We start from the raw sequence: 56,487 nt of genomic DNA, 5'->3' as shown, positions 1-56,487 counted from the left end.
TCTTCGAAATCGATCCACCCTGAATTGAAGCCGTCGATCATCTCGATGCGCGGCACAGGCCACGCCGTGCCTTGCGACTGGAACAGCACCTCCCACTGCTCGCGCGGCACAGCCTCAGCTTTCACCGAACGGCCGAGCACGCCGCCGAGCATCGCTGCGATCTCGTTTTGCGTATAGCGCTGCGGCCCTTCAATCTCGATCACGCGGCGCCCCTGCCACGACTGAGTCAGCGTTTCAGCGATCACCCGGCCGATATCCGCGGTTGCAATCATCGGATACGCGCGATCGAGCGGTTGCAGGAAGCTCGACATCACGCCCGTGTCGCGCGCCGGCGCGATATCCCACAGCGAATTCTCCATAAACCACGCAGGCCGCAAAATCGCCGTTGGAATCGGCAGGTCCACGAGTGCTTCTTCGAGAATATGCACTTGCGTGATGAGACCGAGACCCGACTCTCGCTGCCCGCCAATCGACGAGAGCGCCGCGACGCGCTGCGGCCCCGCCTTCACCAGCGCCTCTTTCAGCGCCGCCGCCGCCGCGCGAGCGCCCGGATAGCCCGGCTGCGGCGCGAAGTTCGGCGCCACCATCACGAAGACGCCCGCCGTACCCCTAAACGCCGCGGCGAGTGCATCCGCATCTTCGAAGGATGCGATCGCCACTTCGGCGCCCCGCTCCACCCACTCCGCCGCCTTCTTTTCGTCGCGTAAGACAGCGCGCACCGCGTGTCCCGCGTCCAATAACGCGCGTGCCGCCGCGCCGCCCACCTGCCCTGTCACACCGGTAATTGCATACATCTTCATCGCTCCTTGAATACGGCCAATGCCGTTCTGAGCGTGATTCTGGGCGTTTCCCGATGATTTCACGAGAGCATGAATGTCATTGGCTTAATGACTCCACGGCATGAAAAGCCCAATCCGAACCCCAGCAACGCAAAAAATGAGTTTGACAAACTATCTTTAGATATATATCTTACGACACATCTTAAGACACAAATGGGAGTTCCCAACATGCGTCATCACCATCGTTTTTCCCGTTCGCGTGACGCGGACGAAGGTTTCTTCGCGGGGCATGACCGCCCGTCGCTGCATGCGCTTTGGCACGCGTTCACCCGTCATTACGAGTTTCGCGGCGAGCGCGGCGGCGAACAACGCGGCGAAGACTTCGAACGCCGTCATGGCGGCCGCGGCGGCCGGCACGAGTTCCACGGCGGCGAGCGCGACCATGGCCGGCACGGCGGACGCCATGAACACGGCGAGCGCGACGGCTTCGGCCATGGTCACCGCTTCGGCCATCACGGCTACGACCGCTTCTCGCTTCACGCACTGTGGCACGCAATCGGCCGCCATGACGACTATCGCGGCGGCGGCGGTCGCGGCGGACGCTTCGGCGGCGGTGGCCCGGGCGGCTTCGGCGGCGATGGCGACGGTTTTCCGCGCGGCCGCAAATTCAGCTCCGACGACCTGCAATTGCTGCTGCTCTCGATGATCGACGCGCAGCCGAGCCACGGCTACGAGCTGATCAAGGCGCTCGAAACGCGTTCGAACGGCTTCTATAGCCCGAGCCCGGGCATGGTCTATCCGGCGCTCACGTATCTGGAAGAACTCGGCTACGTGACCGTGCAACTCGAAGGCAATCGCAAACGTTACGAACTGTCGGAAGCGGGCCGTGAATACCTGGCCACCAACCGTGACCGCGTCGAATTGATGCTCGCCAAACTGTCGCACATCGCCCGCAAGATGGATTCCGTGCGCCGCGCGTTTGCCGGTGAGGAGCCCGCCGACATCAGTGAAGGCGGCTGGCTGCCCGAACTGAGCGAAGCACGCCGCGCGCTGAAGCATGCGCTCCTGCGCCGTGACAACGTGCCGGCCGCCGAGCAGCGCCGTATCGCCGCGATCCTGATGCGTGCGGCGAAAGAAATCGAAGGCGAAGGCAAACCCGGCAGCGATCAAGGCGGTGATCAAGGCAACGAACCGACCGCTTGAGAAACGCGCTATCCCACACCCGCGTTCGAAGGCGCCCCTGCGCGCTTTCGAACGCCAATCAAACCGACAGGAGTGGCACCCTTATGCTGACAAATGACAACCGAACCGATCTGGCAGTCCACCGCGTGCGGCATCCGCTGAAATTCCGTCTGTTGCAGGTCAAGAAGGTCCACGCGCTGAACCCGCATCTGATTCGCGTGACCTTCACGGGCGAGGATTTGCACGACTTCGTCTCCGCTTCGTTCGACGATCACATCAAAGTGTTCTTCCCCGAACCCGGCGCCGACAAACCCGTGCTGCCGGAAGCCGACCCTGACGGTCCGGTGTTTCCCGCCGGCCAGGCGCGGCCGATTGCCCGCGATTTCACGCCGCGCCGCTTCGACGCTGAAGCACGCGAACTGGACATCGAGTTCGCCATGCACGAGGCCGGCCCGGCTGCAACGTGGGCGGCGCAAGCCAAAGTCGGTCAGTACCTCGGTATCGGCGGCCCGCGCGGCTCGCTAGTGATACCGACGGGCTTCGACTGGCATCTGCTGATCGGCGACGACACCGCCTTGCCGGCCATTGCTCGCCGCCTGGAAGAGTTGCCTGCCGGCACACGCGTCGCGGCAGTGATCGAAGTAGCCGATCCGTCGGCACAGATCGAATTCGCGACGCAAGCCGAATTGCACATGGTCTGGCGCCATCGCAGCGAATCGGGCTATCGCGGTGAGGCCTTGCTGCAAGCGGTACGCGAAATCTACTTGCCCGAAGACGGTGAAGGCTATGTATGGGCCGCCGGCGAATCCGCGACGATGCGTGCGGTGCGCTATCACCTGTGCACGGAACGTGGGGTCGACAAGTCGCGCATTCGCGCGGCCAGCTACTGGAAACAGGGCGCCGAAGCGGTACATGAAACGCTCGAAGACTGACGGTGCGCAGCCTGCGCGCAATGGACTGCGCGAGCCCGGCAAGCGGCGTGCGTCGAACAAAAATAAGGAATTAACCGATGTATTCAATTAGCACAAAGCACGAGCGACGTTTGCTGTGGCTGCTTGCGCTGACGCAGTTCACCATCATCATGGACTTCATGGTGATGATGCCGCTCGGCCCGCAGATCATGCACTCGTTCAGCATCACACCGGCCGCGTTTGCGACAGCCGTATCAGCGTATTCATGGTGTTCGGGGTTGTCGGGGTTGTTCGCCGCGACCTATATCGACCGTTTCGACCGGCGTCGTCTGTTGCTGACGATGTATGCGCTGTTCGCGCTGTCGAACCTGGCGTGCGCATTGGCGAGCAGCTTTCCGCTTCTGCTGGTCGCGCGCGCGTTTGCCGGCATCACGGGTGGCGTGTTGGGTTCGGTGATCATGGCGATTGTCGGCGACGTGATCCCGGTGCAGCGCCGCGGCGCCGCGACGGGCACGATCATGACCGCCTTTTCGTTGGCCGCGATTGCCGGCGTGCCGGCTGGCGTGATGCTTGGCGCGCACTTCACCTGGGCAGCCCCGTTCTATTTGCTGGTGGTGTTGTCGGTGGCCGTCTGGGTTGTGGGCTGGCAACTGGTGCCATCGCTTGCAGAGCATTTGAGCCGTCGGCAGCCAGCGCTTGGCGAGGTGCTGCCTGATTTGTGGCGGCTGTTGAGCAACCCACGGCACATGAATGCGTTTGCGCTGACGTTCATGATGATGGTCGCGCACATGCTGGTGATCCCCTTCATTTCACCCGTGCTGGTCGCCAATCATGGCGTGGCGCCCGCGCAGTTGTCGTGGCTGTACATGGCAGGTGGCGCGGCAACGTTCTTCACGTCGCGCCGGGTGGGCCGGCTGGCAGACCGGTTCGGCACGCGGCTCGTATTCCGGATTGCGGCGGTACTGTCGTTTCTGCCCGTCCTGTTTGTGACCCATCTGCCGAATCTGCCGTTCTACGCACTGGTGATGTTTTTCCCGTTTTTCATGGTGTTGATGTCCGGGCGGATGGTGCCAATGCAGGCACTGCTCACGACCGTGCCGGAGCCTTCCCGCCGGGGTGCTTTTCTTAGCGCCAACAGCGCGCTGCAGGCATTGGGCACGGGGTGCGGCGCGTGGATCGGTGGCTTGATGCTGAGCAGTTCGCCGACGGGCCAGATCGAGGGATATGGGACCGTCGGATGGGTAGCAGTCGCCGTCGCATTGATCGGGGTGCTTTGGGTTTCCCGAGTTCGGGGGGCGCAAGGTACCGTGCCGCCAACAGGTGTATTCAGGGGCGACACAGTAGGGGAAGGTTGACGTTCAAGCGCGCCGACGCAGTCTGAAACACCGCGTCGGCGCGTGCAGCCTTCAACCTTCCTCAATCCCCAACCCCACCAGCGGGTGCGCTTCCCGCTTCCACGGCGAGCTCAGAAAATGGCGGACGCGTTCCGCGCGCACTTCCGCAAGCGTCGCCGGCGCCCAGCGGCTCTTGCGATCCTTGTCGATCAAGTGCGCCCTCACGCCTTCGCAGAAATCGCCTTCCTCGATCACCCGCTTGACGATGCCCAGCTCCATCCGGAAGCATTCCGCCAAGGTCATCTGCCGGCCGCGGAGGAGCGCCTCGCGTGTGACATACAGCATCGTCGGCGAGTGTCCAACCATCGCGTCATAAGCAGACTGCAGCCACTGTTTCACCTCACGCGCAGGCTCGCGCTCCAGATCGTGACGCAATGTCGCGACAATCCGCTCGATGCTCGAGCGCCGGTCGAAATGCCGCAGGATCAACTGCGTAAACGGCCCCAACGCAGCATGCGGGATGATGTTGCACGGCGGCTCGAACACGCCGCGCAATGCAGCCATCAAATCTCCCGCGTGCGACATGCGCTGCAGGCGCTCTTCAAAGGTGCCAAGCCACTCCGTCGGCACGCACAAATCCGCGAGTTGCAGGCGCAATGCGTCGGCGCCGGATAAGGTCACACCGGTGAGCCCGACATACAACGCGACCTCCGCCGGCATCACGCTCAGAAAACGCGTCGCGCCGACGTCGGGCAGGAAGCCGATGCGCGTCTCCGGCATCGCGATCTTGCTGCGCTCAGTGACGATGCGCAGCCGCGCCGCCTGGCCGAGCCCCATGCCGCCGCCCATCGAGATACCGTCGAGCAGGGCGACTACCGGCTTCGGAAACTTGTGCAACGCGTAGTCGAGCCGGTATTCGTCGACGAAGAACGCAAGCCACCGGCTGTCGCCATTCTTCGCGAGCCGGTGCACTTCGCGCACGTCGCCGCCGGCGCAAAAGCCCTTGGCGCCCGCGCCTTTCAGCACGAGCGCCACGATACCGTCGTCGGTACGGCAATGTTCGACCAGTACGGCAAGCTCGCGCACCATCGCGTGCGATAGCGCATTGAGCGCGGCCGGCCGGTTCAGCGTGATGATCGCCACGCGGTTGACCACGCGAAACAGAATCTCGCGTTCCGCTTCGACGCCCGTGTCGACCGCAACGCTCTGCAAGGCGCTCATCGATGCTTCTCCTGCCCGGCGTCAGCGGCCGGCTCAGTTTGCGTCACCTGCCAGCGTGGCGCGCGCTTCTCGAGAAACGCATTGACGCCTTCGCGCTGATCGGCGCCGTCGAACAGATCGACAAAGCGTTCCCGCTCCACCGCCAACGCCGCCGCACGCGGTACGCCATTGCGGCCCTGGTGAATCAGCGTCTTGCTGAAGCTGACCGCTTGCGGGCTGAGGCTCGCGACACGCGCTGCCATCGTCAGCGCGGCCTCGCGCGCGGCGCCCTTTTCCACCACTTCTTCGACGAGACCGATACGCAATGCGGTCGTGGCGTCGACGCGTTCGCCGGTCAGAATCATCCGTTTGGCCCAGCCTTCGCCGACCAGCCACGGCAGTGTCTGCGTGCCGCAGCCGCATGGCAGTAAACCCACTGCCGTTTCGGGCAACGCCAGCAACGCGTGCTGCTCGGCGATGCGGATATCGCAGGCCAGTGCGCATTCGAGCCCACCGCCCATCGCATAACCGTTGATCGCGGCGATCACCACTGGTCGCGCGTTCTGCAGGGTCTCGAACGCCGCGCCGAAGCGCGTTGCCGCCGTGCGCGCGACTTCGCGATTACCGTCAGCAAACGTATTCAGATCGGCGCCTGCGCTGAAGAACTTCGGGCCGTCGCCCGTGATCACGATGGCCCGCACGCGCGCTTCTCCGTTCAGACGCTCTACCGTCTGCTGCAATAGCAGCAAGCCGTCTGGCGTGAACGCGTTCGCGGGCGGCCGTTTGAGCGTCAGCAGCGCGACGGTGCCGTCATGTGCGTAGTCGAGTTCGATCATTACGCGTCTCCGTCTTTGCGATAGAGCTTGATTACCGCCGAGAAGTCCAGACGGCCTGCGCCCTTCGTGCTCATCGTCTGATAGAGCTGTTGAGCCAAAGCGCCGAGGTACACCGGTTGGCGCGCGAATTTCGCGGCGTCGGTGGCGAGGCCCAGGTCCTTCAACATCAGGTCGGTGCCGAAGCCGCCGGTATAACCGCGCGTGGACGGCGCGGTTTCGATCACGCCAGGCATCGGGTTATACGTGTCCGAACTCCAGCAGCGGCCCGTCGAGGTATTGATAATGCCGCCCAGCACTTTCGCGTCGATGCCGAGTGCCTCGCCCAATGACATCGCCTCGGCCACGCCCGCCATCGTGATGCCGAGCACGAGGTTGTTGCAGATCTTCGCGACCTGACCAGTGCCGGTGTCGCCGCAATGGACGATGTTCTTGCCCATCGCCGACAACACCGGCTTGACCTGCTCATACGCATCCGCGCTGCCGCCGACCATGAAGGTCAGCGTGCCTGCCGCCGCGCCGCCGGTGCCGCCCGAGACGGGCGCGTCGACAAAGGTATTGCCGCGTTGCTCGGCCAGTTCGGCAAACGCCTTCACACTCGCCGGATCGATGGTGCTCGAATCGATGATCGTCACGCCTTCCGCGATGCCGGAGAAAACACCGTCATCCGCGATCAGCACGCTGCGCACGTGAGTGGCCGCGGGCAACATCGTCACCACACATTCGGCGTCGGTCACCGCCGCCTTCGGCGAACTTGCGGCTTTGGCGCCCGCATCGACGAGTGCCTGCACCGCTTGAGCGTTGAGATCGAATACGTTGACCGCGTGGCCCGCCTTCAGCAGGTTGAGCGCCATCGGCGCGCCCATGTTGCCGAGTCCGATAAAGCCTATTTTCATGGTCGTCTCTCCAATAGACTGAATGGCTCAGCGCAGGCTGATGGTCGTGTTGACGCCGTCGTTGACGGTATCGTCGTCGAACCAGCGGGCGGTAACCGTCTTGGTCTGCGTGTAGAACTGCACAACCTGCTTGCCGTACGGCCCGAGGTCACCGAGTTTCGAGCCGCGCGAGCCGGTGAAACTGAAGAACGGCACGGGCACCGGAATCGGAATGTTGATGCCGACCTGACCGATATCGATCTCGCTCTGGAACTTGCGCGCCGCCGCGCCGCTTTGCGTGAAAAGACCCACGCCGTTGCCGAACGGATTGCTGTTGACGAGCGCGATCGCATCATCGAGCGTGGCGGCATTCAACACCACCAGCACCGGGCCGAAGATTTCCTGACGGTAGATCTCCATCTCCGTGGTGACGTCCGTGAAGACCGTCGGGCCGATGAAGTTGCCTTGCTCGTAGCCCGGCACCTTCACATCGCGGCCATCAAGCGCCAGCGTCGCACCCTCTTTCACGCCTGTTTCGATCAGGCCGAGAATACGTTGCTTCGCGGCGCGTGAGACGACCGGGCCGACGTCCGTACCCGGCTCATTCCCCGCGTTGACTTTCAGCGTCTTTGCCTTCGCGACCAGATCGGGCAGCCATTGCTGCGCCGCGCCGACCAGCACGACCACCGAGGTCGCCATGCAACGCTGTCCCGCTGCGCCAAACCCCGCGCCTGCCAGCGCATTCAAGGTCTGCTCGCGATTCGCATCGGGCAGCACCACCGCGTGATTCTTTGCGCCCATCATCGATTGCACGCGCTTGCCGTGTTCGCTGCCGAGGCGATAAACGTGCGTGCCGACCGCGGTCGAGCCGACGAAAGAAATCGCCTTCACCAGATCGTGCGTGCAGAGCGCGTCGACCACGTCCTTGCCACCATGCACGACATTCAGCACGCCCTTCGGCACACCGGCTTCGAGCGCCAGTTCGACGAGTTGCATCGTCGACAGCGGATCCTGCTCGGAAGGCTTCAGCACAAACGTATTGCCACAGACGATCGCCATCGGGAACATCCACAAGGGGATCATCGCGGGGAAATTGAACGGCGTGATGCCGGCGCATACGCCGATCGGCTGACGCAACGTGTAAGTGTCCACGCCACCCGCCACGTTCTCGGCGAATTCACCCTGCTGCAAGGTGCCGATCGAGCAGGCATGCTCGACCACTTCGAGCCCGCGGAAGATATCGCCTTCCGCATCGGGAATCGTCTTGCCCTGCTCCGCGCTCAAAGTCTTTGCGATGCGCGGCGAATGCTCGCGAATCAGCGCCTGGAACTTCAGCATGATGCGCATGCGCGCGCCGATCGGTGTGTTCTTCCAGGTGGCAAAGGCGGCGTGCGCGGAGCGGATCGCTTCGTTCACTTCATCGGCGGTGGCGAACGGCACGCGTGCGAGCACTTCCTGCGTAGCCGGGTTGACGATGTCGCGCCATTCGGTGGTTTTGGATTCGACGAACTCGCCGTTGATCAGCAGTTTGACGGTGGCGGCCTTGTTCGATGCAGTTGCGCTCATGCTGGAACTCCTGTGCAGTGGCCGCGTGGCGGCCGGACAGTGATGTGGAATGAAAAGGATCAACGCAGAATCAGCGCAGATCCGGGAAGTCCTCTTCCCAATACTCGCCCGGCAGGCGCGCGGGTTCGGCTTCGCGCTCCATTTCGCGGCGCCGCAATTCGACGCGGCGGATCTTGCCGGAGATGGTTTTCGGTAGCTCGCTGAACTGCAGGCGGCGAATCCGCTTGTACGGAGCGAGTTTTTCGCGCGAGAACGCGAAGACCGCGCGCGCGAGTTCAGGGCCGGCTTCATAGCCCTGGCGCACGGTGACGAATGCTTTGGGCACCGACAGGCGCAACGCATCGGCGCTCGGCACCACGGCGGCTTCGCCGATCGCTTCGTGTTCGATCAGCACGCTTTCGAGTTCGAAGGGACTCAGCCGGTAATCGGAGGATTTGAAAACGTCATCGGCGCGGCCGACGTAGACGTAGTAGCCGTCATCACGGCGCAATGCGACGTCGGAGGTGTGATAGAACCCGTTGCGCATGGCTTGCGCCGTGGCGTTGGCATTGTTCGCGTAGCCGGTCATCAAACCGAGCGGACGTTCGGCCAGAGGCAACGAGATTTCGCCTTCGGTGACGGGTTGATCGTCGGCATCGAGGAGCTCGATTTTGTAGCCCGGCAGCGGACGTCCCATCGAACCCGGCACAACCGGTTGGCCCGGCGGGTTGCCGATCTGGCAGGTCGTTTCGGTCTGGCCGAAACCGTCGCGTATCGTGATACCCCACGCATGCTTGACGCGTTCAATGATCTCCGGATTCAATGGCTCGCCCGCGCCGACAATCTCGCGCAGCTTCACCGGATAGTCGGTGAGATGCTCCTGCACGAGCATGCGCCATACAGTGGGTGGCGCGCACAGCGTGGTGACGTTGAAACGGACCAGCACGTCGAGCGTGTCTTTCGGCACGAAGCGCGGAAAGTTGAAAACGAAGACACAGGCCTGTGCATTCCACGGCGCGTAGAAGCAGCTCCACGCGTGCTTGGCCCAGCCCGGCGAACTGATGTTCCAATGGATGTCGTTCGGTTGCAGCCCGATCCAGTACATCGTCGACAGATGGCCGATCGGATAACTCTGATGCGTATGCTCGACCAGCTTCGGCTTCGAGGTCGTGCCCGAGGTGAAGTACAGCAGCATCGGGTCGGTGGCGTGCGTGACGCCGTCAGGCGTGAATTGCGGCGATGCGTCATAGGCCGCGGCAAGATCGATCCAGCCGTCGCGCGGCGTGCCGACTGAGATGCGCGTGAGCGGCACCTCGAGTGCATCGAACTTGGCGAGCTCTGCGCTATCGACCACCACGAACTGCGCGCCGCCGATCTGCACACGGTCGCGCACATCGTCGGCGGAAAGCTGGGTGGTGGCCGGCAGCACGATCGCGCCGAGCTTCATGGCGGCGAGCATCACGTCCCAAAGTTCGACGCGGTTCGGCAGCATCAGCAGCAAGCGGTCGCCGCGCCCCACGCCGAGACCGCGCAGGAAGTTCGCCATGCGCGACGAGCGCTCCGACATCTGCGCGTAGGAGAGGCGCAGGCCGTCGCTGGCCGGATCATCCACGATCCACAACGCCGGGTTGTCGTTATCTCGCGCGATCACGTCGAAATAGTCGAGCGCCCAGTTGAACTGGCCCGGCGTCGGCCACGCGAATTCGCGGTAGGCGCGGTCGTAGTCGGTTCGATGGCGCAATAACAGGTCGCGCGCTTCGAGAAAGCCCTTCGCTGCAGTCATCGTCGTCTCCAATTCCATGCTGGTGGCGCGGTATGCGCTCTGATTTTTGCCTGTGCATTTGCATGAGCGGCAGGTTATTTTGCACTCAAACGCCGTCTAACTTGCGTTTAAACATGCCGCGCGATAACCATCCGCTGCACTTCGCTGGTTCCTTCGTAAATCTGCGTGATGCGGGCGTCGCGATAGTGACGTTCCACCGCATAGTCCTCGAGATAGCCGTAGCCGCCGTGAATCTGGATCGCATTCGAACAGATCTCTTCGGCCAGCTCCGACGCAAACAGCTTGGCCTGCGACGCCTCGGACAAACACGGTTTGCCCTCCGTGCGCAGACGCGCCGCGTGGTGCACGAGCAGACGTGCGGCGTTCAGGCGGGTCGCCATATCGGCGAGCATGTTGGCGATGGTCTGGTGGTCCTTCAGCGCCTTGCCGAACTGCACGCGTTCGTTCGCGTAGAGGCGCGCGGCATCGAATGCGGCCCGCGCGATGCCGACCGCCTGCGCCGCAATACCGATGCGCCCGCCCTCGAGATTCGACAACGCGATGCGCAGGCCTTCGCCCGGTTCGCCGAGCAGATTGGCTTCGGGCACCGCGCAATCGTCGAGCGAGATCGGGCAGGTGTCCGAGGCGCGAATCCCGAGCTTATGCTCGGGCTTGCCGACGTTGAAGCCCGGCGTATCCGTCGGCACGATAAAGGCCGACAGGCCGCGTTTGCCGCGGTCGGGATCGGTGACGGCAAACACGATCGCAATGTTGGCGCGCGCCCCGTTGGTCACGAACTGCTTGTTGCCGTTGAGAATCCATTTGCCGTCGCGCAGCACCGCACGGGTGCGCAGATTGTTCGCCTCGGAGCCCGCTTGCGGCTCGGTCAGGCAGAACGCGCCGATGCGGCGGCCAGCGGCGAGGTCTTGCAGATAGCGGTCTTTTTGCGCGTCCGTGCCGAAGTTCAGGATCGGCCCGCAGCCGACCGAGTTGTGCACGCTCATCAGCGTGGCGCAGGCCGCGCAGCCCGCGGCGATTTCCTCGAGGGCAAGCGCGTACGCCACGTAGTCCGTATAGGAACCACCCCACTCGGACGGCACGATCATCCCGAGAAAACCCAGCTCACCCATTTGCGTCACGACTTCGGAGGGCAGTTTCGCGTCGCGATCCCACTGTCCGGCGTAGGGCGCGAGACGTTCGGTGGCGAAGTCGCGGGCGGCGTCGCGGATCATCCGCTGTTCCTCGGTGTAGAAGCTATCCATGGCTCGATCCTGTTGTGTGCATCGCGTCGCAGCGACGAGGCGCTGCTCGTCATTTGCGACTTATCGCGGGGGATGACCGATCTCGCCGTGGTGTCTCCGGGGCGAGGCGTCCCGCGATGGGTTCAGGCCAAGTGTAGGGAAGCTACTGGACAGGTTCGATGCTCAGCCCGATCATTCTGATTGAGCGCATTTGCCATACCGGTATCATGCAAACCTGATTCCAGCCGCATTTTCAAAGGCTTAGCGAATCGCCCGAAGGAAAATGTTGAGCGCATTTGCCAGATAACCATGAAAAACCTGAAAAACGCCAGGGACGACAAGGGCACGATTTCGGTCAGTCTCGTCGAGGAGGCCTTGACGCTCGCGCGAGCGCGCGGGTTCGAGGCGCTGCCGCTCGCCGAAGCCGCGGGCATCGCGGCAACCATGCTGGCGTCGCCGAAAAGCCGGGTCTCGTCGACGCAGTACGGCGCGCTGTGGGCCGGCATCGCCCGCGCGCTGGACGACGAGTTCTTCGGCCAGGACTCGCACCGCATGAAGAGCGGCAGCTTCATCGCAATGACGCAGACAGCGCTGAGCGCGCGCAACGGCGCGCAGGCGCTCGCGCGGGCGGTCGGCTTCATGCGGCTCGTGCTGGACGATCTCGGCGCACAGATCGAAACGGATGCGCAGCGCGTGCGCTTGCGGTTTGTCGAACGCGAAGGCGCGAGGCCGCCGGCCATGTTCGCTTATGCGACCTACTTCATCGTGGTTTATGGCCTGCTGTGCTGGCTGGTCGGGCGGCGCATTCCGCTGATCGAGGCGCGCTTTCGCTGCGCCGAACCGCCCGCCGCGCATGAATACCGTCTGATGTTCTGCGACGACATGGCGTTCGATCAAACCGGGTCGTACGTCGATCTGTCACCGGCGTTTCTCGAGCTGCCGGTGATCCAGACCACGAAGTCGGTCAAGCCGTTCCTGCGCGATGCACCCGGCAGCTTCATCGTCAAATACCGCAATCCCGGCTCGCTTGCGGCGCGCGTGCGCAAGATGCTGCGCGCGCTGCCGATGGCCGGCTGGCCGGCCGCCGACCAGATGGCGCTGCGCCTGCACGTCGCCGAAGCGACGATGCGGCGGCGTTTGAAACAGGAAGGCTATACCTATCAGTCGATCAAGGACGACTTGCGGCGCGACATCGCAATCGGCGAACTGCAGGACACCGATCGCACGATCGCCGACATCGCCACCGCCGTGGGTTTTGCCGAACCGAGCGCATTTCATCGCGCGTTTCGCAAGTGGACCGGAATGCGGCCGACCGACTACCGGCCGGCGCGCGCGGATTTCACGCGCCGCGCGGAATCGGACTAAGCTGTAAGGAGCAGGCCAGCCTTTTTGGGGTATCGGCCCGCGCCGGCCGATACCCGTCGGCATGGCGCGGCAGCCGTCAGCGATGAGCACGTATCCGCGCCTCCCGTTCCGGCAGTCTGGTCCGCGCTTTGCGCTTATCCGTGGCGGAGTCGTGGGCCGGTTGATGCGCGGCATGACCGCGTTCGGCGTACTGTTGGCGCTCGGGTTTGCATTGTGCGAAAACGCGCCGCGGGTGGGGGTCGCCGAGGCCGCCGTCGCGCCGAATAGCGTTGTCGTGATCCCGGTGAACGGCGCGATCAGTCCGGCCAGCGCGGATTTCATCGTGCGCAGCCTGCAGCGCGCCGCCGACGAACGCGCGCAACTCGCCGTGCTGCAACTCGATACGCCCGGCGGACTGGATACGTCGATGCGGCAGATCATCAAGGCGATCCTCGGCTCGCCAGTGCCGGTCGCCACCTTTATCGCCCCGAGTGGCGCGCGAGCGGCAAGCGCCGGTACTTATATCGTCTACGCCAGCCATATCGCGGCGATGGCGCCGGGCACCAATCTCGGCGCGGCTACACCGATTCAGATGGGTATCGGGGGCGCGGAGCCGCCTGCGGGCGGCGGCGGAATGCCCGGTTTGCCCGGCACTGGAGGCGGTGCTGGCGCGCCAAAGAACGGGCCCGGAACGCAAGCCTCGGGAGATTCGGCGAATCCAGCGTCACCAGCGAATTCTGCAAGCTCAGCGACCCCGGCGGCGAACGCAGGCAATTCCGCCAGCGCTTCCGGCGCCGCCCTCCCGCTCGACACACAATCCACCGAACTGCGCAAGCAGGTCCACGACGCGGCCGCCTACATCCGCGGCCTCGCGCAAATGCGGGGACGCAACGCCGACTGGGCCGAGCGGGCGGTACGCGAAGCCGTCAGCCTGTCAGCCAGCGAAGCGCTCGCGCAACACGTGGTCGATCTGAATGCGCGCGACATTCCCGACCTGCTACGCCAGGTGGACGGCCGCACGATCAACACCAGCCACGGCGACGTCAAACTCAGCACCGCCAACGCACCTGTAGTCACGCTCGAAGCCGACTGGCGCAGCCAGTTTCTCGCGGTCATCACCGACCCGAACGTTGCGCTGGTTCTTCTGATGATCGGCATGTACGGCCTCTTCTTCGAGTTCGCCAATCCCGGCTTCGTGCTGCCGGGTGTAGTCGGCGCAATCAGTCTGCTGATGGGACTCTTCGCGATGCAGATGCTGCCCGTCAATTACGTCGGACTCGGCCTGATCTTTCTCGGCATCGCATTCCTGATCGGTGAGGCGTTTTTGCCGACCTTCGGCTCGCTCGGCTTCGGCGGCGTAGTCGCGTTCGTGATCGGCGCGTTGATGCTGATCGATACCGACGTGCCCGGTTACGGCATACCGCTACCCCTGATCGCGGCCGTGACGGTGTTCAGCGTCGCGTTCGTATTCGGCGTGTCGAGGCTCGCCCTGCGGGCGCGCCGCCGGCCGGTGGTGACGGGCTCGGAAGCGCTGATCGGCAGCCTCGGCGTCGTGCTCGACGGCGGCCTGTCGCCGGACGGTGGTCCGCTGCCGGGGAGCGCAACAGCAGACGCGGCAGCAGGCGGCATGCTGGCCGGCTGGGCTCAGGTACATGGTGAACGCTGGCGGGTGTCCAGCACGGCCCCGGTCGCGGCCGGTCACGCAGTGCGCGTCACCGCGCGCCGCGGACTGACGCTGACCGTGGTGCCCGCGGAAGCACAACAACAAGGAGAACGCTCATGATCGGTTTCACATTCGGCTTCAGCAGCATTCTGATTCTGCTGGTGGCCGCGCTGATTGCTTCATCGATACGGATTTTTCGCGAGTACGAACGCGGTGTGGTGTTCATGCTCGGGCGCTTCTGGAAGGTCAAGGGACCGGGGCTCGTGCTGATCATCCCGATCGTGCAGCAGGTCGTGCGCATGGATCTGCGCACCGTCGTGTTCGACGTGCCGCCGCAAGACGTGATTACGCGCGACAACGTCTCGGTGAAGGTCAACGCGGTGGTGTATTTCCGCGTCGTCGATCCGGAAAAGGCGGTGATCCAGGTCGCGCGTTATTTCGAGGCAACCAGCCAGTTATCGCAAACCACGCTGCGCGCGGTGCTCGGCAAGCATGAACTCGATGACCTGCTGGCGGCTCGCGAGCAACTGAACGCCGATATCCAGAAGGTGCTCGATGCACAAACCGACGCGTGGGGCATAAAGGTAGCGATCGTCGAGATCAAGCATGTGGACATCAACGAAACGATGATCCGCGCGATCGCCCGTCAGGCCGAAGCCGAGCGCGAACGGCGCGCCAAGGTGATTCACGCGGAAGGCGAATTGCAGGCCTCGCAGCATCTGCTGGAGGCAGCGCAGACGCTGTCGAAACAACCGCAGGCGATGCAGTTGCGTTACCTGCAAACCCTCACGACGATCGCCGCCGACAAGAATTCGACGATCGTTTTCCCACTGCCGATCGATCTGCTGAGTGCGGTGCTGGATCGCTTCAGCAAGCCGTCGGCCTCCTGAACCGGGGGACGCGCCGCTTCACTTTAGCCCGCTTTGGATCACGGGGTGAAATGGTGCATTGTCTTCAATCGACTTAATCGGAATACCCATGAAATTTAAAATTTAAGGGTCGTCTTTAACCGCTCCATAGGAGCCAATCATGAAAATCGTTTCTCTCGTTGGACTCGGCGCGCTGTTAGCCGCCGTGAGTATGAGCAGCGCATTTGCGCAGACCTCGCGGCCTTACGATCCGTCGGCGCCGCTCACGCGCGCCCAGGTGAAGGCCGATCTGGCCGACTGGCGCGCCGCCGGCTACGATCCGCTCGACTGGATCGACTATCCGGACAACGCGCAACGCGCGGGCCGCATCGTCGCCGCACGACGAGCACAGCAGATGGGTGGGAGCATGACGCAGTAATCCGTCTCGTCCTGGCCTTGAAGCGGCAGGCCGGGCTGCTCGCGACTGCAAAGGTCATTGGCGGCGCCGGCCTTGGATGCCACGCACGTCCCTGCATGAACTGCCTGCCCTCACGTCCCCGCAAGCCCACCGTTTCCCGTCGCAACATCGTAAATTCGCTTGCCGCACCGCCCCGCGCGCTGGCAAGGTATCATCTCGCCCCTTTGGCACAGCCCACAGTCACGCAAACTCACGCAAACCGGTGCGTCACGGCCAATCATGACTACAATCCGGCCGTACGCTTCGCCGCGTAGTGCATCGGTGCCGTGTCGGACGGCAGAGTCGCCCGCTTATTCGCGACGCATTGCCCGTATCAACCACAAGAAACGCTTTTGAACAACGAGAGACCCGCCTCATGGACTCCATAAAACGATACTTCGGCTTCGAAGCCGCCGGCACCAACCTGCGCACCGAAGTGCTCGCTGGGCTGACCACCTTCCTGACGATGGCCTACATCATCTTCGTCAACCCGGCGATTCTCGGCGATGCCGGCATGCCGAAGGACGCGGTGTTCGTCGCGACCTGTATCGTGGCCGCGCTGGCCTCGCTGATCATGGGTCTCTACGCCAACTACCCGATCGCGCTCGCGCCGGGCATGGGCCTGAATGCGTACTTCGCGTACACCGTCGTGAAAGGCATGGGCTTCACGTGGCAAGCCGCGCTCGGCGCGGTGTTCATCTCCGGCTGCCTGTTCATGATCGTCACGCTGTTTCGCGTGCGCGAGGTGATCGTCAACGGGATTCCGCATTCCATACGCATTGCCATCACCGGCGGTATTGGCCTCTTTCTCGCGATCATTTCTCTGAAATCGGCCGGCGTGGTGGTCGGCAATCCGGCCACGCTCGTCACGCTCGGCGATCTGCATAACCCGCACGTGATCCTCGCGGTGATCGGCTTCTTCGCGATCGTCACGCTCGACTATCTGCGGGTGCGCGGCGCGATCCTGATCGGCATTGTCGGCGTGACGGTGCTGAGCTTTTTCTTCGGCGGCAATCAGTTTCACGGCATCGTTTCCGCGCCGCCATCGATTGCACCGACGCTGTTCCAGCTCGACATTCGCGGCGCGCTTTCCGGCGGCGTGCTGAACGTGATCCTGGTGTTCTTCCTCGTCGAACTGTTCGACGCGACCGGCACGCTGATGGGCGTGGCCAATCGCGCCGGGCTGCTGGTCGAGGGCAAGATGTTCCGGCTGAACCGCGCGCTGCTCGCCGACAGCACGGCGATTCTGGCCGGCTCGATGCTGGGCACCTCGTCGACCACGGCGTATATCGAAAGCGCGTCGGGCGTGCAGGCTGGCGGCCGCACGGGCGTGACCGCAATCACCGTCGCCGTGCTGTTCCTCGCGGCGCTGTTTTTTGCGCCGCTGGCGGGCGTGGTGCCCGGCTACGCGACGGCGCCGGCTCTGTTGTACGTGTCCTGCCTGATGCTGCGCGAAATGCTCGATCTGCCGTGGGACGACGCCACCGAAGTCGTGCCGGCCGCCCTGACCGCATTGTTGATGCCGTTCACCTACTCGATCGCCAATGGCGTGGCGTTCGGTTTCATCTCGTATGCCGGTCTGAAACTGCTGACCGGACAGGCGCGCAAAGTGAAACTGGTGGTGTGGATCATCGCGGCGATTTTCCTGTTCCGGTATTTCTACCTCGGCCGCGAATAAGCTGCGGCGGCAATTGACGTGAAGGCACGCGAGTGAAAGCGCAGGACAACACCTGACACGGCGTGGCATGACGATGCTCGATGCTGCGCCGCGCAACGCGTCGCAGCCTGACTGACAGCACTGCGGCATCGTCGCTGTGTCCGGTCACGGTTCGGTCTGGATCAACAATCATTTTATTGAGGGGCCCGTTCTGGTCGGGCACCCTTTATCATCTGACGATTGATAAAAACCAACGAACCGGTCACGGGAGTCCCCTGCATGTCCTCTTACAGTCACAGCCGCGCCACGGACCGCTATACGTCGCCCGCCATCTTTTTCCACTGGGCGATCTTTCTGCTGATCGCGCTGGCTTATCTGGCAATCGAAATCCGCGGACCGAAAGGCTCCGACAGCCGGGTCTTCTGGAGCAGCGTGCATTTCTGGGCCGGCACCCTCGTGCTGGGACTGGCGGTCCTGCGCGTGCTATGGCGTCTGTGGGCCGGCGCGCCTGCGGAAATCACGGGCAATCGCCTGCTCGCCTTTCTGGCGCGGGCCGCGCATCTCGCCCTGTACGTCTTTATCTTCGCCCAGCCGCTGCTAGGCATGCTGATGATCAACACCGGCGGGCATCCGGTCACGCTCGCCTGGGTCAACTTCAGCTTCACGTTGGTCGGCGCGGATCCGCTTGCGCGGCCATTGCTCAAGACCGCGCATGAGTGGCTCGGCAATGCGTTTTACTGGGTGATCGGATTACACGCGCTTGCGGCGATTGCGCATCACGTGGTGTTCAAGGATCGGACGCTGCGGCGGATGGTTTGATCGGTTTCGGGTCTTCAGCGCTTGCGGCATTGGCCCTTGCGTTCGCAGTGTCTGGAACTTACGGCCGCACGAGTACAGATCTGGGCGGCGCGAATGGCCGCGGCCAGTTGTGTAGCCGTTGAGTTGTGGACGCCGCGCTTGGGTTTGCGTCTCGTGTTGCTCTTGCGCGGCTGGTTCTGCTTTCCTGCTCTGCCCGCTCGTTGGGCTTACTTTTTGGCTGAATCCTGGGCTAACTTCCGCGCTCTTTTCCGGGCTGACGCCGGTCAGGCGCGGATTCGCTCAGTTCCGCCAGTTCGCTTCATAGAAGCGCACGTAGCCGCTTCTCAGCACCAGACATTGCGCCCGCGTTTCCGATAGCAGGCGACGTGTGGCCGCTTCGATCCGGGCCCGGTGTGCGTCGAATGCGTCAACCATGTCCTCCAGACGCGGCGACGCGGCGCCGAAGTGATCTTCCAGGGCCTCGGCCGTGATCATGCACTCCACCCTTTGCCCATCAACCATCGCCGGGAACGCCAAGGTAAGTTCGCGACCTGAATATTCAGGAGTTTCGTTCGGGAATAGGATCTGCATGGGAGTTCACCTGAAAGGTTGGGTGCTGCGCATGGGTCGATTGGTACTGCGCACGCTGGTTAAGACTGGTCGCACCTGCAGCGCGTGTCCCCCTTTTCGAATGCTGGTGGCGCGGGTCCGTCACCTCATAGTTTCGCAAGCGCCTTACTTCGCGCCCCGCGGAGGTGATTTGATTCACTGTAGACGAGTTCGGCCGCTGCGCAAGTTTTCCTTTTCGTTTGCTTGATTTTGGTGCCTGACGTGGTCTTTTGAGGCACTTTTCCTCTGCCGCATGACGCGGTTTTATTCATGCTGCGCGGCTTTCGCCTGGGTTCTGTTTCGTCCTGTAATATCGGTGTTCGACCGCAGACGCGTATGTTGCACTGCGGAACGCAACGGCGGGCAACGCACCCGCCGGATCCGATAACCGGAGACATGCTTTGAGCCATCGTTCTGCCACGCCGCCCACCGTTGGTCGGCCAGACGTCATCGCGCAAGCTCATGCCCGCTCGCTCGAGGTCGGCCTGCGAGCGTCGGAAACGCCGGACTTCCATCCGCTGCGCCGCCCCGCCCTGCGTGAACTGCTAGAACGCAATCAGTCGCTCTATACCCACGCGCTCCCCGTCATGGAGACGCTGCACGCGCAGATCGTCGACACGCAAAGCATGGTGCTGCTCACCGACAATCACGGCGTGATTCTCCACAGTCTCGGTGACAGCGACTTTGTCGAAAAAGCCAATCGCGTCGCGTTGTGTCCGGGCGTGTCATGGGCCGAAGCGGATCGAGGCACGAATGCGATCGGCACCGCCCTGATCGACGGGCAGCCGACTGTCGTGCATGCCGGCGAGCACTTCCTCCATGCGAACCGGATTCTCACCTGTTCGTGCGCGCCCATCGCCGATCCGTTCGGGCGCACCATCGGCGCGCTCGACGTCAGTGGCGACACACGCGGCTTCCACAAGCACACGCTTGCGCTTGTGCGGATGTCGGCGCAGATGATCGAAAATCATCTGTTCTCCAATCAATTCGTCGATGCCATTCGCATTCACTTTCACGCGCGCGTGGAATTTATCGGCACGCTGTACGAAGGGCTCGCGGCGTTCGCGCCGGACGGCACGTTCCTGTCCGCGAATCGCAGCGCACTGTTTCAATTCGGGCAGCCGCTTGGCGAGCTGTTACGACAACCGTTCGACGCGTTGTTCGGGATCACCTTTGCGAGAGTGTTGCAGCAGATCGCCCGCGCACCAGGCGAAAGTATCGAGCTGACGCTGCCCAGCGGCGTGCGTGTGATCGCACGCGGCGAATTTGCGGCGCCACGGTATGTTGGTTCATCAGAAGGCTTTGCTGACGCAGCGCGTACGGCTACGTCCAGCAGCACGCGTGCGGCGGCTCAGTCCGGCGAAGCGGCACCGCTCGCCACACTCGAAACGCTAGATACCGGCGATGCAACGGTCGCGGCGATCCTGCGACGAGTCGCCAAGCTGCGCGGACGCGATATTCCCATTCTCGTGCTTGGCAAAACCGGCACCGGCAAGGAGTGGCTCGCCCGCGCGATCCATCACGATTCGCCGCGACGGGCTGCGCCCTTCGTCGCGCTGAATTGCGCATCGTTGCCCGATACGCTGATCGAGGCGGAGTTGTTCGGCTACGAAGACGGCGCGTTCACCGGCGCGAAGAAACGCGGCAGCGTCGGCAAGATCGTGCAGGCCGATGGCGGCACGCTGTTTCTCGACGAAATCGGCGACATGCCGCTCGCCCAGCAAGTGCGCCTGATGCGCGTGTTGCAGGAGCGCACCGTCGTGCCGCTCGGCGGCACGCGGGCGATTCCGGTCGATCTGCGCATCGTCTGCGCAACTCACCGCAACCTGCGCGAGATGATCGAAGCCGGCACCTTCCGCGAAGACCTGTATTACCGGATCAACGGGCTCGTTGTCACCTTGCCGGCGCTGCGCGAGCGCAGCGATCTGGCGGCGCTCGTCGAGCGCATGCTGGCGATGCAGCCGGATGGCGAGCGGTTACCGCGTCGCGTGTCCGATGAGGTGCTGGAGCGCTTTGCGCAATGCCGCTGGCCAGGCAATCTGCGGCAATTGGCCAACGTGCTGCGCACCGCCAGCATCATGGCCGAAGGCGCGCAGCAGATCGAACTCGAGGATTTGCCGGAAGATTTTCTGCAGGATTGCGAGGCTTCGGCGGTCGACGTCCGCGCCCAGGCGCACGAGGCGCTGTCAGGCAATGGCAATGGTGGCGACGGCAGCAACGGACGCGACATGCCAGCAGCCGAACCCGCGAATGCGTCGCCCGCGCGGATGGAGGAATGGCAGACCACATTGATTGCGCAAACACTCGCGCGACTCGACGGTAATGTGTCGGCGGCGGCTCGCGAGTTGGGACTTGCGCGAAATACGGTGTATCGGTATTTGCGGCGTGGGAACACGACGCATTGAAATGGCGGCGCCGGAGCCTGGGCGTTTGGCGTGAACGTGTAAAGTGTGGCGCAATCCGTCACCGATTCACACGATGTCCGACTCTACCCGCCCACCTCTGGTTCGCGTCGAGCCGCTCGGCCAGAGCTTCGAAGCGCCCGATTCGCTGACGATCCTCGAAGCCGCCGGCTTTGCGAATCTGCGTCTGCCACGCTCGTGCCGCAACGGCACATGCCGCACCTGCCTATGCAAAATGACGGCGGGACGCGTGCGCTACACGATCGAATGGCCGGGTCTCAGCCGGGAAGAAAAAGCGGAAGGCTACATCCTGCCGTGTGTGGCGATCGCGGAAACCGATGTGGTGATCGAGGCGCCGGACGCGATCGAAATATAGCAACGCCAGGACAGCGCCTGGCGTTGCCGGCATCGCATTCGGCCTTACCGGCCGTTGCCCATCGCCCGGGCGATTTTCTTGTCGGTGTTGTACTGACTCAGTGCATACACCGACCAGATCGCGGCCGGAATCCAGCCAATCAGCGTGATCTGCAGGATCAGGCAGATGATGCCGGCAAAGGGCCGGCCGATCGTGAAGAATTGAAACCACGGCAGAATGATGGCAAGCAAAAGACGCATTCAGATTTCCTGTTTGTGTTGATCTGGCGGCACACGTTCTTCGAGCGCAAGCGTGCTGACGATTACGATGGCCTGAACGAGGCAGTCTAGTTGATCGGTGCGAAGCGCGGCACCTTGGTACCGTCGACTTCGACCAGCTCGAAAAACACCGATGCCGGACGGGTCCAGATCGTACCATTGCTGGCTTTGTAGACGATCATCGTGACCGTCGGATCGGACTCGAGCGTGGCCTCGCAAACGAGTTCGTAAATGCCGCCTTTGTAGTGTCGATAACGCACCATTCAACTACTCCTTTTGAAGTGACATCCATGAGGACAATGATGACTCTCGCGATCGCAACCGCCACCTCGGACGCAGATTCACCCAACTATGTCGTCAAGATCGATGCGGGCACACACAGCCTGCTCGGCGATGAAGGGCCGCGCGAAGGGGGCCAGGATAGCGGCCCGGCCCCCTTCGAATTCGTCCTCTCGGGTCTCGCGGCATGCACTGCGGTAACGCTGAGGATGTACATGCAGAAGAAAGCATGGCCGGGCGGCCGGATCAAGGTCGAGACGCAATTACACGTGGAGCGCGACGGCGGTCAATACATTCGGCGCACCGTATCCGTCGATGGGCCTCTCGACGACAGCCAGCGCAAGCGCCTTGGCGAAATCTGCGAGAAGACGCCGGTCACGGTATTCATCAAACGGGGAACACGAATCGACACGACGATGACCTGAGATCCCTCAACCGCCCTCTTTCATCTGCTTCAGAATCTTATAGACGGTGGCGCGGCCCATCGTCAGCACCGCAGCCACATAGTTCGCCGAACTCCGGCCGCGAAACGCGCCCTGCGCATGCAGCGCCTCGACGATTTCCCGCTTGTGTTCGCGCGTGAGCGCATTGATGCCGATTTGCCGCTCGCGCAGCCAGGTGTGCAGGAACGTGTTGATGCGGTCCTGCCAGTCGTCGCGGAACAGCTCCTCCGCGGGCGCATCCGTCAGATTGCCGCCTTTGATGAACAGATCGAGCGTGGAGCGCACATCTTCGAACACTGCGATGTTGAAGTTGACGCACAGCATGCCGGCCGGCTTGCCCTCGTCGTCGAACAGGATGTTGCTCACGCAGCGCATGCGGCGACCGTCCCAGTTGAGCTTCTCGTACGGCCCGATCGTCCGGCCGCGTGCCGCGTAGTGGACTTCATCGAGCACCGAGGGGCCACCGACTTCGAGCTTCGACAGGTTGTTCACAAGATACGCGATAGTCTGATCACGCAAGTCGTGAATCACGACTTCGGCACACGGATAGAACAAGGCCGCGATGCCGTCTGCAATGGGTGCGTAGCGGTCCAGCAGCAGGTCTTTCACAGGAGAGACGGTTGTCTTGCGCATTGAGAAATCGCAGTGTTCCAGGGAGGCGGGGCCGCTTTAGCCTGATTAAGCTAAAAGAGACCCCGGGGTTATAGCCGGCAGGCGAGGCAAGCACAACAATGCCGGACAGCCGCGCGCTGCAACTCGCCATTGTAACGACCCCAATCGCCAGCGACGACCGCGACGGCACGGCGCCCGCGCAGCCGTTATTTTATTGCGGGGCCGCATCACGCACAGGGCCATGATGGGCACTCGACGGCGTGCCGTTTGCCCGTTCCAGTTGTTGCATCCGCACCCAGGGATTTTTGTTCGCTTGGCGGGCGCTTTTTTTTCGTGCGATAAAAGAACCAACTATTTCACGGAGCAACAGATGGCCACGCTCGAAGCGTTTCGCGCCGTGCTCGATGACGAAGGCACGCCCGAAATCATCCGCAATCACATCATCGATTCGCTGCAATACACGCTGCGCAATCACGGACAGATTTTTACCTCGAAGGAAGTCGAATGGCTCGCCGGCTGGGATGATGCGCGCATTCCGCTCGCCGCTTCACGCGAGCTGCAAAAGCGCGTCGCCGAAACCACCCGCTGAAACTCACCCACCTTCGCCCTCACGGCGCGACCTCACACCCGGCGTGCCGCTCATGCCCCGGCGCGCCGTTCGCGGCAGCTCTTTTTCGCCCAAAGCCCCGCCGGCTGGGCGGTTTGCCCGCGCGCGGAACTTTTTGCTATCCAATTAGCCCCATTTAGTGCATCATATTGGAATAGCTGTATTCCGCATCCGCACTATTGGGAATACAGCGCGGGAACACAAGCGGCAGTACCAAGCACAGCATCAATCGGCGTCTCCGCACCACCCCCGACTGTTCGACCGCTGCCTGTCAGCGATCCCGTCACTCCGGCAATGCGCCGCCTGCATTCGCCGTCGCGAGTTGTGCAGCTGAGTGGTTCAGCTTTTACGCGCCCGATGTCTGCGCGACATCAGCGTGTTTCTTCTCCATCGAATCCGCGATTTTGCGCGGCCGCGCTCATGCCCTTGCCATCGGGCCTGTGCCAACCTTTTTTCCATGGCGGCGCGCCCCAAGGTGCTGCGCTGCCGGGTCTGTCGTGCCGCGCGTAACACGCGTGACACGGCGGCCACGTAATACAGGACACGTGCTTCATGAATTCAGTTGTCAAGACGTACAAGGGTTACGAAATTCACCCGCTCGTCTATCCGCGCCGCCCGGCGGACGGTCAGACGGGCCGCAATCCGGACGCAGGTTACGACGCGTCGGTGCGCATCTGCCGCGTGGGCGCCAATCCGGCCGCCGACGGGCGTGTGTTCCGTCTGCAGTATCTGTTTCCGTTCGACGGTACGGGCAAGGCGCGCATTGCGTGCATGGCCCACGCCGAGCAATTGATCGACGGCCGTGTAGACGGCCAGTCCGTCGCCGATCTTTGAGCGGTACTATCAGCGAATCAGCTGATGCCGCAGCAGCTGGCCTGAAAGCCAACTGTCAACCGTATCAGATGTTGCGCCGGGCTTAACCGCGCGGCCAACACCCACTTATCCCATCGACCAGGAGTTATGCATGGCGAAAGAAGAACTGCTTGAACTTGACGGTATCGTCGACGAAGTACTTCCGGACAGTCGTTACCGCGTGACGCTCGACAACGGCGTCGTGGTTGGCGCTTACGCGTCCGGACGTATGCGCAAGAATCACATCCGTATTCTCGCGGGCGACCGCGTGACGCTGGAACTGTCGGTTTACGATCTGACCAAGGGCCGGATCAATTTCCGTCACAAAGACGAGCGCGCCACCGGTGGCGGCGGCGCACGCAATACGCAATTCCGTCGCCGTTAAGGCGGGCGGCACGCTGACCGTTTCCTGAGTTGTTTCATGACCGGTCCGGGCGTGGTCAATTGTTGCCATCTGGTTGTTCGCGAAGCCTTTCGCGCGCCTTCTCCGGCTTGATTCGTTGACTCGAGTCTGAGCGGCGCGCCGCGGCGTCGCATGCGTTACCTCCCCTTCCTACACCCCGAACACCGCACCGAGATCTGCTCCTGCGGCGCTTTTGCGCACCTGTTCGACCACCCGCTCCTCCAGTTCCGACAGATGCTCACGCATCGCCGCGAGAGCCGCATGCAGGTCTCCCGCATCGAGCGCTTCGATAATCTGCAAATGCTCGTCCGCCGAGCAGGCTGAACCCTTCGACGGGTCGAACAACGCCTTATACAACTCGGTCTTCGCGACGAGCTGCCCAACGAGGCCGAGCAATTCCGTCCCGCCCGCCAATTCCGTCAACAACACATGAAACTGGCCCGCGAGCCGCACGGACTCCTCGACGGTGCCGGCGTGTGACGCCTTCTCTTCGCTGCGCACATGGGCGCGCAAGCGGCGCTTGTGAGCCGCGCTCAAACTCCCGCACAAAGCCGCCACGATGCCCGCCTCGACAATCTGCCGGGCGCGATACACCTGACGAATGTCTTCCTCGGATGGCGACGGCACGAACGCGCCGCGATTCGCCTCGAGCACCAGCTTGCCTTCGAAACCCAGGCGCGCGAGCACCTTGCGCAACGCGCCGCGCGTGCAGCCGAACGCCGCGGCGAGATCACGCTCGACCAGTTGCGCGCCCGGCCGTAGACGGCCTTGCAGCAATGCCGCGGTGATCGACGCATAAATGCGCTCTTCGACGGTGATCGAGTCGTCTTCGGGCGCGCTGCGGATAGGTGTGCCGGGGTTGGTGGACGGCGTACGCGGGGGACGGGAGACCATGAGTTCAGTAATGGAGAACGGAGCGATATCGCCCGGCATTGTAGCGACGCGGGGTGGCCGACGCCATTCGCAGGCGCTCGGACTTATACCGGGCATCAGGCAAATGGTTAACCATGCCATGGTATTATGGTTAACCAAAATAGTCGCGCACGGTGTTTTTCACCCTGTTCGCGCCTCCTCATCCGCCTTGCCGCCGCCGGTCGCGCAGCGCCACGCAGCGTTCTCTTCCCGCTTGCAAGGTGTCGCCCACTCTCGCATTCAGGTCCATTGTGAACTCGCACTCCGGCGCCAGCCCGACCCCAGCCCATGCCAACGACGCCTCCCACGCACTCACATGGCGAGACGCGCTATGGCTGGGCGCGATTGTCGTGATCGGCATCAATCTGCGGCCGCTGCTGACGTCGATCAGCCCGCTGATGACGACGATCCGCGATGCAACCGGCTTGAGCTTTTACGGCGCGTCGTTGCTGACCAGCCTGCCGGTCGTCGCGATGGGCATCGGCGCATTCGGCGCGGGCGCGCTAACCCGGTCAATCGGCGAAACGCGCGGCGTTGCGCTCGGCTTGCTGGCGATCGCGCTTGCCTGCGGCGCCCGCTGGTCGACCGCCAGCGGCGCTGCGCTCCTTGCGACGGCAGCGCTCGCGGGCGTCGGTGTCGCGGCGATTCAGGCGCTGCTGCCCGCCGTCCTGAAGCAGCGCTTCCCTGCACGCGTGCCGTTGGCGATGGGAGTTTTCTCAGCGTCGATCATGGGCGGCGGCGGCCTCGGGGCACGCTTGAGTCCGTGGGTGAGCGCAGCGATGGGGTCGTGGCATGCGGGGCTCGCAGTATGGGCGATTCCCGCTCTCGTGGCGTTGCTGTGCTGGCTGGGTTTGAACCGCGGACCTTCGCACGGCTCAGCGGCACAGCGCGCTCCGGCAGACGCGATCGCTTTTTCGCTTTGGCGCAAGCGGCGTGCGTGGACGCTTGGCTTGTACTTCGGGATCGTTAACGGCGGCTATACAACGCTCGTCGCGTGGTTGCCGGCGTTCTACCAACAGCATGGCGCGAGTGTCGCGGAGAGCGGTTCGCTCCTTGCAGGCATGACGGTGTTTCAGGCCGCGGCCGCTCTACTGCTGCCTCTTGCTGCCGCACCGTTCCGGGATCGACGCCCGTGGTTGATCCTCGGATTGTCGGCGCAACTGGTCGGCCTGCTTGGTTTGATCTTCTGGCCAGATGCCGCGCCGCTGGTGTGGGTCGCCATTGCCGGCGCCGGGCTTGGCGGCACTTTCTCGCTGACGCTCGTTACCGCTATGGATCATTCGGCACACCACAGCGTGGCCGGCAAGCTTGTCGCGTTTACGCAAGGTGTCGGCTTTGTTGTAGCGGCCATTACGCCCGTTTTTGCCGGCATGGTCCGGGGCTGGACTGGCGGTTTCGGCGCCGCCTGGGTCATGCTGGCCGTTAGCGTTGCCGCCATGATTGTCGTGAGCGTCTTCTTTTCGCCTCGCAGTTACGCGAAATGGAACTGATGCGTTGACATGCTGCGTGCGTGCAGGTCGATGGCCCTACACGGCAGGTAAATTATCTGACCGAGAAATAGAAACGCCTGATTGTTTATATCAATCAGGCTATTTATTATCTTCATTAAGCTATTTATAGCGTCCAAACATAAGAACCTGACCGGCTGACTAACAGCCGCAGAAGGTCACGTACCACGCAGCCGTCACCAACGGTCATTAGTTAGGAATCTTAACTCGACCCGAAAAATAGCCTGTGCCGGCTGGCCAAAGGACGGCCTATGGCTTTGGCACCGCTGATGACCGCAGTACGACTGCTTCATAAAAACAGGGGCAATCATTTCTGTATGTCGTACCGGGAATAAAACCGTGAATCAAAAGAAAGATGAGAGCGTGCGGAACGGCTCTCGTAGAACAACGGCTTACTTTAGCGCGCTGTGGTTCAAAGGAGGCGCGCGCCATGCATTGAAAAACGCTGCCTGTATGTCGCTTTCGCTGGCACTCGCTGCATGCGGCGGAAACGTTGGCGACGATATAACGTCCGAACCAACACCGCCCCTGGAAAAGACAGCGGCATTAGCGGCGGCATCAAACACTGTTCCTCTGCAATTGTCCTTAAAGATGAACACGAGCGGCCTGGCTTCCGACGCGTCCAACGACCGCTTCATTGTCAAATACAAAACCGGCAGCGTTGAACGCGGTTCAACCTCCGCGGTCCAGTCAAGACTTGACCGGCTAACGAATGCCTTCCCCGCGAAAGCGCGCCATGTGCGCCGCATGGGCATAGGGGCTGATGTGGTCACAACGGAACGCAAGCTTAACGTCAAGGACGCCAAAGCATTCATGCGCGCCATTGCGTCGGACCCTGACGTCGAATATGTAGAGCCCGATACACCGATGTCCGTAACAATGGCGCCAAACGATCCGGAATACAGCAGACAGTGGGGCTTAAGCTCGAACCAGAAACCCGGCGTCACCACTGCGGGCATACGGGCGGAGCCCGCCTGGGACATGGCTAGCGGTTCCGGAACTGTGATCGCGATGGTCGACAACGGCGTAACCAGTCATAGCGATCTGAATGCCAACATCCTGCCGGGGTACGATTTCACCGCGAACAATCGCGGTGGCGACGGCACGAATCCGGGTATCACGACAGAGACATGCGAAGTCGTGTGGCACGGCACTCACGTTGCGGGGATCATGGCCGCGCAGACCAACAATGGCATCGGCATAGCCGGCGTTGCGCCGGCGGCAAAGGTTGTCCCGGTCCGGGTCATGAATGCATGCGGAAGAGGGTTTACGTCCGATGTCGCTGACGGCGTGACGTGGGCCGCCGGTGGCAGCGTGTCGGGTGTCCCCACCAACGCCTACCCGGCGAAAGTCATTAACGTGAGCCTTGGGGGTGCGGGTTCCTGCGGAATGACGTTTCAGAACGCAATTGACTACGCAGCCAGTCGCGGCGCCGTTGTCGTTGCAGCGGTCGGCAACAATGGCAGCAGCGCAACGAATTTCACGCCGGCGAACTGCCGGAACGTTATCAGCGTCGGCGGCAGCAATCGGCCCGGCTTGAAGTGGGTTCTTTCGAACTATGGGCAGACTGTTGATATCGCCGCTCCTGGCGATTCGATCTGGTCCACCTACAACAACGGAACCGCCGCGCCGGGCAGCGAAGGCTATGCGTACCTTGACGGTACTTCGATGGCCGCGCCGATGGTGAGCGGCGTTATCGCACTCGCTCAATCAGTCGCGCCCGCGCCGCTGACCTCCGCGGAGATGAGAGCGCTGCTGACACAGAATGTGCAAGCGTTTCCCAACGGCAAACCGGATCAACCGATCGGCTCAGGCATCCTTGATGCGAATGCGACTGTCATTGCCGCCCGGTCTGGAAAAATTCCAGCGGCAGCGGATTTCACGTGCTCGGAAGCTGCGACGATCATGCAGGTGACATGCAAGGACCTGTCCACTGCCAGGGGTGCGCCGATCAAGTCATGGGCCTGGAATTTCGGCACGGGCGGTCCAGACATGGTCCGCACGCAATCTGTCGCGCCCTATGCGAACTATGACTATCCGGGCACGTACGAAATCACGTTCACAGTGACGGATAGCACCGGGGCCGTTAGCAGGCTGACGCGCCCGTTTCAGGTCATTCCTCCAACCCTTACGGACCTAAGCGCCGGTGTTCCGTTGACGATCTCAGCGAAAAACGGCGATATGCAGAATTACGCTCTGGTCGTTCCCGCGGGCGTCAAGAGCCTGACGTTCACCCTTTCGCCAGAAACAGCCAGCCAGATCGCGACGCTGTATGTCAGAGCCGGGACGCCCTCCTCGCTCCGTCCCGACTGTGAGTCCGTCATGGTGAGAGGTGGCGCCGCCACCTGCACGATCACCAACCCGGTAGCCGGAACTTACTACGGCATATTGAGCGCCAGCACAAAACTGAGCGGCGTTTCTCTTCTGGCCACGTACACGCAGTAGATCGGCTAAGCCAGCATTGCCCCTGTGTCGCGACTGCGAATTGCAGGGGCCTACTTCCGACAATCCACAGGCAAGCAATGAATCACGATGACGCAGACGTGAACGCTTTCGTCGCGCGCGCAGATGCCCATTTTTCCGCGCGACGTATGACCAAGGCGATGATCGGTTACCGCAAGGTGCTCGCCGTGCGCCCGCACGACGCGCATGCGCTGCACCGTATGGGCCTCGCCTGTGTTCATACGGACGAAATGGATCGTGCGCGCGGATACCTGGAACAGGCGTTGCAAGCAGCCCCTGAGCGGGCTGAATTGTGGGAACACGCGGGCCTGCTTGCCGCGTTGAAGGGCGACCATGCATCGGCTGAAGTGTCCTATCGCCGTGCGATCAGCCTGACTGGCGGCACGGCCAGTCTTCATCGGAACCTTGCCGACTGCCTGCGACTGTCCGGGCGTCTCGATGAGGCAACCACCCACTATGAAAAGTCCATTCAGATCGATTCGCGAGGACACCACGCCGTTCGCGCGTTGGCCCGAATTTGCACGGAACTCGGGAAGGTCCAGGAAGCTGCAGACTACTGGCAACGAGCGTGGATGCTCGACCCAGCAAGCCCGCGAGACGGACTCGACCGGATCGCGGCATTGGCTAAAGCCGGCCATAGTCGCGCGCTCGATGATGCAATCGGACAGGTCAGAACCCGTATTGCCGACAGTGCCGATACGCTTAATTCACTCGCCTACGTGTTGAACACTCACGACCGCTTCAGCGATGCGCTTAGCGTGGCCAGGCAAGGTCTCGTCATCAATCCGCTACACCCCCTTCTGCATCACAACGCAGCAAGAGCACTCAGCATCACTGGCAACGTCGTCGAAAGTCGGCCGCATAGTATCGAAGCCGCACGGCTTCTGCCGGACAACCCATACCTGCAGTTTCATCTCGCTGGCGTGCACCTGGCCCTTGGTGAGTTCGAAGAAGGCTGGAAGCGATACAGATGGTTTTACGAACTCCCCGGCACGGAACACGAGCGGATTCGCCCGGATTTCCCCGAGTGGCATGGCGAACCCGTCGAAGGGTGCCGGTTCCTGCTCGTCGGCGAACAGGGGTGCGGTGATGAAATCCAGTTCCTCAGATTCGCCGACTGGCTGAATCGTCAGGGTGCACTGGTAGATGTGCTGGTCAGTCGGCCGATCGCGGGGCTGGCTGCGAGCATGACAGCTGTCCAGACCGTATTCACCACCCCGCCTCCCGGTCCATACGACTACTGGTGCCATATGCTAAGGATGCCGGAGCATATGAACCTCGATTTACCCATGCTTCCGATTGCCATGCCCTACCTCGCGGCAACGCCGGAAAAACTAGGTCATTGGAAGACTCAGATCGAAGCAGTTCCACAAGACACCACGCAAGCCAAAAACAAATGTGTCGGCATCGTTTGGGCCGGCAACCCGAACCACGTTCTCGACCGTTATCGGTCAATCCGGCTGGCTACGCTAAAGCCCCTGCTTGGTCTTGCCGGGGTAACCTGGTATTCAGTGCAAAAAGGCGACCGCGAGCGCGAAAGCGAAGGCCTGGCGCATGAATACGACTTGCATACGCTCGGCCCCGCAATCGACGATTTCACGGACACCCTGGCGATATTGCAGACGCTCGATCTTCTGATCACCGTCGACACATCCGTCGCGCATCTTGCCGGCGCGGCCGGGCTCCCCGTTTGGTTGCTCGCGCCAGCCTACCCTGAGTGGCGATGGCTGACCAACAGAACCGATAGCCCATGGTATCCATCAATGCGTCTATTCCGGCAGCAGGAACTGGGCGAGTGGGACCCCGTTGTCAAAGAAGTGCGAGCGGCGCTGCAACTGTGGCGTGACACCCCCGCAGCCCGCCCTTGCGGTCATTAAAACAATGTTCATACCTCGTGCGCCGCTTCGGTGCATGCCTTGCGCATGCCCCGTACGGGTGCAGCTCCTGCTGTCTAAACTATTTGTAAGCCCATGATCGCGTTGCCTTCAGCGTAATCGTCCTGCACTGGCATACACGTTGCTTTACCAGTAGTCAGCCGTCGATAAACCACACCCCATGCTGCGTGTTCTCCTCGTAACCGATACCGACAAGCCGATAGGCGATCTGCGCGATGCCCTCGCACGACTCGGCTACGAGATGCTGGCCGGCACGGCAACGCCGCAGGCGCTGCATCGCGTGGTTCAGAGCGAGCGGCCCGATGTCATCATCATCGACACGGAATCGCCGTCGCGCGACACGCTCGAACAACTCGCGGTGATGAACGCCACCGCGCCACGTCCGGTGCTGATGTTCAGTCACGATGCAAACCAGCAGTTGATCCGCGACGCGGTCGGCGCCGGGGTCACGGCCTACCTCGTCGAAGGGCTCGCCACGGAACGACTGGCGCCGATCCTCGAAGTCGCCCTCGCACGATTCGCACAGGAATCGGAGTTGCGCGAACGCCTCGCGCAAGTCGAAAATGAACTAGCCGAACGCAAGTTGATCGATCGCGCCAAACGCCTGCTGATGGATCAACTGAAGATCACGGAACACGCCGCCTACGCCAATCTGCGCAAGCGCGCAATGAACCAGGGCGTCAAACTCGCCGAAGTCGCGCGCGCCGTCGTCGCGGCGGCCGACTCGCTAAAATGAAGCGCCGCACATGAACTCTCCCAGCTCCCTCGCCCCATCGTCCGCGCCTGCTCCGCTCGAGAAGACCCATCTGCGGCTCGGGTTCGTCGCACTAGCGGATGTCGCACCGCTCGTCGCTGCGAAGCTGCTCGAATTCGGCCACGCCCACGGCTTGACGCTGGAATTGTGCCGACAGCCGTCATGGGCCGCCGTGCGCGACAAACTGCTGTCGGGCGACCTCGATGCGGCGCATGTGCTCTACGGTCTCGTCTACGGCGTGCAACTCGGCCTCGGCGGTCCGCAAACGGATATGGCCGTGCTGATGGTGCTCAATCGCAACGGCCAGGCCATCACGCTTTCGAACCGTCTCACCGACGCATTAGCCGAACACGGCACCCTGCCCAAGGCGTTGGCGACGCTCGAGCGCAAGCCGGTGTTCGCACAGACCTTCCCCACCGGCACGCACGCCATGTGGCTGTACTTCTGGCTGGCGTCCCAAGGCGTGCATCCGTTGCGCGATATCGAGAGCGTGGCGATTCCGCCGCCGCAAATGGTCGCCGCGCTCTCGGAAGAAAGGCTCGATGGCTTCTGTGTCGGTGAGCCGTGGAATGCAATGGCTGAAGCGGAAGGTGTCGGCAGAACGGTCGCTTACACGAGCGAAGTGTGGCCCGATCATCCCGAGAAAGTGCTGGCGTGCCGGCGCGATTTTGTCAGCACGAATCCGAACACGGCACGAGCGCTGGTGCAGACCATGCTCGAAGCGTGCCGCTGGCTCGACGGTGCGGGGCATCGCGAGGAGATTGCCCGTTGGCTCGCGCGGCCCGAATTTATCGGTATCGATGAAGCATTGATTGCGGCGCGGCTCGGCAACGAGATCGCGGCCTCGGCGCCGCGGGGTTTGCCCATGCGGTTCTTCGACAGCGGCGCAGTGAATTATCCGCGAACATCCGACGGTGCCTGGTTCCTCACGCAATTCGAACGCTGGGGGATGATCGACCCACGCGCGGATTACGCGGAAATCGCGGCGCACATCAATCAGACGGAGTTGTATCGTGAGGCGGCAGCACGCGTCGGTGTAGTAGTGCCGGGCGACGAGTGCTCTCAAGTGCTCATCGACGGCAAGGTGTGGGGTAGCGACACGGAACCCACGGCTTACGCGCGGAGCTTCACTATCCGCGCGTAGCGATGTGGTTGCAACATGCTCGTCACGCGGACTTTAACGCCGGAAACAGCACGCTAACTACCAGCCCACCGCCGGGCGCATCGCTCAATGCAATCACCGCGCCATGCACGCGCGTGATTTCCCGCACGATCGATAAACCCAGCCCGCTACCCTCGACCAATTGCGTCGCTTCGCTGCGATAGAACCGCTCGAACACCGCATCGCGTTCGCCGACGGCAATCCCCGGCCCGTTATCGATCACCTGCAGCAACGGTTGCTCAGCTTCGCATGCAACGCGTACGGTAATCACCGCGCCATCCCCCGAATAACGGATCGCGTTGTCGATCAGATTGCCGACCAGTTCCGCGAGCAGATCGGTCTGGCCCATCACGTCGACACGCGCGTCCTGTTCGAAGCCGAGATCGATACCACGCGAGCGCGCCACCGGCGACCAGTCAAGCGTCACGCTGCGCGCCACTTTGTGCAGCGGCACGGCGGCATGCTTGACCGTATACCCGCTGTCCGCATCGAGCCGCGAGAGTGACAGCAATTGCTGCACGATACGCACCGCCTGCTGCACCGCGCGATTCAGCCGCCGCAAATGCACGCCTTGCCGACCACTACCGTTCGAGGGTTCATCACCGCCATCGATATCGCGCAACGCCAGCTCTGACTCCGCCTGAATGACCGCAAGCGGCGTCTTCAACTGATGCGCGGCGTCGTTAAAAAATCGCCGGCGCGATAACTGCATCAACTGCGTGCGGCCGATGTACTGATTGATCGAATCGACCAGCGGCGCGACTTCACTCGGTAGGTCCACCGTATCGAGCGGCGTTGGATCGTCCTCGGCACGCGCGGCAACTTTCGCCGACAGGCGGTTCAGCGGCCGCAAGCCGCGCGCCACTCCCAGCCACACGATGCCGAGCGCGAGCACCACCAGCAGGAATTCCTGTTGCAGTGAGCCGATCAGAATCTCGCGTGCCAACGCCTGGCGCTGCTCGATCGTTTCGCCGACCCGCACGAGCACCACACGCGTCTGCGCTGACGGCACATCGTGGACCGGCAATCTCAGCATCGCGATGCGTAACGGACGTCCGCGAAACACGTCGTCGTAAAACTGCACACTGTAAGGCTCGGCAAGCGCCTTCGTACCCGGCGGCAGATCCGGATAGCCGGTCACTACCCGGCCGCCCTCCTCGCGGATCTGATAGTAGATGTTGCCGCCGCCGTTGGATTCGAACATCTCCAGCGCGAGATACGGCAGATCGACTTCGATCTGAGCGTCACGCAAACGGATACCGTCACGTATCGACCGCAGCGAAAACTCCAACGTGCGATCGAAGGCCGCATGCGCCGCGTTCATTGCGCGCTGATAAGTGAGCCATGCATCGAAGGCCAGCAGCAGAAGCAGCGGCAGCAACAACCAGAGCGCGACGCGAACGCGCAGATTCGGCCGCGTCATGCGTCTTTCGCTTCCAGCAGATAGCCGAGCCCGCGCAGCGTCACGATGCCGACCGAACTGCGCTCGAGTTTCTTGCGTAGACGATGCACATAGATTTCGATGGCATCGGCATTCACCGATTCATCGAGCCCAAAGATTTTCTCCGAGAGCGTGTCCTTGTTGATCGCGCGGCCGTTACGCAGGATCAACACCTCGAGCACCGAACGCTCGCGCGGGGTCAATGCAAGCGGCTCGCCGCCAAGCGTGAAGCCGCGGTCGACGCTGTCGTAAAGCAGCGTGCCGCATTGCGCATGCAGCGGTTCCTGGCCGTGACTGCGGCGCAGCAGCGCCCTCGCACGCGCTTCGAGTTCGGTAAGCGCAAAGGGTTTGGCCAGGTAATCGTCCGCGCCGAGATCGAGCCCGCGTACACGCTCTTCCACCGAACCGTGTGCGGTCAGCATCAACACCGGCACCGCGTTGCGCCGCGCGCGCAGACGCCTCAGCACTTCGAGACCGTCGAGCTTCGGCAAACCGATATCGAGAATCACCAGCGCGTAGTCTTGCGTGCGCAAAACATGGTCGGCGGATTCGCCGTCGTGCATGCAATCAACCGTGAGTTTCGCGCTGGTCAGCGCATCGGTTAGCGAGCGGGAAAGGATCGGATTGTCTTCGACGAGCAGCACACGCATAAACAGAATCCCAGGGAAATCCATGAGGCGAATTCGACCATTGTGACGCATTTTCCTCGAAAACTGAAAGCATTCAGAAAGCACGCGTCTCTTACCATTCGCCTACACAAAACAAACACAATGTTTTCTGGAGGAAGACGTGCAAATCTCTTTGAAGTATCTCGCCGTAGCCGTTGCATTCGCCGCAAACTCAGCATGGGCGGCCTTTCCGGCCGGCTATCCCAGTGATTACCAGGCCACCGTCGACGGTGCAAAGAAGGAAGGCAAGCTGATCGTGTATTCGGTCACGGACACGGCCCTCGTGCGCCCGCTCGTCAAGGATTTTGAAAGCTTGTATGGCATCAAGGTCGAATACAACGACATGAACAGCACCGAGCTGTACAACCGCTACATCAGCGAAAATGCAGCCAGCAGCACCAGCGCCGACGTGCTGTGGAGCTCGGCGATGGACCTGCAGGTCAAGCTCGTCAACGACGGCCTGATGGCCAGTTACGAATCGCCCGAAGCGAAGCAGTTGCCGCAATGGGCGCAGTACCAGAAGCAGGCGTACGGCACCACGTACGAGCCGCTTGCGATCGTCTACAACAAGCGCCTTCTGGCCGCGGGCGAAGTGCCGCAAACCCGCGCCGATCTGATCAAGCTGCTGCAAAGCAAGCCCGATCAGTTCAAGGGCAAGGTCACGACTTACGACATCGAAAAATCCGGCGTCGGCTTCAACTATCTGACGCAAGACGCGCGCGTCAATCCGCAAGTCACGTGGGACCTCGTGAAAGCAATGGGCGCAACCGGCCCGAAACTGCAATCGAGTACCGGCGCGATGATGGAGCGCATTTCTTCGGGCGAAAACCTGATCGGCTACAACATTCTCGGCTCCTACGCGCTCACCAAAGCGAAGAAGGACCCGTCGATCGGCTACGTCTATCCGAAGGACTACACGCTAGTGGTGAGCCGCCTCGTGACAATTTCGAAGAAAGCGCAAAGCCCGAACGCGGCGAAGCTGTGGGTCGACTACCTGCTGTCGCAACGCGGTCAGACCTTGCTCGCGAACCAGGCGAGCCTGTTCTCGATTCGCGCGGACGTCGAAGGCGAAACGTCGATGGCCGGCCTCACGAAACAGCTTGGCGACTCGCTCAAACCGATCCCGATCGGCTCCGGCCTGCTGGTTTATCTCGACCAGTCCAAGCGGCTTGAATTCCTCAAGCAATGGCAGCAGTCGATCAAGCGCTAAGCCTCGGCTGACCTGACGGCGTCCACGCTGAAACGCGCGGACGCCACGCCTTCCTTCACTACCTGTCGATATGCGGCTTTCACGCTGCAGGGGGACACTCATGCTTTCCACTAGCGCGACCGGACACCGCGATGCACCACCTCTCGCGGCCGACGGCGCTCCGATAGGTGCGCTGCCGCGCGGCGGTCTGCAGCCGTTCGCGGGGCTGCTGCGCTGGCTCGTCATCGCGGTGCTGACCGTCGCGGTGGCGCTGCCGCTCGGCTTCATTCTGTTCCAGAGCGTGCTGAACGCGCCGTTCTTCGACGCCAAACGCACGCTCGGTCTTGCCGGCTTCGAATTCATTTTCAGCGACCCCGATTTCTGGTCCGCGCTGAAGAACTCTTTCGTCATCGCGGCCGGGATGCTGTTCATCTCGATCCCGCTCGGCGGCATTCTCGCGTTCCTGATGGTGCGCACTGACCTGCCGGGCCGCCGCTGGCTCGAACCGCTGCTGCTCACCCCTGTATTCGTTTCGCCAATGGTGCTCGCATTCGGCTATGTGGTCGCGGCCGGTCCGGTCGGCTTCTATTCGGTCTGGTGGAAGGAACTGTTCGGCGCCGCCGAAGCGCCATGGAGCGTGTACTCGATTCTTGCGATCACGATCATCGTCGGCCTCACGCATGTGCCGCACGTGTATCTGTATTCGTCAGCGGCGCTGCGTAATCTCGGCTCGGACGTCGAAGAAGCGGCGCGTGTCGCCGGTGCGCGACCGTTCCGTGTCGCGCTCGACGTCAGTCTGCCGATGACGTTGCCCGCCTTGCTGTTCGCCGGCGTGCTGGTGTTCTTCCTCGGCTTCGAAGTGTTCGGCCTGCCGCTCGTACTCGGTGACCCCGAAGGTCACCTCGTGCTGGCGACGTATCTGTACAAGCTCACCAACAAGCTCGGCGTGCCTTCGTATCACCTGATGGCCGCGGTTGCCGTATGCATCGTGGCAATCACGTTCCCGCTCGTGCTGTTGCAGCGACGTCTGCTGAAGAGCGCGAACCGCTTCGTCACGGTCAAGGGTAAGGCGGGACGTCAGACCGTGCTGCCGCTCGGCGCATGGCGCTGGGTTGCGCTGGCAATCGTCGCGCTGTGGCTGCTGCTCACGGTGTTCGTGCCGCTCTCCGGCATCACGCTGCGCGCGTTCGTCACCAACTGGGGCGAAGGCGTGAATCTCGCCGAAGTGCTGACGCTCGCCAACTTCACCGAACTGTTCGAACAGGACAACCTGGTCCGCGCGATTCTCAATACGCTCGGCATCGGCGTGCTCGGTGGCGCGCTGGCAGTGGGCTTCTATTCGCTGGTTGCATTTGCCGGCCATCGCCGCAACGACTGGGCCACGCGCCTGCTCGATTACCTCGTGCTGCTGCCGCGCGCAGTGCCCGGCCTGCTCGCGGGTCTTGCCTTCCTGTGGATCTTCCTCTTCGTGCCCGGCCTGAAGGAATTGAAGAACTCCATGTGGAGCATCTGGATCGCGTACACCGTCGTGTGGCTCGCGTACGGCATGCGCCTGATTCAAAGCGCGCTGCTGCAAGTCGGCCCCGAACTCGAAGAAGCGGGACGCAGCGTCGGCGGCACCCGCGCGCGCGTCAGTCTTGACGTGACGCTGCCGCTCGTGCGCTTCGGTCTGCTCGCGGCATGGCTGCTGATCTTTATGATCTTCGAGCGCGAATACTCGACCGCCGTCTATCTGCTCTCGCCCGGCACGGAAGTGATCGGCGCGCTACTCGTGTCGCTGTGGGCGACCGGCGCGGTCGATCAGGTCGCGGCGCTTTCTGTCATCAACATCGCGATGGTCGGCGTCGGACTCGGCGTCGCCCTGCGCTTCGGAGTGAAATTGCATGGATAAGCTCTCGGTCGACAATCTGTTTCTCAGCTATGGCGACAACCCGATCCTGAAGGGCGTGTCGTTCGAACTGAATCCCGGCGAAGTGGTGTGCCTGCTGGGCGCATCGGGCAGCGGCAAAACCACCCTGCTGCGCGCGGTCGCGGGACTTGAACAACCTTCCTCGGGCCGTATCGAACTGGACGGCAAGGTGTTTTTTGACGGTGCTTCCAAAGTCGATCTGCCGGTCGAACAACGCTCGCTTGGGTTGGTGTTTCAGTCATATGCGCTGTGGCCGCATCGCACGGTGGCGGACAACGTGGGCTATGGATTGAAATTGCGGCGCGTATCGAGCGCTGAGCAAAAGAAACGAGTGCAGTCTGCACTCGACCAGCTCGGCCTGGGTCATCTCGCCGCGCGTTATCCGTATCAGCTTTCCGGCGGCCAGCAACAGCGTGTGGCGATTGCGCGGGCGCTGGTCTACAACCCGCCCGTCATTCTGCTCGACGAACCGCTGTCGAATCTCGACGCCAAGCTGCGTGAAGAAGCGCGCGCCTGGTTGCGCGAACTGATCGTATCGCTCGGCCTGTCCGCGTTGTGCGTCACGCACGACCAGACCGAAGCGATGGCGATGTCCGACCGCATCCTGCTACTGCGCAATGGCCGCATCGAACAGGAAGGCACGCCCGCTGAACTGTATGGCGCGCCCCGCTCGCTCTATACCGCCGAATTCATGGGCAGCAATAACCGGATCGACGCGCGCGTTGCCGCGGTCGACGGCGAACGCGTGACGCTGGCCGGCGACGGCTGGCAATTGCAAGCCCAGGCGCGCGAAGCGCTCACCACCGGGCAAAACGCGCAGGCCGTGATTCGCCTCGAGCGCGTGCAGGTCGCCGATGGCCCAGGCGCAAACCGCCTCGAGGCCGACCTCATCACGTCGATGTATCTCGGCGACCGCTGGGAATACCTGTTCCATTGCGGCGATCTGCGCCTGCGCGCCTTCGGCCATGTGCCGCGCGCAGCCGGGCGTCACTGGATCGAGTTCCCCGCCAACGACTGCTGGGCCTTCGCACAGGCGAGCTGAAGTGAATTCAAACGTGCTGATGGACCCGGCCACACCGTATCCCCAACCGAAGTGAATAAACCAAGCACAGGAGACTGTTGATGAAGTGGAGCATGACAAAGGCGACCCTCGGCGTGACGTGCGCCGGCCTCGCTGGATTTGCAGCAACGGCGCATGCGCAATCGAGCGTGACCTTGTACGGTATCGTCGATGCGGGCGTCGAATATGTGAATCATGCGAGCAAGGACGGCGGCGCCACGCGTCTCGTCTCGGGCGGTAAGAACACCTCGCGCTGGGGCCTGCGTGGCGTCGAGGATCTTGGCGGCGGACTGAAGGCGGTCTTCCAGTTGGAGAGCGGCATCAACGTCGCGAACGGCCAGTTCGACGACGGTCCCGGCGCAATCTTCGACCGCCGCGCCACGATCGGCCTGAAAAACCGCTTCGGGCAAATCACGCTCGGCCGCAATTTCACGACCACTTACGACTACATGTTGCAGTTCGACCCGATGGGTTACGCGCCGAACTACTCGTGGGCGACGTCATCCACCGCTACCGGCGGTCGCAAGGATGGCTTGTTCTCGCGCTCGGCTAACGCCGTGCGCTATGACGGCACGTATGCCGGCTTCAAGTTCGGCGCTATGTACGGCTTCGGCAACGTACCGGGCAGCATGAAGTCGAGCTCCAAGTACGACTTCGGTCTCGGCTACGAGAACGGTCCGTTTGCAGCCGTCGCCACCTTCGACCGGCAGAACGGTGCGAACGACAGCGTGACGCCTGCAGATACCACCAACTACATTCAAGGCATCCACGCAGGTTTGAGCTACGACTTCGGCACGGTGAAGGCCATGGCCGGTTATCGCAACTATCGGCGCACCTTCCACACCGCCGCGCCGACCTTGCGCAGCGATATGTACTGGGTCGGCGGCCAATACGATGTGACGCCGTTCTTCTCGCTGTTTGCCGCGGTCTTCCATCAGGACATCAAGGATGCGAGCGACGCCGATCCGACGCTGTTCTCGCTGCGCGCGCAATACGCATTGTCGAAGCGGACGGTGCTGTATATGGCGGGCGGTTATGCGATGGCCAAGCATGACAACGCGGTCAGCCTGTCGCGCGATCTGACTGGCGCGGCGGATACGCAAGCGGGTGTCACGGCGGGGATTCAGCACCGGTTCTGACGCATCATGAACGGATAACGCATAGAGGCGTGCAGGCATCCAAAGCGGAGCGAGGCGCGGCGAAGGTCAATCCTTCGGCGCGCCTCGCTCGTTTGCTTTTAGATGGATTCGGGCAGTCCATTCACCTAGAATGGATCAGACAAACGGAGCACTCGCCGACAGGAGCCATGCCATGTCACAGGCAAGCCGTGATACCCGTAAGACGCCTCGCCACGGTCTGCTGTGGTTCGTTGCATTGTGGCTGCTTGGCGTCGGCGGGACGGCACTACTCGTGCTTCCGTTTCACCTTCTCGTCGCTGCAGCCATGCATCACTAGCATCGGCATCTTCCCCAGCGCTTATGCGTCCGCCCTCGCGCAACTCAAGATTACTCAAGCGCTGGTGGCAACTGTCCAAGTTGCCGGAACACCGATAGCCAGTCTTCGAGATGCCACGTCTTCGCAATCAGATTTCCGCGCATCTGATGGAAAGAGTGAATCGCGAAACTGATGTGTTTGGAACTGGCAGCAATGCCCAGTAGCGTCCCGGTTTGGGTGCCCGTGATCTCTGCGCGAACGCCCACCCGGTCTCCATGAATCAACACGTCGAGAATGGTGATTTTCATATCCGGCAGTGCTGTGGCGATGTTCGCGAATATTTGAACCATCTGGTCAGGTCCCGGCGCCGCCCCAGCGGGCTCGGGAATATATTCCCAATCAGGGGTAACGACCTTTCGTAACAACGCGACGCTTTTCTGCTCGAAGGCGCGATAGAGCCCTTCAATTGCTTCACGGGTGATAGCTTCATCCGCAGATACGGCCATGTCCGGTTACTCCTGAAGAATGCACCCGGTCAGGCAAGTGGTTTGCGAAAGACGCTCCCGCCATAACCGAGCACGATGTTGTCGACTTCAAACGGTGACGCCTCTTGCGCCTCGAGGATGAATGCCACGTGGCCAGGGGTCAGTTTGCCGGATATCGATGCGACCAGGTCGTCGTCGAACGTCTCCTTGATCGCATGCTCAGCCAGTCCACCGCTCGCCCCTATCGTTAAGCCAAGTAGCGCCCCTGCCGGTCCACCAAGCATCCCGATCAAACCGCCCGTTAGCGCACCGATCACTGTGCCCCAAAACGGCCGGGTTTGCTTGTCGAGCAGGATCAGCTTACCTGTTGCGTCCTTTTGAACCAGCACGCCACTTTCGATTTTGAAACCAAGGTCTTTTTCCTCAAAATTCCGGAAATCCCGACCGGCTCTTTCGGCGACGTCCACACTGTCGAAAACCGCGACGATCAACTGTTGTGCCATTTGATAGCTCCTTGACTCGGCTACGTTGTCTATCAAAGATAGTGATTTTCGCATCGCGTGCCACTTGTTTATTTCCGATTCATGGTATCGGCCGAAGTGAGCTTTGACCTCGGCGCGCGCTCTGCCGAGGATTTCCGGCGTGCAGTGGTTTAGCATCGTCACAATCAGTTGTACCCGCATGGGTATCTGGCGTTGGGTCTGACTCAGGAGATTCAGTTCGAATGGCGGCAGCTCGAATTCCGGCAGGATTCGGACCAGCCTGCCCACTGCGAGCGCATCGACACAGGCCGGCTCTTCCAGCACTCCGATGCCGGCGCCCGAAAGAATCATTTCATACATGGGCCGCCAATGACTGGTCCTGACCGCAGTACGGATCGGCGCGCTCTCCACAACGGTCGCCATGTGCCTGAGCGGCAACTGATCGGTGCCGAACATGCTCTGAACCCGAATGAACGGATGCTTGACCAGCTCAGATGGCTCGGTGATCGGACCGTGCTGGCTGAGATAGCCTGGCGCGGCAACAAGAACGCGCCCAACCTGCCCCAGTTGACGGGCAATGAACGCCCCTTCCCCGAGTTGCCCAAGACGAAACGAAATATCGACGCCCTCCGTCACGAGGTCCACGATCCGGTCGTTCAGGACCAGTTCCAGATCCAGCTGTGGATAGCTTGTCCGCACCAGCGTCAACGCTTCCGGCACGACCGTCTCGCCAAAGCAATGGGGCGCCGCGATGCGAATCGTTCCCTTGAGACCCTGCTCGTCGCTCGACACCTCAGCGACCGCCTGTTCCACGGCGTGCAGAATCCTCTTGCTACAGTTGTAGAAGGTGACGCCTTCGGGCGTGCGATTGAAAGCGCGTGCGCTACGGCGCAGGAGCCGGCAGCCAAGGTACTTCTCCAGCCGCTCGATGCGTTCGCTCGCGGCCGGCTGTCCGATATTGAGGTCCCGTGCCGCGCCGGAGATACTCCCACGCTCAACCACCCTGACGTAGATGCGCATGGCTTCGAGCAGATTCACCGCACCCCACCTCCATTCGCAATGCGAATTATCTGGCGCAGCCTTTCTTGCTGCGATAGACAGCCTTGAACGGATGGTAACGATATGGCAGGAGAATAAAAGGCCGTCAGGTCCGATATGAAGTATCGAATGAGAAACAGAGATTTACGACAAAACAATGTCGAACCTTATCGGCACATGATCTCGCCTGACGCCGCTTGGTACCTTGCCGGCCAGCCAGCATGCAAAACGCAATTGGGTCGCCCGTCTGGCTTCGGGATGCAGCATTCGGACTCAGCCCGATCCTTTGCACTGTTTCCATAATGTGCCTGGGCGGTATAACATCTCTGGACGCATAGTTGAACATCGACAATGTCACGTATATCTGCGCACCTCCTGATGACGAAGCAACGCTTAATGTGTACTTGCGGCGACTGCTGCAGCACACGTACTTCATTCATCCGGACGAAAAATTTGCGCGCGCCTTAGACAGATGATCGCGAAGGCGGAAAGACATTCGCTCCATTCCCGGAATCAATAACGGTTCATCAATATTCAATCCGATGCCCAAAGACACCCCAGAATCGCAAGCCGTCTGTAATGACATCACACGTAGCGCGATCTTCATCGTCGCGACCCTCGCGCCCGGCCAGGAGCCCGCGGAACAGGTGCGGGCGTGGTGCGGGGACGTTGCCGCCCTGGTGCGCTCGGTCGGCAAGCGCGTCCCCTCCGGTAATCTGTCGTGCGTGGTCGGCTTTGGCTCCGACGTGTGGGACACCTTGTTCGGCGTCCCGCGCCCGGCGAGCCTGCATCCGTTCCGCGAATTCGGAGCAGGCGAACGCCGCGCGGTGAGTACGCCGGGGGACATCCTGCTGCACATCCGCGCGGATCAGATGGATCTCTGCTTCGAGCTCGCCACCCAGCTGACAGGACGGCTCGGTACGGCAGTCTCGGTCATCGAGGAAGTCCACGGTTTTCGCAACTTCGATCTGCGCAGTATGGTGGGCTTTGTCGACGGCACCGAGAATCCGCAGGGTCGTGAGGCCGTCGATTTCACCCGCATCGGTGACGAGGACCCGGAGTTCGAGGCCGGCAGTTATGTCATCGTGCAGAAGTACCTGCACGACATGACCGGCTGGAACGCGCTTTCCGTCGAGACCCAGGAGCGCATTATCGGCCGCACGAAACTGGCCGATATCGAGCTCGACGAAGCGGTCAAACCGTCATGCTCACACAGCTCGCTCACCACGATCACCGCGAACGGCGAGGAAGTGAAAATCCTCCGCGACAACATGCCGTTCGGCCGCCCCGGCATGGGCGAGTTCGGCACCTACTTTATCGGTTATGCGCGTTCGCCCGAGCCTATCGAGCAGATGATGGAAAACATGTTCGTCGGGCGGCCACCGGGCAACTACGACCGGCTGCTCGATTACAGCCGCGCGGTCACGGGCAACCTCTTCTTCATCCCCTCGGCCACCTTGCTCGAGGCGCTCGCAGATCGCGATCCGCAAGCGGCCGCCGCCGTTGTCGAGCAACCGTCCGAACCGTCTTCATCCGCCGAGCCGCGTCACGACGGCTCGCTGAATATTGGCTCTCTCAAGGGAATCTCTCAACATGAATAATCTGCATCGCGAGCTTGCCCCCATCTCCCGTGCCGCCTGGTCGCAGCTCGAAGACGAAGTGGCTCGCACGTTCAAGCGCAGCGTCGCCGGCCGTCGAGTGGTCGATGTCAAGGGTCCTGGCGGAACCGAACTGTCCGGCGTCGGCACGGGGCATCAGATCGCAATCGCCGCGCCGCAGCAGGGCGTCGTGGCGAAGCTGGCTGAGGTGAAGAGCCTCGTTCAGTTGACCGTGCCGTTCGAGCTGCAGCGCGAAGCGATCGACAGCGTCGTGCGCGGTGCGAAAGATGCCGACTGGCAGCCCGCAAAGGAAGCAGCCAAGCAGCTCGCCTATGCCGAAGATCGCGCGATTTTCGATGGATATAAGGCTGCAGGCATTGGCGGGCTTCGCGAAGGCTCGTCGAATCCGTCGCTCACGCTGCCGGCCGACGTCAGCGATTATCCGAACACAATCAGCAACGCGCTTGAGGAGCTGCGGCTTGCCGGCGTCGACGGGCCCTATTCCGTGCTGCTCGGGGCCGACGCATATACAGCGCTCGGCGAGGCGCGCGATCAGGGCTATCCGGTGATCGAGCACATCAAGCGCATCGTGAACGGGGACATCATCTGGGCGCCCGCGCTTGCCGGCGGCAGCGTGCTGTCCACGCGTGGCGGCGACTTCGAGTTACATCTTGGCGAAGAACTGTCGATCGGATACGTGAGCCATACCGATACCGTAGTGCGCCTCTATCTGTGCGAGACGCTGACATTCATGATGCTGACGAGCGAAGCGTCGGTGTCGTTGACGCAGGCAGAGTAAGCGCCTTCCGATTCCTGCTATCGGTTGCCGGGGGTTGCCAGATCTCCCGGCATCGGCCATCGTTGCACGTTCAGGCCCGCAACGATGGCGTTAGAAGTGCGGACACATCATCGCCGGGAACTACTTCCAGGCGACTCGTCACTTCGCCGTAGTCGACGCGCGCCCTCTCGAGGATTTCCGACGTGCACTTTCTCAACATCGTCACCATCATCCGTACCCGTGGCGGCACCGGACGTTGCGCCTGAATCAGTACGTTCAGGTCGAAGGGCAGCACCTCGAATTCCGGCAGTATGCGCACGAGCCTGCCCTCTGCAAGTGCATCGACGCATGCCGGCTCTTCCAGCACCCCGATGCCGGCGCCGGACAGAATCATTTCATACATCGGCCGCCAATGACTGGTCTTGATTGCGGTACGGATCGACGCGCTCTCCACGATGTTCGCCATGTGCCTGAGCGGCAATTGATCGGTGCCGAACATGCCCTGGACCCGAATGAACGGATGCTTGACCAGTTCAGACGGGTCGGTGATCGAACCATGCTGACGCAAGTAGCCTGGCGCGGCGACGAGAACACGCCCAACCTGCCCCAACTGACGGGCAATGAACGCCCCTTCGCCAAGTTGCCCAAGACGAAACGAAATATCGACACCTTCCGTCACCAGGTCGACGATCCTGTCGTTCAGGACCAGTTCCAGATCCAGTTGCGGATAGGCTGCGCGCACCAGGGTCAATGCTTCCGGCACGACCGTCTCGCCAAAGCAATGAGGCGCCGCGATGCGGATCGTTCCCTTGAGATCCTGCGCGTCGTTCGACACTTCCGCGACCGCCTGCTCCACGGCGAGCAGAATCGCTTTGCTACGCTCGTAGAACGTGACGCCTTCGGGCGTGCAATTGAAAGCGCGTGCGCTACGGAGCAGGAGCCGGCAGCCGAGGTATTTCTCCAGCCGCTCGATACGTTCGCTTGTGGCCGGCTGCCCAATATTGAGGTCCCGTGCCGCGCCGGAAATACTCTCGCGCTCAACCACCCTGACGTAAATCCGCATGGCTTCTAGCAGATTCATAGTGCCCAACCTCCCTTTGTACCGATCTCGCGTGATTCGAACCAGTTTTTACGCATCGAAAGGCCCCTGCGAGGCAGCCTGGCAATGCGTATTCGATGGAGAACAGGTTAAGGCCGGGCTATCAGTCGCTGAGTGCACACATCGGGCCGACTCGGGTCAGTACAGTTCTGCTACGCTCCCTGCACCGGGCGGCGGCATGGCGAGGCGAGCGCATGCAGGCCGGCGGAGAGGCCGATACAACGTGCCGCTGCGGAACGCTAAGGGAATCGTCCGATGAATCTCTACGAGAAGCTGGCCGATGACATCGAGAAGCTGATCCGGCAAGGCGTGTACGCGCATGGCGAACGCCTCCCATCGGTACGGCAGACCAGCCAGCAGCATCGGCTCAGCGTGACGACTGTCATCCGCGCCTATTTGCTGCTCGAAAGCCGTGGCTTGCTGACGGCGAGGCCTCAGTCGGGCTATTTCGTCAACTTCCGGGGTGACGGGGGTGAACGCAAGACGCTCGAACTCCGGCCATCGAAGCCGATTCCGATTTCGTCGCCGGTCGACGTCAGCCGGCTGGTGCTGTCCACCTTGCGCTCGATCGGTGTCGACGATGCCGTGCCGCTCGGTTCGCCCTACCCCGACCCTGGCCTCTTTCCCTTCGAAAGGATCAATCGCTACGCCTACGACGCGGGACGCGGCAAGACGCGCTGGGGCGTGACCGACGCGCTGCCGCCCGGCAATGCGGCCCTTGTGCGCCAGATCGCGCGGCGCTACCTCGAGAACGGCATGGCCGTCGATCCGAACGAGATCATCATCACGGTCGGCGCGACTGAAGCGATCAATCTGTGCCTGCAAGCGGTCGCGAAGCCCGGCGACGTGATCGCGGTCGAGTCACCGACGTTCTACGCGATGCTCCATGCGATCGAACGGATGGGCATGAAAGCGATCGAGGTGTCGACGCATCCGGAGCATGGCATCGATATCGAAGCGCTCGCCGCCATCGTGGAGTCGCAGACCATCACGGCCTGCATGGTCATGCCGAACTTCCAGAATCCGCTGGGTTTTCTGATGCCCGACGAACGCAAGCGCGAACTCGTGGAATTCCTCACGAAGCAGGACATTCCGGTCATCGAGAACGGGGTCTACAACGAGCTTCACTATGACAACACGCACCCCAGCACGTTGAAGTCATTCGACACGAAGGGGCTGGTGCTGCACTGCGGGTCGTTTTCGAAGACCCTCACGGCAGCCTACCGGATTGGCTGGGCGCTGCCGGGCCGATATCGCGATCAGGTGGAGAAACTCAAGTTCCTGAATACGCTGACCTCTCCGTCGATTCCGCAAATGGCGATTGCGGAATTCCTCGAGCGCGATGGCTATGAGCATCATCTGCGAAGGGTTCGCAGAGCGTATGCGCAGCAGGCCAATCTGATGAAGGCGACCGTCTCGCGTTTCTTTCCTGAAGGCACCCGCATGTCCAACCCCGCCGGCGGATATGTGCTGTGGATCGAGCTGCCGCCCAAGGTCGATGCCATGCGGCTCTATAACCTCGCGCTCGAGCAAGGTATCACCATCGGACCGGGCTACATGTTTTCGGTCTCGGAGACGACCTATCGGAACTTCATCCGCCTCAATTACAGCAGTCCTTGGTCAAGCGAGATCGAACAGGCGGTGATTACTGTGGGCAAGCTCGTCGCGATGTGCGCCAGGTAGCGGCTCGATTGGGATCTTGAAGGCAGGAACCTCAGCCCCCCGTCACCGGCGGAAAGAACGCGATTTCGCTGTCCTCGCGTACGACAAAGGTGTCGGCGACCATCTCGTGATTGACGGCTGTGCGAAGCGGCCGGCCCACGCGCAGGGCCTCGGCCATCCGCTCGTCTCTCGACGCGAGCCTGACCCGCAGGGAGTCAACGGGAAGTTCGAGCGCGTCTACGTGCACGATCTCCTGCGAGATGCCGAGTTGTTCGCGAACGCTAGCGAAGTATCTGATGGTGAGTTTCATTCGTTTGTTCCTGTTGCCTGCGCGATGTGGGCGCATGATCTGAGCGAATCGCGCATCAACCCCACCGCAGCATCGCCTGTTCGTCGCGCGTCTTGGCCTCGACCCATCTGACTTCGCCGTCACGGCGGATTTCCTTCTTCCACAGCGGTGCATGGGCTTTCAGGAAGTCCATCAGGAATTCGCACGCGTCGAATGCCGCCCTGCGATGCGGCGCGGCGACCACGACGAGCACCACCGCCTCGCCAAGCGCGACGTGGCCCACCCGATGCACGATCTTCACCGCCTCCAGGTGCCATCGTGCGATGGCTTCTTCGACGATGCTGCTGAACGACTGCTCGGTCATCCCCGGATAGTGCTCAAGCTCGAGTGCGACCACGTCGTCGAAATCGCCGCAATGACGCACCACGCCGAGGAAGTTCACGATGGCGCCCACGTTGGGATTGCGCGTGACCGGCATGATCTCCGACTGGATGTCGATCGGCTGAAGCTGGACCCGCACTTCGAAGCCCGACGCGATGGTGGCCTGAACAAGCGCAGGATCGCTTGCACGCTTGCCGGCATGCGCCGCGTCAAGCTGTACGCGATCGCTGGGCGACGGTGTGGTCATGGCAGAACTCCGGTCTGTGTCTGCTTCGCAAGGACTCGTCAGGCCTCAACCGCCGACCAGCGACATGCGGACCGTGGGATAGGCTTTCCCCGATCCTGACCTGCGCGGTGTCGAACGGAGCTCGGAGTAGCGATCGTCGCGCTGGGTCCACCGGCTGCGCACGACGCCAGCCAGTTGCTCGACTGAAGCGGCCTCAGTGAGCCAGGCCTTAAGGTCCGTGCCATGTGTGGCGAAAAGACAGGAATAAAGTTGACCGTCGGCCGATACACGGGCGCGCGAACACGACCCGCAGAACGGCTGGGATACGCTCGCGATGAAGCCGACTTCGCCTGTGCCGTCGGCATGGCGATAGTTGACGGCGGTGCCCGTCTGTTCACGAACCACGACAGGAACGAGAGGAAACGCCGATCCGACGATGTCACGCGTCTCGCGCGCCGTGATCACTTTCGTGTTCGACCAGCCGCCCGCGCCGCCAACGTCCATGAATTCGATGAAGCGCACGGCCACGCCGGTGCCCTTGAACTGCCGCACGAGCGGGAGGATCTGGCTGTCGTTGACACCTCGCTCGATAACGGCGTTGACCTTAACCGGGTCAAGTCCCACCGCGCGCGCGGCCTCGATCCCATCCAGGATCTGCGACACAGGCATGTCGACGTCACTCATCCGGCGGAATATGGCATCGTCCACCGCGTCGAGGCTCACCGTCACGCGACCGAGGCCGGCGTCACGCAACGAACGCGCCTTTGCGGCAAGCAGGGAGCCATTTGTCGTCAGCGCGAGCTCCAGCGGTTTGCCGCCGGGTGTGGTCAGTTTCGCGAGTTGCTCGATCAGGGATTCGAGTCCACGCCGCAGGAGCGGCTCGCCGCCCGTGATGCGGATTTTCTCGACCCCGAGCAGCGCGAACGCTTTCGCGAGCTTGACCATCTGTTCGAACGACAGGCGTTCCGAAGACGGCAGGAAGCGGTAGTCTGCGCCAAAGGTCTCCCGCGGCATGCAGTACGTACAGCGGAAATTGCATTGATCGATGACGGACAGGCGTAAGTCCCGCAGTGGACGATCAAGCGTGTCGAGCGTAGTCGTGACAGCACCGGCGGATACGCCATGGCGGGATTCTGTGTCGGCGAGTATGGGCTGGTGGACGATGTTCACGATCTATCCGAAGGTGGGCGGCGGGATGTGGCGTTGGCGGCAGTCGACCTTGTCTGACCGGGACGGCCGCCGGTCCGTCAATGACCTGCTGGCAGGATAGTGCGTCGGGGCCGCCCTCGGGACGCACAGTCTGTGCCGAATTTCAGGAGCACAGTTCGCGCGCCGTATCGGGTGCGACGGCGAGGCTGACGCACATCCTGCTGAGCAAGCTGTGCAAGGATGCGTCGAAGAGCGCACCCTAAGTCAACTGGTACGCGCGCACCGGTACGACCTCTTCGGGAAGTTCGCAGCCGCAAAGCTCGAGAATCGATCGTTCGATGTTGCGGGTCATAGCATCAAGCGCCAGCGCATTCGGCGCGACTGTAAAAGGCTCGGCGACTTCGCTAGCGATCGCTTCGAGCGCAATGAGCGTATAGGAAATGAAAACGCAAAGAAGCGGTGTGAAGAACTCCGTCGAATCGACCAGACCGAACGGCAGCAAAACGCAATAGGCATAGACGGTGCGGTGCAGCAACACACTGTAGGCAAATGGAATGGGCGTCGATGCGATCCGTTCACACCCTCCCACCGTCTTTCCCAATTCGTTGATCTGCGCGTCCAGCATCCAGAGCTGGGTATCCGACATCAAGGCCCGAACTTGCAGATCGGCAAAGTCGCGACGAAGCTCATTGAGCAGCGCGGTCGGTTTGTAGCAGGTGTGCTGCAATGCCTCTGTGCGCGTGCGTCCGAGAAAGCGAACGAGATCGGAAGTCGGGTCGGTCCCGCGCAGTTGATGCTTCAACGCGTACACACTCGCAATCAGCGTATGAGCCATTTGAACGTGGTGATCGCTCCGCGGCACGTAACACAGCATCTGCGAAGTCAACGCGCGCGCCGAGATCAGGATGCTGCCCCAAAGATGACGCGCCTCATTGAACCGCTCGTAACTCGCGTTATTGCGGAACGCCAGGAAGATCGCAAGCGCCAGGCCGAATAATGTGAACGGAGCCGTATTAAGTGGGATCTTCTCGCCGAAAATGCGCCCTTGCGTCACGACAGCAAGACTGCTGACCGCGGCCATAAAAACCAACTGCGGAATAATCGACTGCAACACGGAACCGTTCCAGACAAACAGCAGCCGGAACCAGTTCTGCCCTGGCCTCACAATCATAATGTGCTCTTCTAATGGTCAGACTGCGCCGTCACCCTCAGTGGTAACCGGCATCCCCTTCGCGCACCTTGCCCCGGAACACGCGATACTGCATGACGTTGTAGACAAGGATGATCGGCAGCACGATCACCGTGCCGACCAGCGCAAACAACTGGCTCGAGTGGCTCGACGAGGCTTCCCAGATCGTCAGCGACGGCGGAACGATGTTCGGCCAGATGCTGATGAGCAGGCCGCTATAGCCGAGAAAGCACAGCGCGAGCGTGAGCAGGAACGGCGTCGCCTCGTGCTTCTGGCGAAGCGAACGGAAGACGCCCCACACACAGGCGACGACAAGAATCGGCACCGGCAGGAACCAGCCGAGATTGCCGCTTCCGAACCAGCGATGTGCGACCGCCGGCAAGCCGATTACCGTCCATAGACTCACGACGACCATCACCCCGAGCAGGATGCTCACGAGCGGCCGCATCACGTCGCGCATCTTGCGCTGCAATTCGCCATCCGTCTTCAGGACAAGCCAGCCGCAACCTAGCGTCGCATACGTGGTAAGGACGCCGATTCCGCAGAACAGGCTGAACGGCGAGAGCCAGTCGAACGCGCCGCCGGCAAAGCGGCCATCGACGATCTTGATGCCCTGCAGCAGCGACCCCAGCACGATGCCCTGGCAGAGCCCCGCGAGCGCGGAACCGCCAATGAAGGCGAGGTCCCACGCATGCTGGGTCCTGACGGCCTTGGCGCGCAGTTCGAAGGCCGCCCCGCGGAAGATCAGGCCGATCACCATCAGGATCAGCGGGAGATAGTTCGCCGGCAGCAGCGTCGAATAGACCACCGGGAACGCCCCGTAAAGCCCGGCGCCGCCAAGCACGAGGAATGTCTCGTTACCGTCCCAGACCGGCGCGATGGTATTGAGCATCACTTGCCGGTCGCCCTTTTCCTCGAAAAACGGAAACAGCAGGCCAATGCCGAGATCGAAGCCGTCCAGCATCACGTAGATAAAAACGCCGAGTCCGATGATCGCGGCCCACACAACAGGAAGATCGATTTGCATGGCGTCACTCCCCTTCCAGTGCGTCCAACGGACGATTACGCAGGACCGGATGTCGGCGTGAATCGCGGCGCTCGACGTGCTCTTCAGGTCCGCGCTTCATCATCTTCATCATGTAGTAGAAGCCCATGCCGAACACGAGGAAATACACCAGCACAAAAATCAGCAAGGAAACGCCGACCTGCTGGGAACTGACCGGCGAGACAGAGTCCACTGTGCGCAGGACACCGTAGACCGTCCACGGTTGACGGCCGACCTCGGTCGTTACCCACCCCGCCAATAGCGCGAGGATTCCGGAAGGCCCCATGCACAGGACGAAACGCTGATACCAGCGTGTCTCGTAGAGACGGCCACGCACTCTGAGCAGCAGACCAAGCAGCGCGGTCAATAGCATCAACATGCCGAGACCCGCCATGATCCGGAAAGTCCAGAATACGATCGGCGAATACGGACGGTCCTCGGGCGGAAACTCTTTCAGGCCGCGAATCTCGCCATCCCAACTGTGCGTCAGAATCAGGCTGCCCAGATGCGGTATCTGGATCGTGTATCGCGTCACTTCCGCATCCATGTCGGGCAGGCCGACCAGGTTGAGCGCGGTACCGCCGTGCTCGGTTTCCCATAGGCCTTCGATTGCCGCGATCTTGGCCGGCTGATATTTGCGCGTGTTGAGTCCGTGCGCATCGCCGACGAAAATCTGTATCGGCGTCAGGAAAAGCAGAATCCACAGCGCCATCGAAAAACTACGCGTAACGGGTTTGTCGCGCCGGCCCTGCAACAGATGCCACGCACCGCACGCGGCAACGATGAAGCCCGCGACGATGAACGCGGCAATCGTCATATGCGCGAGGCGATACGGAAACGAAGGATTGAAAATCACCTTCATCCAGTCGACCGGTACGATCCGGCCGTTCTCGACAGCGAATCCTTGCGGCGTCTGCATGAAGCTATTCGACGCGAGAATCCAGAACGTGGAAATGAGCGTGCCCACCGCAACCATCAGCGTGGCAAAGAAGTGCGCGCGTGGACTGACGCGTTGCCAGCCAAACAGCATGACGCCGAGAAAACCCGCCTCGAGAAAGAATGCGGTCAGCACTTCGTAAGTCAGAAGCGGCCCCGTGACGTTGCCGGCCACGCTGGAAAAGCCACTCCAGTTGGTGCCGAACTCGTAAGCCATCACCACGCCCGAGACCACCCCCATACCGAAGCCGACCGCGAAGATCTTCGACCAGAACTGGAACATCTCCTTGTAGGCAACGTCGCCGGTGAGCAGCCAGCGCCATTCCAGCACCGCGAGGAAACTCGCCATGCCGATACTGATCGCGGGAAAAATAATGTGAAATGAAACCGTAAACGCAAACTGCAACCTGGCAAGGTGGAATGCATCGAAGATTTCCATAATTGATCAATGGCTCCAGGTGACAACCGCATTTGCGTAAAACGGCGTTCACGCCCGCTATCCTGCAGGCCGGTCAACTGGACGCGTAGGTCCGGTTGATCGACCCGTCATCGCTCAAAGTCAGGCTTGTGCCGAGCGCACAACATGAACCGGAACAGACTTGTACGAAGGCGTGCCGCTCTCCTTATCGATGAAGTCGAGCGGCACCAGTACATTCGCTTCAGGATAGTATGCCGCCACTGAACCCGGTGCGATGTTATAAGCAATTACCGTTATTTTCTTCAAGCTTCGCTGCCTGCCCGCTGAAATCGTTTCAATGTCGACCAGATCGCCGTGCTCGAGTCCACGTGCGGCAAGATCGTCTTCGTTCATAAACAGCACGTCACGCCGGCCGAACACGCCCCGGTAACGATCGTCCATGGCGTAGATGGTTGTGTTGTACTGGTCATGGCTGCGGATCGTGATGAGTCGCAGCACATTTTCAGCGCCGAAAACGTCTGCATCTTCCTTCACCCCGCCGTACACCGAGAACATCGCCTTGCCTGACGGCGTGGGCCACACGCGTTCGGTCGGAGGAAGCGGCATACGGAATCCTCCGGGCACCCTGATTCGGGCATTGAATGCCTCGAATCCCGGCACAGTTTGTTCGATCAGGTCCCGAATCTTGTCGTAGTCGGCAACCAGATCCGACCATGCCACCTTACTGTTCGGCAACGCAGCTTTCGCAATACCGGCGACGATCGCCGGTTCGGAGAGCAAGTGTTCGGAAGCAGGCTTCAGCTTGCCTGAAGAAGCGTGGACCATCGACATGGAATCCTCGACCGTAATGGATTGCCGGCCGGTCGCCTGGATATCCAGTTCCGTGCGTCCCACAACAGGCAGCACGTACGTTTCCTTTGCCACCAGCAGGTGCGAACGATTGAGCTTGGTACCGAGATGAACGCTCAGATCAAGCTTGCCCATTGCCGGAAAGCACTGCTCGGAATCGGGTAACGCAACCGCGAAGTTTCCACCCAGGCAAATCAGGGCCTTGGCCGTACCGTCGATCATCGCCTGCATCGCCTGGACAGCATCGTGTCCGTGCGCCGCTGGCGGCGTGAAGCCGAATACATTTTCGATCTGCTTGAGGAAGGTAGCGGACGGTTTTTCGGTGATACCCACCGTACGATTCCCCTGCACGTTGGAATGCCCGCGCAGCGGACAGATGCCTGCGCCGGGCTTGCCGATGTTGCCGCGCAATAACAACAAATCCGCAATCAGACGAACATTGGCGGTGCCTTTGTTGTGCTGGGTAACACCCATGCCATACGTGACAATCGTCGCATTCGATTTTGCATAGGCAATCGCAACCTCGTCGATATCCTCGCGCGTGAGTCCACTGGCCTTTTCGATATCGTCCCATGACGTCGCTTCCAGATCGGCGGCAAACGCGTCGAACCCCTGGGTATGCGTGGCAATGAACTCGTGGTCTAGAACCGTATTGCCCTGTTCCGCGTCCATCTGCAGGAGCGCCTTCATGATGCCTTTGAGCGCGGCGGCATCTCCACCGGCATCGAGCTGAAAATAGGTCGACGCAATTCGGGTGGACGCGAAGGTCGCCATTTCGAAAACGCTCTGCGGATCGGCGAAACGCTCCAGCGCGCGCTCGCGCAGCGGATTGAACACGATGATCGGCACGTTGCGCCGCGAGCATTCGTGGAGTGTCCCCATCATGCGGGGATGATTCGTGCCCGGGTTGTGCCCGATAGAGAGAATGAGTTCGGTCTTGTCGAAATCATCCAGCGATACCGTGCCTTTGCCGATCCCGATCGACTGGGGCAAGCCAACGCTGGTTGGCTCGTGGCACATGTTCGAGCAATCCGGGAAATTGTTGGTGCCATATTCTCGCGCAAACAACTGAAAGAGGTAGGCGGCCTCGTTCGACGCTCTGCCTGAGGTATAAAACTCGGCTTCGTCGGGCGAGGACAAGCCGCGCAGCACTTCACCAATGCGAGCAAATGCGTCCTCCCATTCAACCGCCCGGAATT

The 56,487-nt window shown here is 61.8% G+C and carries 51 protein-coding genes and 2 pseudogenes (2 of these 53 cut by a window edge); 28 read left to right on the top strand and 25 right to left on the bottom strand.

Annotated elements, in window-relative coordinates; all coding sequences use genetic code 11:
• Nucleotides 1-794 carry the 5' portion of an NmrA family NAD(P)-binding protein gene (locus KHO33_RS01790; protein WP_200561875.1) on the bottom strand. The gene continues 76 nt to the left of window position 1, outside the view, so the window shows 794 of its 870 coding nt (coding positions 1-794); it begins with the start codon at nucleotides 792-794; its stop codon lies off the left edge, out of view.
• A 213-nt stretch (nucleotides 795-1,007) separates the two neighbouring features.
• Here KHO33_RS01790 and KHO33_RS01785 point away from each other — a divergent pair, with 213 nt between their 5' ends.
• The 3 genes from KHO33_RS01785 (at nucleotide 1,008) to KHO33_RS01775 (ending at nucleotide 4,227) form a co-directional block, all read left to right on the top strand.
• On the top strand, nucleotides 1,008-1,982 hold the full coding sequence (locus KHO33_RS01785) for a PadR family transcriptional regulator (RefSeq protein ID WP_200561876.1): 975 nt from the start codon (nucleotides 1,008-1,010) through the stop codon (nucleotides 1,980-1,982).
• A gap of 83 nt (nucleotides 1,983-2,065) precedes the next feature.
• On the top strand, nucleotides 2,066-2,893 hold the full coding sequence (locus KHO33_RS01780; RefSeq protein ID WP_200561877.1) for a siderophore-interacting protein: 828 nt from the start codon (nucleotides 2,066-2,068) through the stop codon (nucleotides 2,891-2,893).
• A gap of 77 nt (nucleotides 2,894-2,970) precedes the next feature.
• Nucleotides 2,971-4,227, top strand: coding sequence for an MFS transporter (locus tag KHO33_RS01775; protein WP_054036039.1), 1,257 nt, complete (start codon nucleotides 2,971-2,973; stop codon nucleotides 4,225-4,227).
• A gap of 51 nt (nucleotides 4,228-4,278) precedes the next feature.
• On the opposite strand, the gene KHO33_RS01770 is transcribed toward KHO33_RS01775, so the two are convergent.
• The 6 genes from KHO33_RS01770 to KHO33_RS01745 form a co-directional block, all read right to left on the bottom strand.
• The gene (locus KHO33_RS01770) at nucleotides 4,279-5,427 is read right to left on the bottom strand and encodes an enoyl-CoA hydratase/isomerase family protein (protein ID WP_200561878.1); all 1,149 of its coding nucleotides are present in this window, start codon (nucleotides 5,425-5,427) and stop codon (nucleotides 4,279-4,281) included.
• Nucleotides 5,424-6,242 carry an enoyl-CoA hydratase gene (locus KHO33_RS01765; RefSeq protein ID WP_200561879.1) on the bottom strand — a complete coding sequence of 273 codons (819 nt, stop codon included), beginning with the start codon at nucleotides 6,240-6,242 and terminating at the stop codon, nucleotides 5,424-5,426. The genes KHO33_RS01770 and KHO33_RS01765 overlap by 4 nt, the downstream gene beginning before the upstream one ends.
• Nucleotides 6,242-7,135: a 3-hydroxyisobutyrate dehydrogenase gene (mmsB, locus tag KHO33_RS01760; RefSeq protein WP_200561880.1), complete on the bottom strand. Its 894-nt coding sequence runs from the start codon at nucleotides 7,133-7,135 to the stop codon at nucleotides 6,242-6,244. The genes KHO33_RS01765 and mmsB overlap by 1 nt, the downstream gene beginning before the upstream one ends.
• A 27-nt stretch (nucleotides 7,136-7,162) precedes the next feature.
• Nucleotides 7,163-8,680: a CoA-acylating methylmalonate-semialdehyde dehydrogenase gene (locus KHO33_RS01755; RefSeq protein ID WP_200561881.1), complete on the bottom strand. Its 1,518-nt coding sequence runs from the start codon at nucleotides 8,678-8,680 to the stop codon at nucleotides 7,163-7,165.
• A 70-nt stretch (nucleotides 8,681-8,750) separates the two neighbouring features.
• Nucleotides 8,751-10,442: an AMP-binding protein gene (locus tag KHO33_RS01750; protein ID WP_200561882.1), complete on the bottom strand. Its 1,692-nt coding sequence runs from the start codon at nucleotides 10,440-10,442 to the stop codon at nucleotides 8,751-8,753.
• Nucleotides 10,443-10,549: 107 nt separating this feature from the next.
• Complete coding sequence (locus KHO33_RS01745; RefSeq protein ID WP_200561883.1) at nucleotides 10,550-11,683, bottom strand: acyl-CoA dehydrogenase; 1,134 nt, start codon at nucleotides 11,681-11,683, stop codon at nucleotides 10,550-10,552.
• Between the two features lie 288 nt (nucleotides 11,684-11,971).
• Between KHO33_RS01745 and KHO33_RS01740 the strand changes: the two genes are divergently transcribed.
• The 6 genes from KHO33_RS01740 (at nucleotide 11,972) to KHO33_RS01715 (ending at nucleotide 18,450) form a co-directional block, all read left to right on the top strand.
• Entirely contained in the window at nucleotides 11,972-13,027 is a 1,056-nt protein-coding gene (locus tag KHO33_RS01740) for an AraC family transcriptional regulator (protein WP_200561884.1), read from the top strand.
• An 82-nt stretch (nucleotides 13,028-13,109) separates the two neighbouring features.
• Nucleotides 13,110-14,789 carry an NfeD family protein gene (locus KHO33_RS01735; RefSeq protein WP_054036104.1) on the top strand — a complete coding sequence of 560 codons (1,680 nt, stop codon included), beginning with the start codon at nucleotides 13,110-13,112 and terminating at the stop codon, nucleotides 14,787-14,789.
• Nucleotides 14,786-15,559, top strand: coding sequence for a slipin family protein (locus KHO33_RS01730; RefSeq protein WP_054036028.1), 774 nt, complete (start codon nucleotides 14,786-14,788; stop codon nucleotides 15,557-15,559). The genes KHO33_RS01735 and KHO33_RS01730 overlap by 4 nt, the downstream gene beginning before the upstream one ends.
• A 139-nt stretch (nucleotides 15,560-15,698) precedes the next feature.
• Nucleotides 15,699-15,956, top strand: coding sequence for a DUF4148 domain-containing protein (locus KHO33_RS01725; protein WP_054036026.1), 258 nt, complete (start codon nucleotides 15,699-15,701; stop codon nucleotides 15,954-15,956).
• A gap of 394 nt (nucleotides 15,957-16,350) precedes the next feature.
• Entirely contained in the window at nucleotides 16,351-17,652 is a 1,302-nt protein-coding gene (locus KHO33_RS01720; RefSeq protein WP_200561885.1) for an NCS2 family permease, read from the top strand.
• Between the two features lie 258 nt (nucleotides 17,653-17,910).
• Nucleotides 17,911-18,450 (top strand): cytochrome b, encoded by a 540-nt coding sequence (locus KHO33_RS01715; RefSeq protein WP_054036022.1) that lies wholly within the window; start codon nucleotides 17,911-17,913, stop codon nucleotides 18,448-18,450.
• A gap of 279 nt (nucleotides 18,451-18,729) precedes the next feature.
• Here KHO33_RS01715 and KHO33_RS01710 read toward each other — a convergent pair whose 3' ends face one another.
• Nucleotides 18,730-19,020: a DUF1488 family protein gene (locus tag KHO33_RS01710; RefSeq protein WP_074287282.1), complete on the bottom strand. Its 291-nt coding sequence runs from the start codon at nucleotides 19,018-19,020 to the stop codon at nucleotides 18,730-18,732.
• 419 nt (nucleotides 19,021-19,439) lie between these two features.
• On the opposite strand from KHO33_RS01710, the gene KHO33_RS01705 reads away from it, so the two are divergent.
• Nucleotides 19,440-21,443 carry a sigma-54-dependent Fis family transcriptional regulator gene (locus KHO33_RS01705; RefSeq protein WP_200561886.1) on the top strand — a complete coding sequence of 668 codons (2,004 nt, stop codon included), beginning with the start codon at nucleotides 19,440-19,442 and terminating at the stop codon, nucleotides 21,441-21,443.
• A gap of 73 nt (nucleotides 21,444-21,516) precedes the next feature.
• Nucleotides 21,517-21,816, top strand: coding sequence for a 2Fe-2S iron-sulfur cluster-binding protein (locus tag KHO33_RS01700; RefSeq protein ID WP_200561887.1), 300 nt, complete (start codon nucleotides 21,517-21,519; stop codon nucleotides 21,814-21,816).
• Between the two features lie 44 nt (nucleotides 21,817-21,860).
• Here KHO33_RS01700 and KHO33_RS01695 read toward each other — a convergent pair whose 3' ends face one another.
• Together KHO33_RS01695 and KHO33_RS01690 are read right to left on the bottom strand one after the other, a co-directional pair.
• Entirely contained in the window at nucleotides 21,861-22,055 is a 195-nt protein-coding gene (locus KHO33_RS01695) for a YqaE/Pmp3 family membrane protein (protein ID WP_028194701.1), read from the bottom strand.
• A gap of 86 nt (nucleotides 22,056-22,141) precedes the next feature.
• A complete protein-coding gene (locus KHO33_RS01690; RefSeq protein ID WP_054036020.1) occupies nucleotides 22,142-22,336 on the bottom strand; it encodes a DUF1653 domain-containing protein in 195 nt (64 codons plus the stop codon).
• A 39-nt stretch (nucleotides 22,337-22,375) separates the two neighbouring features.
• On the opposite strand from KHO33_RS01690, the gene KHO33_RS01685 reads away from it, so the two are divergent.
• Nucleotides 22,376-22,777, top strand: coding sequence for an OsmC family protein (locus KHO33_RS01685; protein ID WP_200562299.1), 402 nt, complete (start codon nucleotides 22,376-22,378; stop codon nucleotides 22,775-22,777).
• A gap of 6 nt (nucleotides 22,778-22,783) precedes the next feature.
• Here the strand turns inward: KHO33_RS01685 and KHO33_RS01680 are convergent, their stop codons facing one another.
• Complete coding sequence (locus tag KHO33_RS01680; protein ID WP_054036018.1) at nucleotides 22,784-23,428, bottom strand: helix-turn-helix transcriptional regulator; 645 nt, start codon at nucleotides 23,426-23,428, stop codon at nucleotides 22,784-22,786.
• Between the two features lie 349 nt (nucleotides 23,429-23,777).
• On the opposite strand from KHO33_RS01680, the gene KHO33_RS01675 reads away from it, so the two are divergent.
• The 3 genes from KHO33_RS01675 (at nucleotide 23,778) to infA (ending at nucleotide 25,251) form a co-directional block, all read left to right on the top strand.
• Nucleotides 23,778-23,996 carry a hypothetical protein gene (locus KHO33_RS01675; protein ID WP_028194708.1) on the top strand — a complete coding sequence of 73 codons (219 nt, stop codon included), beginning with the start codon at nucleotides 23,778-23,780 and terminating at the stop codon, nucleotides 23,994-23,996.
• Nucleotides 23,997-24,566: 570 nt separating this feature from the next.
• Entirely contained in the window at nucleotides 24,567-24,848 is a 282-nt protein-coding gene (locus KHO33_RS01670) for a hypothetical protein (protein WP_093635985.1), read from the top strand.
• Nucleotides 24,849-24,978: 130 nt separating this feature from the next.
• The gene (gene infA, locus KHO33_RS01665) at nucleotides 24,979-25,251 is read left to right on the top strand and encodes a translation initiation factor IF-1 (protein ID WP_012427521.1); all 273 of its coding nucleotides are present in this window, start codon (nucleotides 24,979-24,981) and stop codon (nucleotides 25,249-25,251) included.
• Nucleotides 25,252-25,419: 168 nt separating this feature from the next.
• Here infA and KHO33_RS01660 read toward each other — a convergent pair whose 3' ends face one another.
• The gene (locus KHO33_RS01660; protein WP_234480410.1) at nucleotides 25,420-26,163 is read right to left on the bottom strand and encodes a GntR family transcriptional regulator; all 744 of its coding nucleotides are present in this window, start codon (nucleotides 26,161-26,163) and stop codon (nucleotides 25,420-25,422) included.
• A gap of 269 nt (nucleotides 26,164-26,432) precedes the next feature.
• Between KHO33_RS01660 and KHO33_RS01655 the strand changes: the two genes are divergently transcribed.
• The 5 genes from KHO33_RS01655 to KHO33_RS01635 all read left to right on the top strand — a co-directional run bounded on the left by KHO33_RS01655 (nucleotide 26,433) and on the right by KHO33_RS01635 (nucleotide 33,945).
• Nucleotides 26,433-27,671 carry a cyanate transporter gene (locus KHO33_RS01655; protein WP_200561888.1) on the top strand — a complete coding sequence of 413 codons (1,239 nt, stop codon included), beginning with the start codon at nucleotides 26,433-26,435 and terminating at the stop codon, nucleotides 27,669-27,671.
• A gap of 357 nt (nucleotides 27,672-28,028) precedes the next feature.
• The gene (locus KHO33_RS01650; protein WP_200561889.1) at nucleotides 28,029-30,134 is read left to right on the top strand and encodes a S8 family serine peptidase; all 2,106 of its coding nucleotides are present in this window, start codon (nucleotides 28,029-28,031) and stop codon (nucleotides 30,132-30,134) included.
• 98 nt (nucleotides 30,135-30,232) lie between these two features.
• Entirely contained in the window at nucleotides 30,233-32,029 is a 1,797-nt protein-coding gene (locus KHO33_RS01645; protein WP_236074647.1) for a tetratricopeptide repeat protein, read from the top strand.
• 178 nt (nucleotides 32,030-32,207) lie between these two features.
• Nucleotides 32,208-32,783 carry an ANTAR domain-containing response regulator gene (locus KHO33_RS01640; RefSeq protein ID WP_054036012.1) on the top strand — a complete coding sequence of 192 codons (576 nt, stop codon included), beginning with the start codon at nucleotides 32,208-32,210 and terminating at the stop codon, nucleotides 32,781-32,783.
• A gap of 10 nt (nucleotides 32,784-32,793) precedes the next feature.
• Nucleotides 32,794-33,945 carry a CmpA/NrtA family ABC transporter substrate-binding protein gene (locus KHO33_RS01635; RefSeq protein ID WP_200561891.1) on the top strand — a complete coding sequence of 384 codons (1,152 nt, stop codon included), beginning with the start codon at nucleotides 32,794-32,796 and terminating at the stop codon, nucleotides 33,943-33,945.
• Nucleotides 33,946-33,967: 22 nt separating this feature from the next.
• On the opposite strand, the gene KHO33_RS01630 is transcribed toward KHO33_RS01635, so the two are convergent.
• On the bottom strand, nucleotides 33,968-35,386 hold the full coding sequence (locus KHO33_RS01630) for a sensor histidine kinase (protein WP_200561892.1): 1,419 nt from the start codon (nucleotides 35,384-35,386) through the stop codon (nucleotides 33,968-33,970).
• Nucleotides 35,383-36,054, bottom strand: coding sequence for a response regulator (locus KHO33_RS01625; RefSeq protein WP_054036101.1), 672 nt, complete (start codon nucleotides 36,052-36,054; stop codon nucleotides 35,383-35,385). The genes KHO33_RS01630 and KHO33_RS01625 overlap by 4 nt, the downstream gene beginning before the upstream one ends.
• A 139-nt stretch (nucleotides 36,055-36,193) precedes the next feature.
• Here KHO33_RS01625 and KHO33_RS01620 point away from each other — a divergent pair, with 139 nt between their 5' ends.
• The 5 genes from KHO33_RS01620 (at nucleotide 36,194) to KHO33_RS01600 (ending at nucleotide 41,685) form a co-directional block, all read left to right on the top strand.
• The gene (locus KHO33_RS01620) at nucleotides 36,194-37,282 is read left to right on the top strand and encodes an ABC transporter substrate-binding protein (RefSeq protein WP_200561893.1); all 1,089 of its coding nucleotides are present in this window, start codon (nucleotides 36,194-36,196) and stop codon (nucleotides 37,280-37,282) included.
• A gap of 100 nt (nucleotides 37,283-37,382) precedes the next feature.
• Nucleotides 37,383-39,152, top strand: a complete 1,770-nt coding sequence (locus KHO33_RS01615; protein ID WP_200561894.1) for an ABC transporter permease — start codon at nucleotides 37,383-37,385, stop codon at nucleotides 39,150-39,152.
• A complete protein-coding gene (locus KHO33_RS01610; RefSeq protein ID WP_054036008.1) occupies nucleotides 39,145-40,212 on the top strand; it encodes an ABC transporter ATP-binding protein in 1,068 nt (355 codons plus the stop codon). Before KHO33_RS01615 ends, KHO33_RS01610 begins: the two co-directional genes overlap by 8 nt.
• An 80-nt stretch (nucleotides 40,213-40,292) precedes the next feature.
• Nucleotides 40,293-41,369, top strand: a complete 1,077-nt coding sequence (locus KHO33_RS01605) for a porin (protein WP_200561895.1) — start codon at nucleotides 40,293-40,295, stop codon at nucleotides 41,367-41,369.
• A 172-nt stretch (nucleotides 41,370-41,541) separates the two neighbouring features.
• Entirely contained in the window at nucleotides 41,542-41,685 is a 144-nt protein-coding gene (locus KHO33_RS01600) for a hypothetical protein (RefSeq protein WP_200561896.1), read from the top strand.
• Nucleotides 41,686-41,735: 50 nt separating this feature from the next.
• Here KHO33_RS01600 and KHO33_RS01595 read toward each other — a convergent pair whose 3' ends face one another.
• The 3 genes and pseudogenes from KHO33_RS01595 to KHO33_RS01585 all read right to left on the bottom strand — a co-directional run.
• On the bottom strand, nucleotides 41,736-42,170 hold the full coding sequence (locus tag KHO33_RS01595; RefSeq protein WP_200561897.1) for an ester cyclase: 435 nt from the start codon (nucleotides 42,168-42,170) through the stop codon (nucleotides 41,736-41,738).
• 29 nt (nucleotides 42,171-42,199) lie between these two features.
• A pseudogene (locus tag KHO33_RS42885) lies at nucleotides 42,200-42,451 on the bottom strand (DUF1269 domain-containing protein); the annotation flags it as partial.
• A 327-nt stretch (nucleotides 42,452-42,778) separates the two neighbouring features.
• Nucleotides 42,779-43,669: pseudogene (locus tag KHO33_RS01585) on the bottom strand (LysR family transcriptional regulator); the annotation flags it as partial.
• A gap of 542 nt (nucleotides 43,670-44,211) precedes the next feature.
• Between KHO33_RS01585 and KHO33_RS01580 the strand changes: the two are divergent.
• Together KHO33_RS01580 and KHO33_RS01575 are read left to right on the top strand one after the other, a co-directional pair.
• Nucleotides 44,212-45,270, top strand: a complete 1,059-nt coding sequence (locus tag KHO33_RS01580) for a Dyp-type peroxidase (RefSeq protein WP_200561898.1) — start codon at nucleotides 44,212-44,214, stop codon at nucleotides 45,268-45,270.
• Nucleotides 45,263-46,066, top strand: a complete 804-nt coding sequence (locus KHO33_RS01575; protein WP_200561899.1) for a family 1 encapsulin nanocompartment shell protein — start codon at nucleotides 45,263-45,265, stop codon at nucleotides 46,064-46,066. Before KHO33_RS01580 ends, KHO33_RS01575 begins: the two co-directional genes overlap by 8 nt.
• A 70-nt stretch (nucleotides 46,067-46,136) precedes the next feature.
• Here KHO33_RS01575 and KHO33_RS01570 read toward each other — a convergent pair whose 3' ends face one another.
• A complete protein-coding gene (locus tag KHO33_RS01570; protein WP_200561900.1) occupies nucleotides 46,137-47,126 on the bottom strand; it encodes a LysR family transcriptional regulator in 990 nt (329 codons plus the stop codon).
• 273 nt (nucleotides 47,127-47,399) lie between these two features.
• Between KHO33_RS01570 and KHO33_RS01565 the strand changes: the two genes are divergently transcribed.
• Entirely contained in the window at nucleotides 47,400-48,827 is a 1,428-nt protein-coding gene (locus tag KHO33_RS01565) for an aminotransferase-like domain-containing protein (protein WP_200561901.1), read from the top strand.
• A gap of 31 nt (nucleotides 48,828-48,858) precedes the next feature.
• Here KHO33_RS01565 and KHO33_RS01560 read toward each other — a convergent pair whose 3' ends face one another.
• The 7 genes from KHO33_RS01560 to KHO33_RS01530 form a co-directional block, all read right to left on the bottom strand.
• Entirely contained in the window at nucleotides 48,859-49,116 is a 258-nt protein-coding gene (locus KHO33_RS01560) for a MoaD/ThiS family protein (RefSeq protein WP_200561902.1), read from the bottom strand.
• 55 nt (nucleotides 49,117-49,171) lie between these two features.
• Nucleotides 49,172-49,723 carry a molybdenum cofactor biosynthesis protein MoaE gene (locus KHO33_RS01555; RefSeq protein WP_128576383.1) on the bottom strand — a complete coding sequence of 184 codons (552 nt, stop codon included), beginning with the start codon at nucleotides 49,721-49,723 and terminating at the stop codon, nucleotides 49,172-49,174.
• 45 nt (nucleotides 49,724-49,768) lie between these two features.
• Entirely contained in the window at nucleotides 49,769-50,872 is a 1,104-nt protein-coding gene (gene moaA, locus KHO33_RS01550; RefSeq protein WP_200561903.1) for a GTP 3',8-cyclase MoaA, read from the bottom strand.
• 238 nt (nucleotides 50,873-51,110) lie between these two features.
• Nucleotides 51,111-52,022 carry a bestrophin family protein gene (locus KHO33_RS01545; protein ID WP_054036000.1) on the bottom strand — a complete coding sequence of 304 codons (912 nt, stop codon included), beginning with the start codon at nucleotides 52,020-52,022 and terminating at the stop codon, nucleotides 51,111-51,113.
• A 37-nt stretch (nucleotides 52,023-52,059) separates the two neighbouring features.
• A complete protein-coding gene (cydB, locus tag KHO33_RS01540; RefSeq protein ID WP_054035999.1) occupies nucleotides 52,060-53,067 on the bottom strand; it encodes a cytochrome d ubiquinol oxidase subunit II in 1,008 nt (335 codons plus the stop codon).
• A gap of 4 nt (nucleotides 53,068-53,071) precedes the next feature.
• On the bottom strand, nucleotides 53,072-54,460 hold the full coding sequence (locus KHO33_RS01535) for a cytochrome ubiquinol oxidase subunit I (protein ID WP_054035997.1): 1,389 nt from the start codon (nucleotides 54,458-54,460) through the stop codon (nucleotides 53,072-53,074).
• Nucleotides 54,461-54,580: 120 nt separating this feature from the next.
• Nucleotides 54,581-56,487 carry the 3' portion of an FdhF/YdeP family oxidoreductase gene (locus KHO33_RS01530; protein WP_200561904.1) on the bottom strand. Its footprint extends 376 nt past the window's final position, so 1,907 of the gene's 2,283 nt are visible here — the last part of the coding sequence; its start codon lies off the right edge, out of view — the gene reads right to left on this strand; its stop codon occupies nucleotides 54,581-54,583.

Source organism: Paraburkholderia nemoris, assembly GCF_905221015.1.
Lineage (GTDB): Bacteria > Pseudomonadota > Gammaproteobacteria > Burkholderiales > Burkholderiaceae > Paraburkholderia > Paraburkholderia nemoris.
Note: the sequence above shows the minus strand (reverse complement) of the source record. Positions and strands in the feature narration are given on the sequence as shown.

What these genes read in the sequence shown, in the direction of transcription:
- KHO33_RS01785 (WP_200561876.1), top strand. Translation starts at nt 1,008, where the DNA reads ATGCGTCATCACCATCGTTTTTCCCGTTCGCGTGACGCGGACGAAGGT.
- KHO33_RS01780 (WP_200561877.1), top strand. Translation starts at nt 2,066, where the DNA reads ATGCTGACAAATGACAACCGAACCGATCTGGCAGTCCACCGCGTGCGG.
- KHO33_RS01775 (WP_054036039.1), top strand. Translation starts at nt 2,971, where the DNA reads ATGTATTCAATTAGCACAAAGCACGAGCGACGTTTGCTGTGGCTGCTT.
- KHO33_RS01770 (WP_200561878.1), bottom strand. Translation starts at nt 5,427, where the DNA reads ATGAGCGCCTTGCAGAGCGTTGCGGTCGACACGGGCGTCGAAGCGGAA.
- KHO33_RS01765 (WP_200561879.1), bottom strand. Translation starts at nt 6,242, where the DNA reads ATGATCGAACTCGACTACGCACATGACGGCACCGTCGCGCTGCTGACG.
- mmsB (WP_200561880.1), bottom strand. Translation starts at nt 7,135, where the DNA reads ATGAAAATAGGCTTTATCGGACTCGGCAACATGGGCGCGCCGATGGCG.
- KHO33_RS01755 (WP_200561881.1), bottom strand. Translation starts at nt 8,680, where the DNA reads ATGAGCGCAACTGCATCGAACAAGGCCGCCACCGTCAAACTGCTGATC.
- KHO33_RS01750 (WP_200561882.1), bottom strand. Translation starts at nt 10,442, where the DNA reads ATGACTGCAGCGAAGGGCTTTCTCGAAGCGCGCGACCTGTTATTGCGC.
- KHO33_RS01745 (WP_200561883.1), bottom strand. Translation starts at nt 11,683, where the DNA reads ATGGATAGCTTCTACACCGAGGAACAGCGGATGATCCGCGACGCCGCC.
- KHO33_RS01740 (WP_200561884.1), top strand. Translation starts at nt 11,972, where the DNA reads ATGAAAAACCTGAAAAACGCCAGGGACGACAAGGGCACGATTTCGGTC.
- KHO33_RS01735 (WP_054036104.1), top strand. Translation starts at nt 13,110, where the DNA reads ATGAGCACGTATCCGCGCCTCCCGTTCCGGCAGTCTGGTCCGCGCTTT.
- KHO33_RS01730 (WP_054036028.1), top strand. Translation starts at nt 14,786, where the DNA reads ATGATCGGTTTCACATTCGGCTTCAGCAGCATTCTGATTCTGCTGGTG.
- KHO33_RS01725 (WP_054036026.1), top strand. Translation starts at nt 15,699, where the DNA reads ATGAAAATCGTTTCTCTCGTTGGACTCGGCGCGCTGTTAGCCGCCGTG.
- KHO33_RS01720 (WP_200561885.1), top strand. Translation starts at nt 16,351, where the DNA reads ATGGACTCCATAAAACGATACTTCGGCTTCGAAGCCGCCGGCACCAAC.
- KHO33_RS01715 (WP_054036022.1), top strand. Translation starts at nt 17,911, where the DNA reads ATGTCCTCTTACAGTCACAGCCGCGCCACGGACCGCTATACGTCGCCC.
- KHO33_RS01710 (WP_074287282.1), bottom strand. Translation starts at nt 19,020, where the DNA reads ATGCAGATCCTATTCCCGAACGAAACTCCTGAATATTCAGGTCGCGAA.
- KHO33_RS01700 (WP_200561887.1), top strand. Translation starts at nt 21,517, where the DNA reads ATGTCCGACTCTACCCGCCCACCTCTGGTTCGCGTCGAGCCGCTCGGC.
- KHO33_RS01695 (WP_028194701.1), bottom strand. Translation starts at nt 22,055, where the DNA reads ATGCGTCTTTTGCTTGCCATCATTCTGCCGTGGTTTCAATTCTTCACG.
- KHO33_RS01690 (WP_054036020.1), bottom strand. Translation starts at nt 22,336, where the DNA reads ATGGTGCGTTATCGACACTACAAAGGCGGCATTTACGAACTCGTTTGC.
- KHO33_RS01685 (WP_200562299.1), top strand. Translation starts at nt 22,376, where the DNA reads ATGACTCTCGCGATCGCAACCGCCACCTCGGACGCAGATTCACCCAAC.
- KHO33_RS01680 (WP_054036018.1), bottom strand. Translation starts at nt 23,428, where the DNA reads ATGCGCAAGACAACCGTCTCTCCTGTGAAAGACCTGCTGCTGGACCGC.
- KHO33_RS01675 (WP_028194708.1), top strand. Translation starts at nt 23,778, where the DNA reads ATGGCCACGCTCGAAGCGTTTCGCGCCGTGCTCGATGACGAAGGCACG.
- KHO33_RS01670 (WP_093635985.1), top strand. Translation starts at nt 24,567, where the DNA reads ATGAATTCAGTTGTCAAGACGTACAAGGGTTACGAAATTCACCCGCTC.
- infA (WP_012427521.1), top strand. Translation starts at nt 24,979, where the DNA reads ATGGCGAAAGAAGAACTGCTTGAACTTGACGGTATCGTCGACGAAGTA.
- KHO33_RS01660 (WP_234480410.1), bottom strand. Translation starts at nt 26,163, where the DNA reads ATGGTCTCCCGTCCCCCGCGTACGCCGTCCACCAACCCCGGCACACCT.
- KHO33_RS01640 (WP_054036012.1), top strand. Translation starts at nt 32,208, where the DNA reads ATGCTGCGTGTTCTCCTCGTAACCGATACCGACAAGCCGATAGGCGAT.
- KHO33_RS01635 (WP_200561891.1), top strand. Translation starts at nt 32,794, where the DNA reads ATGAACTCTCCCAGCTCCCTCGCCCCATCGTCCGCGCCTGCTCCGCTC.
- KHO33_RS01630 (WP_200561892.1), bottom strand. Translation starts at nt 35,386, where the DNA reads ATGACGCGGCCGAATCTGCGCGTTCGCGTCGCGCTCTGGTTGTTGCTG.
- KHO33_RS01625 (WP_054036101.1), bottom strand. Translation starts at nt 36,054, where the DNA reads ATGCGTGTGCTGCTCGTCGAAGACAATCCGATCCTTTCCCGCTCGCTA.
- KHO33_RS01615 (WP_200561894.1), top strand. Translation starts at nt 37,383, where the DNA reads ATGCTTTCCACTAGCGCGACCGGACACCGCGATGCACCACCTCTCGCG.
- KHO33_RS01610 (WP_054036008.1), top strand. Translation starts at nt 39,145, where the DNA reads ATGGATAAGCTCTCGGTCGACAATCTGTTTCTCAGCTATGGCGACAAC.
- KHO33_RS01605 (WP_200561895.1), top strand. Translation starts at nt 40,293, where the DNA reads ATGAAGTGGAGCATGACAAAGGCGACCCTCGGCGTGACGTGCGCCGGC.
- KHO33_RS01600 (WP_200561896.1), top strand. Translation starts at nt 41,542, where the DNA reads ATGTCACAGGCAAGCCGTGATACCCGTAAGACGCCTCGCCACGGTCTG.
- KHO33_RS01595 (WP_200561897.1), bottom strand. Translation starts at nt 42,170, where the DNA reads ATGGCCGTATCTGCGGATGAAGCTATCACCCGTGAAGCAATTGAAGGG.
- KHO33_RS01580 (WP_200561898.1), top strand. Translation starts at nt 44,212, where the DNA reads ATGCCCAAAGACACCCCAGAATCGCAAGCCGTCTGTAATGACATCACA.
- KHO33_RS01575 (WP_200561899.1), top strand. Translation starts at nt 45,263, where the DNA reads ATGAATAATCTGCATCGCGAGCTTGCCCCCATCTCCCGTGCCGCCTGG.
- KHO33_RS01570 (WP_200561900.1), bottom strand. Translation starts at nt 47,126, where the DNA reads ATGAATCTGCTAGAAGCCATGCGGATTTACGTCAGGGTGGTTGAGCGC.
- KHO33_RS01565 (WP_200561901.1), top strand. Translation starts at nt 47,400, where the DNA reads ATGAATCTCTACGAGAAGCTGGCCGATGACATCGAGAAGCTGATCCGG.
- KHO33_RS01560 (WP_200561902.1), bottom strand. Translation starts at nt 49,116, where the DNA reads ATGAAACTCACCATCAGATACTTCGCTAGCGTTCGCGAACAACTCGGC.
- KHO33_RS01555 (WP_128576383.1), bottom strand. Translation starts at nt 49,723, where the DNA reads ATGACCACACCGTCGCCCAGCGATCGCGTACAGCTTGACGCGGCGCAT.
- KHO33_RS01545 (WP_054036000.1), bottom strand. Translation starts at nt 52,022, where the DNA reads ATGATTGTGAGGCCAGGGCAGAACTGGTTCCGGCTGCTGTTTGTCTGG.
- cydB (WP_054035999.1), bottom strand. Translation starts at nt 53,067, where the DNA reads ATGCAAATCGATCTTCCTGTTGTGTGGGCCGCGATCATCGGACTCGGC.
- KHO33_RS01535 (WP_054035997.1), bottom strand. Translation starts at nt 54,460, where the DNA reads ATGGAAATCTTCGATGCATTCCACCTTGCCAGGTTGCAGTTTGCGTTT.